47 protein-coding genes and 1 tRNA gene (1 of these 48 running past the window's edge) are annotated in these 57,671 nt (G+C 62.9%); 27 read left to right on the top strand and 21 right to left on the bottom strand.

From position 1 onward, the window contains the following. From NKJ64_RS27180 to NKJ64_RS27160, 5 genes are all read right to left on the bottom strand, one after another. A protein-coding gene (locus tag NKJ64_RS27180) for an aldo/keto reductase (protein WP_023740153.1) crosses the window boundary here: on the bottom strand, window positions 1–1,492 show its 5' portion. 542 nt of this gene lie to the left of the window's left edge; the window shows 1,492 of its 2,034 coding nt (coding positions 1–1,492); its start codon is at window positions 1,490–1,492; its stop codon lies off the left edge, out of view. Between the two features lie 27 nt (window positions 1,493–1,519). After that, window positions 1,520–2,599, bottom strand: a complete 1,080-nt coding sequence (locus tag NKJ64_RS27175; RefSeq protein ID WP_023726711.1) for an ABC transporter ATP-binding protein — start codon at window positions 2,597–2,599, stop codon at window positions 1,520–1,522. Between the two features lie 13 nt (window positions 2,600–2,612). Beyond that, entirely contained in the window at window positions 2,613–3,449 is an 837-nt protein-coding gene (locus NKJ64_RS27170) for a carbohydrate ABC transporter permease (RefSeq protein WP_023672164.1), read from the bottom strand. Window positions 3,450–3,462: 13 nt separating this feature from the next. After that, the gene (locus NKJ64_RS27165; RefSeq protein WP_023672163.1) at window positions 3,463–4,323 is read right to left on the bottom strand and encodes a carbohydrate ABC transporter permease; all 861 of its coding nucleotides are present in this window, start codon (window positions 4,321–4,323) and stop codon (window positions 3,463–3,465) included. A gap of 203 nt (window positions 4,324–4,526) precedes the next feature. Then, window positions 4,527–5,795: an ABC transporter substrate-binding protein gene (locus NKJ64_RS27160; protein WP_023685055.1), complete on the bottom strand. Its 1,269-nt coding sequence runs from the start codon at window positions 5,793–5,795 to the stop codon at window positions 4,527–4,529. Between the two features lie 106 nt (window positions 5,796–5,901). Here NKJ64_RS27160 and NKJ64_RS27155 point away from each other — a divergent pair, with 106 nt between their 5' ends. After that, window positions 5,902–6,771, top strand: a complete 870-nt coding sequence (locus NKJ64_RS27155; RefSeq protein WP_023831916.1) for a helix-turn-helix domain-containing protein — start codon at window positions 5,902–5,904, stop codon at window positions 6,769–6,771. 192 nt (window positions 6,772–6,963) lie between these two features. Here NKJ64_RS27155 and NKJ64_RS27150 read toward each other — a convergent pair whose 3' ends face one another. Next, window positions 6,964–8,352, bottom strand: a complete 1,389-nt coding sequence (locus NKJ64_RS27150) for a HAMP domain-containing sensor histidine kinase (protein ID WP_352463620.1) — start codon at window positions 8,350–8,352, stop codon at window positions 6,964–6,966. 56 nt (window positions 8,353–8,408) lie between these two features. Further along, complete coding sequence (locus NKJ64_RS27145) at window positions 8,409–9,080, bottom strand: winged helix-turn-helix domain-containing protein (protein ID WP_023827407.1); 672 nt, start codon at window positions 9,078–9,080, stop codon at window positions 8,409–8,411. 224 nt (window positions 9,081–9,304) lie between these two features. Between NKJ64_RS27145 and NKJ64_RS27140 the strand changes: the two genes are divergently transcribed. Then, complete coding sequence (locus NKJ64_RS27140; RefSeq protein WP_023752840.1) at window positions 9,305–10,306, top strand: LacI family DNA-binding transcriptional regulator; 1,002 nt, start codon at window positions 9,305–9,307, stop codon at window positions 10,304–10,306. Between the two features lie 6 nt (window positions 10,307–10,312). On the opposite strand, the gene ocd is transcribed toward NKJ64_RS27140, so the two are convergent. Both ocd and rocF read right to left on the bottom strand, forming a co-directional pair. Beyond that, on the bottom strand, window positions 10,313–11,374 hold the full coding sequence (gene ocd / locus NKJ64_RS27135; RefSeq protein ID WP_023827408.1) for an ornithine cyclodeaminase: 1,062 nt from the start codon (window positions 11,372–11,374) through the stop codon (window positions 10,313–10,315). After that, the gene (gene rocF / locus NKJ64_RS27130) at window positions 11,371–12,306 is read right to left on the bottom strand and encodes an arginase (RefSeq protein ID WP_352463619.1); all 936 of its coding nucleotides are present in this window, start codon (window positions 12,304–12,306) and stop codon (window positions 11,371–11,373) included. The genes ocd and rocF overlap by 4 nt, the downstream gene beginning before the upstream one ends. 146 nt (window positions 12,307–12,452) lie before the next feature. Here rocF and NKJ64_RS27125 point away from each other — a divergent pair, with 146 nt between their 5' ends. From NKJ64_RS27125 to NKJ64_RS27105, 5 genes are all read left to right on the top strand, one after another. Then, complete coding sequence (locus tag NKJ64_RS27125; RefSeq protein ID WP_023685065.1) at window positions 12,453–12,893, top strand: Lrp/AsnC family transcriptional regulator; 441 nt, start codon at window positions 12,453–12,455, stop codon at window positions 12,891–12,893. Between the two features lie 99 nt (window positions 12,894–12,992). After that, on the top strand, window positions 12,993–13,253 hold the full coding sequence (locus NKJ64_RS27120) for a hypothetical protein (protein ID WP_352463618.1): 261 nt from the start codon (window positions 12,993–12,995) through the stop codon (window positions 13,251–13,253). Between the two features lie 229 nt (window positions 13,254–13,482). Next, window positions 13,483–14,697: a glycosyltransferase family protein gene (locus tag NKJ64_RS27115; protein WP_023754931.1), complete on the top strand. Its 1,215-nt coding sequence runs from the start codon at window positions 13,483–13,485 to the stop codon at window positions 14,695–14,697. A 1-nt stretch (window position 14,698) separates the two neighbouring features. Further along, window positions 14,699–15,943 carry a glycosyltransferase gene (locus tag NKJ64_RS27110; protein ID WP_023730304.1) on the top strand — a complete coding sequence of 415 codons (1,245 nt, stop codon included), beginning with the start codon at window positions 14,699–14,701 and terminating at the stop codon, window positions 15,941–15,943. Beyond that, entirely contained in the window at window positions 15,940–17,088 is a 1,149-nt protein-coding gene (locus NKJ64_RS27105; RefSeq protein ID WP_023740144.1) for a glycosyltransferase family protein, read from the top strand. Before NKJ64_RS27110 ends, NKJ64_RS27105 begins: the two co-directional genes overlap by 4 nt. Here NKJ64_RS27105 and NKJ64_RS27100 read toward each other — a convergent pair. After that, window positions 17,066–17,737, bottom strand: a complete 672-nt coding sequence (locus NKJ64_RS27100; RefSeq protein WP_352463622.1) for a class I SAM-dependent methyltransferase — start codon at window positions 17,735–17,737, stop codon at window positions 17,066–17,068. The genes NKJ64_RS27105 and NKJ64_RS27100 overlap by 23 nt on opposite strands. Window positions 17,738–18,003: 266 nt before the next feature. Here NKJ64_RS27100 and NKJ64_RS27095 point away from each other — a divergent pair, with 266 nt between their 5' ends. The 3 genes from NKJ64_RS27095 to NKJ64_RS27085 all read left to right on the top strand — a co-directional run bounded on the left by NKJ64_RS27095 (window position 18,004) and on the right by NKJ64_RS27085 (window position 22,183). Then, window positions 18,004–20,718 (top strand): ABC transporter transmembrane domain-containing protein, encoded by a 2,715-nt coding sequence (locus tag NKJ64_RS27095; RefSeq protein ID WP_023672145.1) that lies wholly within the window; start codon window positions 18,004–18,006, stop codon window positions 20,716–20,718. A 34-nt stretch (window positions 20,719–20,752) separates the two neighbouring features. Continuing rightward, window positions 20,753–21,220 (top strand): cyclic nucleotide-binding domain-containing protein, encoded by a 468-nt coding sequence (locus tag NKJ64_RS27090; RefSeq protein ID WP_023672144.1) that lies wholly within the window; start codon window positions 20,753–20,755, stop codon window positions 21,218–21,220. 111 nt (window positions 21,221–21,331) lie between these two features. Further along, the gene (locus tag NKJ64_RS27085; RefSeq protein WP_352463617.1) at window positions 21,332–22,183 is read left to right on the top strand and encodes an MBL fold metallo-hydrolase; all 852 of its coding nucleotides are present in this window, start codon (window positions 21,332–21,334) and stop codon (window positions 22,181–22,183) included. Between the two features lies 1 nt (window position 22,184). On the opposite strand, the gene NKJ64_RS27080 is transcribed toward NKJ64_RS27085, so the two are convergent. Beyond that, the gene (locus NKJ64_RS27080; RefSeq protein ID WP_352463616.1) at window positions 22,185–22,943 is read right to left on the bottom strand and encodes a polysaccharide deacetylase family protein; all 759 of its coding nucleotides are present in this window, start codon (window positions 22,941–22,943) and stop codon (window positions 22,185–22,187) included. Next, a complete protein-coding gene (locus NKJ64_RS27075; RefSeq protein WP_352463615.1) occupies window positions 22,940–24,028 on the bottom strand; it encodes a glycosyltransferase family 4 protein in 1,089 nt (362 codons plus the stop codon). The genes NKJ64_RS27080 and NKJ64_RS27075 overlap by 4 nt, the downstream gene beginning before the upstream one ends. Window positions 24,029–24,102: 74 nt before the next feature. On the opposite strand from NKJ64_RS27075, the gene NKJ64_RS27070 reads away from it, so the two are divergent. The 7 genes from NKJ64_RS27070 (at window position 24,103) to NKJ64_RS27040 (ending at window position 33,673) form a co-directional block, all read left to right on the top strand. Further along, on the top strand, window positions 24,103–25,281 hold the full coding sequence (locus NKJ64_RS27070; protein WP_502902890.1) for a DUF3095 domain-containing protein: 1,179 nt from the start codon (window positions 24,103–24,105) through the stop codon (window positions 25,279–25,281). A gap of 303 nt (window positions 25,282–25,584) precedes the next feature. Then, window positions 25,585–26,925, top strand: a complete 1,341-nt coding sequence (locus NKJ64_RS27065; RefSeq protein ID WP_023672139.1) for an adenylate/guanylate cyclase domain-containing protein — start codon at window positions 25,585–25,587, stop codon at window positions 26,923–26,925. A 151-nt stretch (window positions 26,926–27,076) separates the two neighbouring features. Then, window positions 27,077–28,972, top strand: a complete 1,896-nt coding sequence (locus NKJ64_RS27060) for an ABC transporter ATP-binding protein (RefSeq protein WP_023672138.1) — start codon at window positions 27,077–27,079, stop codon at window positions 28,970–28,972. Continuing rightward, a complete protein-coding gene (locus NKJ64_RS27055; protein WP_352463614.1) occupies window positions 28,969–30,867 on the top strand; it encodes an ABC transporter substrate-binding protein in 1,899 nt (632 codons plus the stop codon). The genes NKJ64_RS27060 and NKJ64_RS27055 overlap by 4 nt, the downstream gene beginning before the upstream one ends. A gap of 2 nt (window positions 30,868–30,869) precedes the next feature. Next, a complete protein-coding gene (locus NKJ64_RS27050) occupies window positions 30,870–31,868 on the top strand; it encodes an ABC transporter permease (protein ID WP_023672136.1) in 999 nt (332 codons plus the stop codon). Beyond that, window positions 31,865–33,046 carry an ABC transporter permease gene (locus NKJ64_RS27045; protein WP_031196756.1) on the top strand — a complete coding sequence of 394 codons (1,182 nt, stop codon included), beginning with the start codon at window positions 31,865–31,867 and terminating at the stop codon, window positions 33,044–33,046. Before NKJ64_RS27050 ends, NKJ64_RS27045 begins: the two co-directional genes overlap by 4 nt. A gap of 147 nt (window positions 33,047–33,193) precedes the next feature. Then, window positions 33,194–33,673, top strand: a complete 480-nt coding sequence (locus NKJ64_RS27040; RefSeq protein WP_023754929.1) for a class I SAM-dependent methyltransferase — start codon at window positions 33,194–33,196, stop codon at window positions 33,671–33,673. Window positions 33,674–33,688: 15 nt separating this feature from the next. On the opposite strand, the gene NKJ64_RS27035 is transcribed toward NKJ64_RS27040, so the two are convergent. After that, window positions 33,689–35,104, bottom strand: coding sequence for an adenylate/guanylate cyclase domain-containing protein (locus NKJ64_RS27035; RefSeq protein ID WP_023685078.1), 1,416 nt, complete (start codon window positions 35,102–35,104; stop codon window positions 33,689–33,691). A 298-nt stretch (window positions 35,105–35,402) separates the two neighbouring features. On the opposite strand from NKJ64_RS27035, the gene NKJ64_RS27030 reads away from it, so the two are divergent. From NKJ64_RS27030 to NKJ64_RS27020, 3 genes are all read left to right on the top strand, one after another. Beyond that, a complete protein-coding gene (locus NKJ64_RS27030) occupies window positions 35,403–36,224 on the top strand; it encodes a hypothetical protein (RefSeq protein WP_023685079.1) in 822 nt (273 codons plus the stop codon). A gap of 137 nt (window positions 36,225–36,361) precedes the next feature. Next, a complete protein-coding gene (locus NKJ64_RS27025) occupies window positions 36,362–36,883 on the top strand; it encodes a GNAT family N-acetyltransferase (protein WP_023829864.1) in 522 nt (173 codons plus the stop codon). 29 nt (window positions 36,884–36,912) lie between these two features. Further along, window positions 36,913–38,256, top strand: coding sequence for a hypothetical protein (locus tag NKJ64_RS27020; RefSeq protein WP_023829863.1), 1,344 nt, complete (start codon window positions 36,913–36,915; stop codon window positions 38,254–38,256). Between the two features lie 20 nt (window positions 38,257–38,276). Here NKJ64_RS27020 and NKJ64_RS27015 read toward each other — a convergent pair whose 3' ends face one another. Continuing rightward, a complete protein-coding gene (locus tag NKJ64_RS27015; RefSeq protein ID WP_023829862.1) occupies window positions 38,277–40,037 on the bottom strand; it encodes an adenylate/guanylate cyclase domain-containing protein in 1,761 nt (586 codons plus the stop codon). A gap of 290 nt (window positions 40,038–40,327) precedes the next feature. Between NKJ64_RS27015 and NKJ64_RS27010 the strand changes: the two genes are divergently transcribed. Both NKJ64_RS27010 and NKJ64_RS27005 read left to right on the top strand, forming a co-directional pair. Continuing rightward, complete coding sequence (locus tag NKJ64_RS27010) at window positions 40,328–43,612, top strand: adenylate/guanylate cyclase domain-containing protein (protein ID WP_352463613.1); 3,285 nt, start codon at window positions 40,328–40,330, stop codon at window positions 43,610–43,612. 20 nt (window positions 43,613–43,632) lie between these two features. Continuing rightward, window positions 43,633–44,313 (top strand): redoxin domain-containing protein, encoded by a 681-nt coding sequence (locus NKJ64_RS27005; protein WP_023672127.1) that lies wholly within the window; start codon window positions 43,633–43,635, stop codon window positions 44,311–44,313. A 20-nt stretch (window positions 44,314–44,333) separates the two neighbouring features. On the opposite strand, the gene NKJ64_RS27000 is transcribed toward NKJ64_RS27005, so the two are convergent. Further along, window positions 44,334–46,556 (bottom strand): SAM-dependent methyltransferase, encoded by a 2,223-nt coding sequence (locus NKJ64_RS27000; RefSeq protein WP_352463612.1) that lies wholly within the window; start codon window positions 46,554–46,556, stop codon window positions 44,334–44,336. Window positions 46,557–46,685: 129 nt separating this feature from the next. Continuing rightward, window positions 46,686–46,760: transfer RNA gene (locus NKJ64_RS26995), tRNA-Gly, on the bottom strand. Window positions 46,761–46,976: 216 nt separating this feature from the next. On the opposite strand from NKJ64_RS26995, the gene NKJ64_RS26990 reads away from it, so the two are divergent. From NKJ64_RS26990 to NKJ64_RS26975, 4 genes are all read left to right on the top strand, one after another. Continuing rightward, window positions 46,977–47,474: a prolyl-tRNA synthetase associated domain-containing protein gene (locus NKJ64_RS26990; RefSeq protein WP_023672125.1), complete on the top strand. Its 498-nt coding sequence runs from the start codon at window positions 46,977–46,979 to the stop codon at window positions 47,472–47,474. Window positions 47,475–47,554: 80 nt separating this feature from the next. Next, complete coding sequence (gene trxA, locus NKJ64_RS26985) at window positions 47,555–48,562, top strand: thioredoxin (protein WP_023672124.1); 1,008 nt, start codon at window positions 47,555–47,557, stop codon at window positions 48,560–48,562. Between the two features lie 111 nt (window positions 48,563–48,673). Beyond that, window positions 48,674–49,345, top strand: a complete 672-nt coding sequence (locus NKJ64_RS26980; RefSeq protein WP_023672123.1) for an LON peptidase substrate-binding domain-containing protein — start codon at window positions 48,674–48,676, stop codon at window positions 49,343–49,345. Between the two features lie 30 nt (window positions 49,346–49,375). Then, a complete protein-coding gene (locus NKJ64_RS26975; protein WP_023672122.1) occupies window positions 49,376–49,618 on the top strand; it encodes a Trm112 family protein in 243 nt (80 codons plus the stop codon). Window positions 49,619–49,738: 120 nt separating this feature from the next. Here the strand turns inward: NKJ64_RS26975 and NKJ64_RS26970 are convergent, their stop codons facing one another. From NKJ64_RS26970 to NKJ64_RS26960, 3 genes are read right to left on the bottom strand one after another with little or no spacing between them, the layout of a single operon-like run. Beyond that, a complete protein-coding gene (locus NKJ64_RS26970) occupies window positions 49,739–53,011 on the bottom strand; it encodes an error-prone DNA polymerase (RefSeq protein ID WP_023672121.1) in 3,273 nt (1,090 codons plus the stop codon). Continuing rightward, window positions 53,008–54,486, bottom strand: a complete 1,479-nt coding sequence (locus tag NKJ64_RS26965) for a DUF6504 family protein (protein ID WP_023736736.1) — start codon at window positions 54,484–54,486, stop codon at window positions 53,008–53,010. The genes NKJ64_RS26970 and NKJ64_RS26965 overlap by 4 nt, the downstream gene beginning before the upstream one ends. Next, the gene (locus NKJ64_RS26960; RefSeq protein ID WP_023747409.1) at window positions 54,428–55,480 is read right to left on the bottom strand and encodes an ImuA family protein; all 1,053 of its coding nucleotides are present in this window, start codon (window positions 55,478–55,480) and stop codon (window positions 54,428–54,430) included. Before NKJ64_RS26960 ends, NKJ64_RS26965 begins: the two co-directional genes overlap by 59 nt. Before the next feature lie 229 nt (window positions 55,481–55,709). Here NKJ64_RS26960 and NKJ64_RS26955 point away from each other — a divergent pair, with 229 nt between their 5' ends. After that, window positions 55,710–56,132, top strand: a complete 423-nt coding sequence (locus NKJ64_RS26955) for a metallopeptidase family protein (protein ID WP_023818359.1) — start codon at window positions 55,710–55,712, stop codon at window positions 56,130–56,132. Between the two features lie 163 nt (window positions 56,133–56,295). Here the strand turns inward: NKJ64_RS26955 and NKJ64_RS26950 are convergent, their stop codons facing one another. Together NKJ64_RS26950 and NKJ64_RS26945 are read right to left on the bottom strand one after the other, a co-directional pair. Then, window positions 56,296–56,502: a DUF1737 domain-containing protein gene (locus NKJ64_RS26950; protein WP_023673921.1), complete on the bottom strand. Its 207-nt coding sequence runs from the start codon at window positions 56,500–56,502 to the stop codon at window positions 56,296–56,298. A 39-nt stretch (window positions 56,503–56,541) separates the two neighbouring features. After that, window positions 56,542–57,438, bottom strand: coding sequence for an HpcH/HpaI aldolase/citrate lyase family protein (locus NKJ64_RS26945; RefSeq protein WP_023829856.1), 897 nt, complete (start codon window positions 57,436–57,438; stop codon window positions 56,542–56,544). Window positions 57,439–57,671 lie beyond the last annotated feature (233 nt).

Below are 57,671 nucleotides of genomic sequence, written 5' to 3'. Positions count from 1 at the left end.
TGGCCTCGGCGTCCATGGCGTCAACGAACTCGCCGACCGGCACATCCGGGTTGTCGCGGTGCATGAAATAGAGGTCGACATGGTCGGTCTGCAGCCGGTCCAACGACTGGGCGAGCTGCTTGCCGATGACATCGGGATAGCAGAGCGGCGAGTGGGCGCCCTTGGCGATGATCACCGACTGCTCGCGCACGCCGCGATTCCTGAGCCACTGGCCAAGCAGCGTTTCGGTGTAGCCGCCGCCGTAGACGTAGCCGGTGTCGAACAGATTGCCGCCGGCCTCGAAGAAGGCGTCGAGCAGGATTGCGCCCGACGAGAAGGTGCGGAAATCCTCGAAGCCGAGCGCCACCACGGAGGCCGGCTTCGACAGGCCCGGAATCTTGCGCTTGCCGATGGCGGTGCCGCCGGTGCGCAGCGGCCGGCCCGAAAGGGTGTTGGTTCGCTTAGCCGGCTTTTCGATTTCATATTCGAGCCCTACGGCAGCGCGCCATTTGTCGAGCACACGCAGCGTGCCGAGACTGTCGGCCCAGCTCATGCCCGGCCAGGCGAACTCCTGTTTGCCGGCCAGGATCGCCTCGCCGGCGGCGTCGACCTCGAAGGAATAGAGATGGCGGGTTTCGTTGACGCTGATGGTCTCGCGCGTGTCGTCGGCGAGAATTACATCGATCCGGCCAGGGCCGCCATCGCGGTTGCCGCCGCCGGCGAACCAGAAATCCGGCACCTCGATGCGGCCCTTGGTGCCGAGGATGCGCAGGACATTGTCCTGTTTGAGCGAGATGCTGCAGGATACCTCGGCGACGATGCCACCGGGAAAATGCAGCAGCGCCGAGGCCCATTCGTCGACGCCGGACTTGCCGAGATGGGCGGTGCCGACAACCTTGTCCGGCTCGGCAAAGGGTTTTCCAGTCGCAGCCCCGGCAATCAGCCGCACCATCGAGACGGGATAGCCGCCAACATCGAGGATGCCGCCGCCGGCGAGATCGTTGGCGTAGAGCCGGTGCTCGGGCATGAAGCCCGGCATGGCGAAGCCGAAGCTCGACTTCATCAGCCTGACATCGCCGATGACGCCCGACTTGATGAGTTCCACCAGCTTCGCCGTCTGCGGGTGCAGCCGGTACATGAACGCTTCGCCGAGGAAGGTGCCGGCCTTGCGCGCAGCATGGATCATGGCGTCGGCCTCGAAGGCGGTCAGCGCCAGCGGCTTTTCGCACAGCACATGCTTGCCGGCTTCCGCCGCCTTGATTGCCCATTCGGCATGGCCGGGATGCGGGATGGCGATATAGACGGCATCGACCTCGGGGTCGGCGAGCAGCGCGTCGTAACCGTCGAGGATGCGGGCGCCGGGAAACGTCTCGGCCAAGCCTGCCTTGCCGGGATTGCGGGCGCCGAGCGCCACGATCGTGCCGGTGCGCGAGCCTGCCACGCCGCGGGCGAACGCTTTGGCGATGTCGCCGGGCCCAAGTATCCCCCAGCGGATGGGCGCGGTTGCAGTCATGATCATTCTCCTTGCATAGCTGGAAGGTCAGCGCAGCCGCTGGCCGTTTTCATCGAACAGATAGGATTTGCGGATGGACACGGTGATCTCCTGGGTGTCGGGGACCTTTGCCGCGTCGCGCTGGATCACCAGGTCTTCGCCATGGGCGGTCCTGGCATAGATGAAGCTGGTGCCGCCGAGATGCTCGACCACGTCGATGCCGACAGTGAGGTCGGCGTCGCCTTCGCCGCCATTGCCGAAATGTTCGGGCCGCACGCCGACAATGACCTTGGCTCCTGTTTGCGGCACGGCGCCGGTCAATGGTTGCATAATGCGGGTCTTTTCCTCGCCCACCAGCTCGACGGTGACGCTGCTCGTGTTGCGCCCGACGACGCGGCCCTTGATGAAATTCATCTTCGGCGAGCCGACAAAGCCGGCGACGAACTGGTTGTCGGGATTGTCGTAGAGATCGAGCGGCCGGCCGATCTGCTCGACATGGCCACCGCGCAGCACCACGATCCGGTCGGCCAGCGTCATCGCTTCGGTCTGGTCGTGGGTGACATAGATCATCGTCGTGCCGAGCTCCTTGTGCAGGCGCGAGATCTCGACCCGCATCTGGACGCGCAGCTCGGCGTCGAGATTGCTCAACGGCTCGTCGAACAGGAAGACTTGCGGTTCGCGCACGATGGCGCGGCCAATGGCAACGCGCTGGCGCTGGCCGCCGGACAATTGCCTGGGCCGCCGCGCCATCAACTCTGTGATGCGCAGGATTTCGGAGGCCCGCTTCACCCGCCGCTCGGTGTCCTCCTTGGGGTTGCCGGTCATCCTGAGGCCAAAGCTCAGGTTCTGCTCCACGCTCATGTGCGGGTAGAGCGCGTAGGACTGGAACACCATGGCGATGCCGCGCTCGGCCGGCTCGACATCGTTCATCACCTTGCCGCCAATGGCGATCTCGCCGCCGCTGATATCCTCCAGCCCGGCGATCATCCTGAGCAGCGTCGATTTTCCACAACCCGACGGGCCGACAAAGACGACGAACTCGCCATCGGCGATATCGATGTTGGCGCCATGGATGATCTCATAGACGCCGAAGCGTTTTACGACATTGGTGAGGGTGACTGCCGCCATATCGCTGTTGTCCCTACTTGACGGCACCGGCGGCGATGCCGGCGATGAAATGGCGCTGCAGCAGCACGAAGACGACCAGCATCGGTACGGTCAGCATGACGGCGCCGGCCATGATGCCGCCCCATGAGACCTTGGTCAGGCCGATCAGCGTGCCGAGCGCCACAGGGGCCGTCATCGCGCCGGGCTGGCTGTTGATCAAAAGCGGCCAGAGATAATTGTTCCACGAGGCGAGGAACAGGATGATGGCGAGCGCCGCCAGCATCGGCCGCGCCAGCGGCAAAGCGACGAACAGGAAGATACGCCATTCCTTGACGCCCTCGACACGTGCCGCGTCGAAAAGGTCGGCCGGCATCATCGAGAAAGCCTGGCGCATGAACAGCACGCCCAGCGAATTGAACAAGGGTGGCACGATCAGCGCAATCCAGGTGTTGGCGAGCTGGAAGTCGCGCGCCACCATGATGAATTGCGGGATCAGCACCACCGCATAGGGCAGCGTGATGGTGCCGAGGATGATCGCCACCACCGCGCCCTTGCCGAAGAACTGATAGCGGGCGAGCGCCCAGCCGGCCATCGAGGTCAGCAGCACCGAGAAGAAGGTGTAGGTCACCGCCACCGCCACCGAAATGCCGATAGCGCCGACGAAATTGGTGTCGCGCTGCAGGTTGTTGAAATTGTCGACGAAATTGCCGTGCGGCAGAAGCTCGATGCCGGGGCTGAAAATGCCGTTGTCGGGCATGGTCGAAAACACCACCATCATCCACAGCGGAAACAGCCAGATCACCGCCAGCGGTGTCAGGACCAGATGCAGCAGGACGCTGCGGCCGAGCCGGCGTTGCGACAGCGAACTCATTTCGGCTCCCCTCTCATTTCGGCTCTCGTGTCAGCCACAGCTGCACCAGCGTGATGGCGATTGCCAGCCCCGCCATGGTGTAGGCGACGGCCGAGGCGTAGCCGAAATTGAGCGAGCGAAAACCCTGGCGGTAGAGCAGCAGGCCAAGCGTCTCGGTGCCGCCGCCGGGGCCGCCGCGCTCCGTGATCAGGAACGGCTCGGTGAACAGCTGCATCGTGCCGATGATCGACAGCACGGCGCAAAACACGATGACCGGCTTGAGCAGCGGCAGCGTTATGTAGAAGAACTGCTTGAGCTTGCTGACGCGGTCGAGCGTCGCTGCTTCATAGACGTCCTCGGGGATCGACTGCAGGCCGGCGAGCAGGATGATGGCGTTGTAGCCGGCCCAGCGCCAGGTTACCGCGATCATGATCAGCGCCATGGCCGGTGTGACGTTGGAGAACCAGTCGATCTTGGCCAGGCCGACGCCGGCGAGGAGCTTGTTGATGATGCCGAAATCCAGGTTGAACATCAGCCGGAACACGGCGGAATAGGCGACCTCGCCGACCACCACCGGAGCGAAGAAGGCAAAGCGGTAGAGGCCACGTGCTTTCAGCAGCGGCGAGTTCAGCAGCACCGCCATGATGATCGCCAGCGAGATCATCACCGGCACCTGGATGACGAGGATGAGCAGCGTGTTCTTCAGCGCGTTGAAGAAAGCGGGGTCGCCGATCAGGCGGCCCCAGTTGAACGTCGGCGCAAAGCGCCAGGGCACCGTGCGCGTCGCCTGGAAGGAAATCATGAACGAGGAGATGATCGGCCACACCCAGAAGATGGCAAAGATCAGAAGGTAGGGCGTAAGGAAGCGATAGGCCGTGGCGTTCTGGTAGCGCATGGTTTCCTCCTCCTTCCTCTTTCCCGGTTGATATCCGGCGTGTTGTTAGCCGGCGGACGCCGCCGGCAATTGGCGAACTGTTGGGCGAGAGCGTCCCTTTCCCCGCCACTATACGGGGAGAGGATGCCGGCAGGCAGGTGAGGGGCAGCGCCAACAGTCCGGCAAATTGCCCTATATCTGGCCCGCCAGCATCACCGCCTTGGTCACTTGATCGGCAGTCCCGTCGCCGAAGCGATCTGGCTGGCGGCGTCGTCGAGGGCGGCCTTGGCATCGGGATAGCCGCCGCCGAGATATTTGGTCTGCACGGCGCGCATGATGATTTCGGCGTCGCTCTGGAACGGCGTGCCGCGGCTCGGCACCACCTTGGGCAGCGTGGCGAGAATGTCCTTCCACACTGCCTGGCCGCCCCAATAGGGCAGGCCCTGCGAGACGTAGGGGTCGTCGAGGGCCGAGATCAGTGACGGCACCAGGCCGAAATCCCTGAGCATGGTGATCTGGCCTTCATTGGTCTCGAGCGTGTATTTCAGATAGGCGTAGGCGGCCTCCTTGTTCTTCGAGGCTGAGGTGATGGCGAGCGACGAGCCTCCGAGATTGGCGGCGCGCGGGCCGTCGGCGGTCAGGCTCGGCATCAGATAGACACCCCATTTGCCGTTTTCGCCGGCGGATTCGGTGCGGATGGTGCCCTCATACCAGCCGCCATAGACCTGGGTGGCGACGGTGCCGGCGGTGTTGTTGGTGATCTTGGTGCCCCAGTCGGCCGACGAGATGATGCCGGCGTCCTTCATGTCCTTGATCTTGGCCAGCGTGTCGACGCATTTCGGCTGGTTGACGGTGATCGACTGCCCATCGGCGGCGAAATAGCCGCAGCCCTGTTCGTTGGAAATCATGCGGAAAAATTCGGTGTCGCCGTTGAAATCGGCATTGGTCATGGTGACGCCGGGATTGGCGGCCTGGACCTTCTTGCCGGCGGCGATGAAATCGTCCCAGGTCTTGATCGAGGCCGGATCGACGCCGGCCTTCTCGTAGAAGTCGCGGCGGTAGAAGGCGGCTACCGGGCCGGAATCCCACGGCATGGCATAGGCCTTGTCGCCGACCTCCAGTTCGGTGCGCTTGAAGTCCGGGAATTTCTTCTGGTCGTCGGCGGTGTAGCCCAGCGTGTGCAAATCGACGAAGCAATCGGGGAACTGGCTCCAGTAATTCTCGGCCTCGCCGTTTTCGATCGAGACGATATCGGGCAGGCCGACGCCGCCGGCCGCGCAGCCGGCGATCGACTTGTCATAGGTCGGCTGGTTGCCGAGATCCTGAACGGTGACCTTGACGTCGGGATGCTGCTTGTTGAAGCCGGCCACCGTCGCCTTCAGCGACGAAGCGGCGATATTCCAGCTCCAGATCGTGATTTCGCCGGACTGCGCCAAAGCCGGGGTTGAGCCCAGGCCAAGCGCCAGCGCGGCACAGATCAGTGTCGTGCGCATTGAAATCCTCCCATTTCATTTGCTCTCTCTTCGCGAGCATGGCTAGACTAGGCGGCGCGGAAGGCTTGTCCCTGACAACGGGAATAAAAGATGGGCGGAAAGTAAGATGCCGGAACGGCCGTTTTACCAGCCTGGCGCCAGCAGCGTCGAAGGCCTGCCGATGGCTTTGCAGATGTTTCACAACCATCCGCTGGTGATGCTGAAGCCGCATTGGCATGCCCAGGTCGAGGTCAATTTCATCGTCCGCGGCAGCGTGCATTACCGCATGAACGAGCACGAGATCGCGCTCACGGCGGGCGACATGTGCCTGTTCTGGGGCGGGCTGCCGCACCAGATGGACGATCTCTCCGACGACGCCATCTATGCCGGCGCGCATCTGCCGCTGGTGCATTTCTTCCGCCTGCATCTGCCGACGGATGTCCGCCACAGGCTGATGACCGGCGCCACGCTGGTGACATCGGCGACCGACCAGGCCGACCATCACAATTTCGAGCGCTGGAACCGCTATTTCCGCTCGGGCGATGCGGCGATAACCGAGCACGCCGTGAACGAGCTGCTGCTGCGGTTGGAGCGGGTGCGCTTCGAGCCCTACCGGCTGGTGCCGGAAACCGCCATCGGCCAGGAACCCGGCGGCCCGTTCGACCAGCAATCGCTGCGCAATGTCGGTCGCATGTGCGACTTCATCGCCGAGAATTTCCTCTACGACATAGACTGCGTCGACATCGCGGCGGCGGCCGACATCCATCCCAAATACGCCATGAGCATTTTCAAGAAATCGACCGGCATGACGCTCAACGAATATATGAATCTGCTGCGGCTGAGCTACGCGCAGGCGCTGCTGATGCATGAAGACGCCAATGTGCTGCGCGTCGCCATGGATTCAGGCTTCGGCTCGCTCAGCGCCTTCAACAAATCCTTCCGCAAGCTGGCAGGGATGTCGCCCTCGGATTTTCGCCGGGGTGCGGTGGGCCGATAGGTTCAACGGTCATCTTGATCAACCCGCAGCCGTTCCGGGTGGAAACATGTGCAAGGCTAATCGCGACCGCCTTTGTCGGATGCGATCATCAACTTGGAGAAAGTTGTCAGCGACTTGGCGTTTCATGAGCGCCTTCCCCCACTCCGTCGCTGCTTCGCTCGACGGAGTGGGGTCGACCTGGCTCTGGCGTTGTCATTTCAAGCCGGGACCGGTGCCCTCCGCCCGAGGAAACCCGACAATTGCCGCCAGCCCAGGCCGGCGATCCTCCAGCGCAATCGTTGCACCATGCAGGTCGGCGATGGCCCGCACAAGGCTGAGGCCCAGGCCGCTGCCGGGCGTGGTGCGGCTGGAGTCCAGCCGGTAGAGCCGCTGGAACACTTTTTCGCGCTCCTGCGCCGGGATGCCGGGGCCATTGTCGGCGACCTCAGCCAGAATGCGGTCGCCTTGCCGCCGCACCGATAGAAGGATTGCCGTGCCATCGGGGCAATGCCGCAGCGCGTTCTCAACCAGATTGGCAAACAATTGCGTCAGCAGGTCGCGGTCGCCGTGGACCAGGCATGGGGTGCCGTGGACGATCGTGGCCGACAGCGACTTGCCGTCATCCTCGGCGACACCGGCGTAGATTTCGGCAATGGCATCGATGACGCCGGTGAGGTCGAGATCGACAAAGCGCGCCTTGCGGGCGCCGGCCTCGATCTGGGCAATACGCAACAGCGCATCGAAAGTATCGTTGATCTGCAGGCTTTCCCCACGTGCCTCCGCCAGCTCATCGGCAACGGCCTCACCCCGCGCGGTCCTGTCGGCCGCAGCTTCCAAAATCATCTGCAGCCGGTTGAGCGGCGTCTTCAGATCATGCGCGATGTCGGCGCTGACCTGGCGCATGCCGTCCACCAGCGCCGCCAGCCGCTCCAGCGCGGCGTTGACCTGGCGCGAGACGCCGTCAATGTCGTCGCCATTGCCGAGCAGTAGAATGCGGGCGTCGAGCCGGCCGTTGGAGACATCGTCCATGGTGGTGGCAATGCCGTCGAGGCGACGCTGCACACGCGACGCCAGCAAGGCGCCGCCAGCCACCGCCAGCCCTGAAATGATCAGGGTGGCCCAGCCGAAGTTCATCAAAACGATGCGTTCCAGCTCCTCGGTTTCGGAAAGCGAAAAGGCAATTGTCAGGCTGTTGGGCCCGACCGAACCGGTCCAGGCGCGGTACATAGTGTCCGGCGCAACGCCTGGCAGGGAAGCGGCAAAATCGGAAAAGCCATCCGGAAGGTCGGCGGCGGTGAAATTCCCGGCCAGATGATTGCCGGCGGGATCGGTGAGCGAGAACAGCTGTTCCTTGCTCGGGCTGAGCGCGGCGTGGCTGTCGACTGCCGAAACCAGATCCTCCCGGTCGTTTCCGGCATAGGTCACCGCCACGACCGAATAGGTCTCCTTGACCGACTGGTCGAGCTGCTCGGCAAGATCCGCGCTCATCAGCTGGTAGACGATGGCGCCTGACAGGATGAAGGCGAGCACGAACAGCAAGGCCAAGGTCAGGGCCAGCCGAAACGGCGTGCTGCGCAGCAGGCGAGAGCCTGTCTCAGTCATAGTGCGTTTCAGTCATTGCAAGCTTCAGTCATGGCAAGTTTCTGTCATGCCGCGCCTCAGTCGTGAACACTGTAGCCAGTGTTGCGCACGGTGTGGATCAACGCGGTTTCGAACGGCCTGTCGATCTTGGCGCGCAGCCGGCTGATATGGGTTTCGACGACGCTGGTCTTGGGGTCGAAGTGAAAATCCCAGACCCGTTCCAGAAGCATGGTGCGGGTGATGACGCGGCCCTCGCCGCGCATCAGCACTTCGAGCAGGCTGAATTCGCGCGGCTGCAGGTCGATCGCCTGGCCCTGCCTGGTGACGCGGCGCTGGATCAGGTCCATTTCGAGGTCGGCGATGCGCAGCGTCGTCTTCAGCTCCTGCACCGCAGGGCGACGGCCGAGCGCGTTGATGCGGGCGAGCAGTTCGGAAAAGGCGAATGGCTTGACGAGATAGTCGTCGCCGCCGGCCTCGAGCCCTTCAACCCTGTCGTCGACGCCGCCGACCGAGGTCAGAAAGATCGCCGGCGTACGCACGCCCGCTGCCCGCACCGCCTTGATCATCGACAGGCCGTCGAGGCCGGGCAGCATGCGGTCGACGACGATCACGTCATAGGCGTCGCGTGTCGCGGCAAACAGCGCGTCGCGGCCATCGCGCCTGAGGTCGCAGATATGGCCTGCCTCGCCAAGGCCCTTGACGACATAGTCGGCGGTGCGTGGGTCGTCCTCGACAAGGAGAAGTCGCATCGTTGTTCCGATCGTTGGCGATTGAGCAGTTCCCGGCTCTCGAACCTTATCCGGTTGCGACAACAGGTCGACCACCAAGCACCCAGCCTTGCGGCTTTTTCTTGGCGGCAGATCGCTCCGCTCAGCAGGTTGCTCAAAGGGACATTGACACTCGAAAGCTGCGCTCTAGCGTGCGACACATCCGGTTACGCAATCATTAGGCTAATCGAGTCAGGGGACAAGAAATGACGACGATTGCCGATGTCGCGCGCCATGCCGGAGTGTCGGTCGCAACCGTCTCGCATGTGATGAACCGCACGCGCCATGTCGAGCCTGAGACGGCCGAGCGCGTGCATTCGGCCATCGCCGCCTTGCGCTACAGCCCGAACACGCTGGCGCGCAGCCTGAGGCGCGGCGAGACCAAGACCATCGGCCTGCTGCTGCCGGACAATTCCAACCCGTTCTTCGCCGGCGTGGCGCGCCAGATCGAGGATGCCGGCTTCCTTGCCGGCTATACGGTGATCCTGTGCAACTCCGACGGCAGCGCCGAGAAGGAGGAGCGCTACCTACAGGTGCTGATGGCCAAGCAGATCGACGGGCTGATCTTTGCCGGCTCGTCCGATCATGCGCGGGTGTTCTCCAGCCTTCTGCCCGGCGTCCCGGCGGTGCTGATCGACCGCGAGATCCATTCGGTCAATGTCGATTCCGTGCTGGTCGATCACGATCATGGCGGCTATCTCGCCGGCCGCTATCTGGCCGGGCTCGGCCACGAGAAGATCGGCGTCATCGGCGGCCCGCGCGATTCCAGCTCCAGCCCCGCCCGCCTGCGCGGCTTCGCCAGGGCGCTGCAGGAAGCCGGCCTCGACCTGCCGCCGGCCTCGGTGGTGGATTCCGACTACCACTTCGCCGGCGGCCGCATGGCGATGGAGCGGCTGATGGCGCAGGCGCCGGGGATCACGGCGCTGTTTGCCTGTAACGATCTGATGGCCATGGGCGCGCTGACAGTGCTGCGCGGGCGCGGATTGCGGGTCCCCGGCGACATGTCGATGATCGGCTTCGACGACATACCCTATGCCGTCACCACCTGGCCGCCACTGACGACGATCGCACAGCCGGTCGAGAAGATCGGCACGCGGGCGGTCAGCCTGCTGCTCGAGCGGGTTGCCGAGCCGGCGGCGCATTCGCGCCGCGAAGTGCTCACCCCGGTGCTCGTCGAACGGGAGAGCTGCGCGCCGTTGCGCGGCTGAAGCCCCTCAGGCGGCTGCCGGCTGCAGCGCTGCCCTGAGCAGCATGCCGAAGAGGTCGCGCGGCTCGTCGGGATCGGCGAGCAGGTCGAGCTCCTCGTAGAGGCCGGTGGCCTGAAGCTGGTCTCTGATATAGCGCAGTGCGGAAAAATCCTCGGTGGCGAAGCCGACGGAATCGAACAAGGTGATCTGTTCCGCCGTCTTGCGGCCTTCCGCCTTGTCGGTCATCACCTGCCACAACTCGGTCACCGGATGGTCGGCGTGGAGCTGCTGGATTTCGCCCTCGATGCGCGTCTGCGGCGAGAACTCGACGAAGATGTCGGAGCGCAAAAGGATGTCGCGGTGCAGTTCCGTCTTGCCGGGGCAGTCGCCGCCGACCGCGTTGATGTGCACGCCGGAACCGACCATGTTGTCGGTCAGAATGGTGGCGGACAGCTTGTCGGCGGTCACCGTGGTGATGATGTCGACGCCTTCCACAGCATCCTGGCCGGTGGCGCAGATGGTGATGTCAAAGCCTTTGCCGGCGAGGTTGCGGGCGCATTTTTCCGAAGCCGAGCGGTCGATGTCGTAGAGCCGCAGCCGGTCGATGCCGAGCAGCGCTTTGAAGGCGACAGCCTGGAATTCGGACTGGGCGCCATTGCCGATGATGGCCATCGAGCGCGCGCCTTTCGGCGCCAGATATTTGGCCGCGACAGCGGAGGTCGCCGCGGTGCGCAGCGCCGTCAGGATCGTCATTTCGGTGAGCAGCATCGGATAGCCGGAGCCGACATCGGCGAGCACGCCGAAGGCGGTGACGGTCTGGCGCCCCTCGCGCATGTTCTTGGGATGGCCGTTGACATATTTGAAGCCGTATAGCCGGCCGTCGCTGGTCGGCATCAGTTCGATGACGCCGTCATGGCTGTGCGAGGCGATGCGCGGCGTCTTGTCGAACAGCTCCCAGCGGCGAAAATCCTCCTCGATATAGGCGGCGAGTTCGGTGAGGAACCGCTCGACGCCGATGGTCAGCACCAGCTTCATCATGCGGTCGACGCTGACGAAGGGGACGATGGCAAGGCGGGAAGGCTGGGTCATGCAATGCTTCCGGAATGGCTGCGGGTCGGGCGGTCCATGATGCGCCGGCCCATCAGGCTGGCGGCGAGGTCGACAATCAGCGTGGCGGTGCGGCCGCGCTCGTCGAGGAACGGGTTGAGCTCGACCAGATCAAGGCTGGAGACCAGGCCGCTGTCGGACAGCATCTCCATCACCAGATGCGCCTCGCGGAAGGTGGCGCCGCCGGGCACGGTGGTGCCGACGGCCGGCGCGATGGAGGGGTCGAGGAAGTCGACGTCGAGGCTGACATGCAGCAGGCCGTTTGCCTTTTCGACCATGGCCAGGAAGGCGCGCAGCAAAGGTGCGACGCCGTGCTCGTCAATGGTGCGCATGTCGTGCACGGTCACGCCCGCTTCGCTCAGCGCCCGGCGCTCCGCCGGATCGACGCTGCGCAGGCCCATGACGCAGATGTGGGCAGGATCGACGGCGACAGGCAGGTCGGGGAAATAACCATTGAAGCCCGGCCGGCCGCTGGCATAGGCGAGCGGCACGCCGTGCAGATTGCCGCTGACGGTGGTATCGAGCGTGTGGAAATCCGGATGCGCGTCGAGCCACAGCACGAAGAGCGGCCGGCCGCGTTCGGCGGCGCGGCGGGCAATGCCCGACACCGTGCCGGCCGATATCGCGTGATCGCCGCCAAGGAAGATCGGCATGGCGTTCCGCGAAGCCGCATATGCGGTCTCGGCTATCGCCGCGGTCCAGGCGGAAATCTCCGGTAGGGCCTTCAGCGCGAGATTGCCATGGACGATTGCGCGCACGGCGGCCGGTTGCACCGCGCCCCAGTCCTCAACCTCGTGGCCAAGTTCCGACAGCACCGAGACAAGCCCGGCCGTGCGCAGCGCGCTTGGCCCCATCTCGCATCCCATCCTGCCGGCGCCGACCTGCACCGGCGCGCCAACGATCCTGCAGCGCATGGTTCTTGTTGTCCTTGTAAATTGATTGGGCGGTTGATGCGTGGAATGAACCATCCCGGCCCGGCAGTATGAACAGGCGAAATTGGCATTTCGAGAAGAATGATTTATCAACCCGATAAGTCAGTTTGGTCAAAGTGGATAGAATCATGGACTTGCTCGACGAAAGGCTGGTCACGCTGCTCAGGCATGATGCCCGGCGCAGCATCTCCGATCTCGCGGTCGATCTCGGGGTGTCGCGCGCCACGGTCAGGGCGCGCATGGAGCGGCTGGAAAAAACGGGCGAGATCATCGGTTACACCGTGGTGCTGCGCGCCGACGCGGTCGACCAGCGGATACGCGGCGTGATGATGATCGAGATCGAGGGCCATGCCGCCGACCGCGTGGTCCGGGCGCTCGGCGGCCTCGCCGAGGTTTCGACCATTCACACCACCAATGGCCGCTGGGACCTGGTGGTCGAACTCGGAACGGCGTCGCTCACCGATTTCGACGCGGTGCTTAGGCGGATACGGCTCATCCCGGGGATAACCGGCAGCGAGACAAGTCTGCTGCTGGCAACGCCGAGGACGACAAGGGCAAGGTTGGCGTAGCCGTCCTTCCGGCCGGCGTGTTCACGCAAAGCTTTGGGCGGAACTGGCGAATGGGTCGCCTGGCTGACGAATCTCATTGGGGCCGCAGCTATCCTCCACATGACGGACGAAGCCGGCATGACGCCAGATTGCACCAGCTTCAACGGTGCAAGGACCGGACGCTTGCCACAGGCCAAGGCTGATGGCAGGATAAAAGGCCGCAACGTGCGGCCTCTGGCGGCCGTTGTGTTTCGATGGATTATGAAGCATTTTCCCAAGGTGCGGGTTCTCCTCACAATGTGCGGCAGCCTCGTTTCGCCTTGGTCGCCCTTGATTTTTCGCAATGTGCGCTTTGCCTGCCTCAGGCCGCAGGGCATTTAATTCCACGGGGTCAAGCCTCATGACAGAGATTTGTGCTCGGGCCGTCTATCGTCGGCGAAGACAAGGCATGGCGCCACAATCAGCGCCCCTGGCATTCGTGACCTGGTGAAGAATGCCGTTGCGTACCTCTCGCCCCCATGTTTCAAAACAGGTCGATAGACCCGTGAGAATGGTTTCGAAGCCTGCGGGGTTGCCCACGGTCCGGCGAGAATTCTAAAAGACGTTCACAATGACACAGCACGCAAAAGACGCACGAATTCTCATGTACAGCCACGACACGTTCGGGCTCGGCCATCTGCAGCGCTGCCGAACGATCGCGCATTCGCTGGTCGGGGATTTCCGCGGACTTCAGGTGCTAATCATTTCGGGCGCCACCATCGCCGGCGCCTTCGACTACCGCGCCCGCGTCGACTTCGTGAAGATCCCCAGCGTCATCAAGCTGCGAAACGGCGAATACACCTCGCTGGAAAAGGACATCGATCTGCACGAGACGCTAAGGATGCGGCAGTCGATTATCCGCCACACGGCCGAGAGCTTCCGGCCGGATATCTTCATCGTCGACAAGGAACCGCTGGGGCTGCGCGGAGAGATCGAGGATACGCTGTCCTACCTCAAGACGCGGGGCACCACGCTCGTGCTTGGCCTGCGCGAGGTGATGGACGCGCCGCATTTGCTCGAAGCGGAGTGGGCACGCAGGGATGTGATGCGCAAGATCGGCCTGTTCTACGACAAGGTCTGGGTCTATGGCCCGCCGGATTTCTACGATCCGCTGACCGGCCTGGAGGTGCCGCCGGCGGTCAGGGCAAAGATGAAGTTCGTCGGTTTCCTGCAACGGAGCCTGCAGCAGAACCAGTTGCCCGGCCACCGGCCCGAGGGCGACTATATCCTGGTTACCACCGGTGGCGGCGGTGACGGCGCCGACCTGATCCACAACGTCATCGAGGCCTATCAGCAGGATCCGCTATTGCAGCACCGGGCGCTGATCGTCCTTGGGCCCTACATGCCGGCGCGCAAGCGCAACAAGCTGGTCAGGAAAGGGGCCAAGATCCCCTACGTCAAGATCATCGAATTCGACAACCGCATGGAAGAGCTGATTGCCGGCGCCAAGGCGGTGGTGGCGATGGGCGGCTACAACACCTATTGCGAGATACTGTCTTTCGACAAGCCGGCGCTGATCGTGCCGCGCGTCACGCCGCGCGAGGAACAGCTGATCCGGGCACGGCGCGCAGCCGAACTCGGCCTCATCGAGATGCTTTTGCCTGAGGAAGCCGAGGATGCCCAGCGGTTTGCCGATGCGCTGCAGGTTTTGCCGGGCCGGCCCCGCCCATCGCAGAGCAATGCGCATCTGACGCTGGAAGGGCTGCCTCATATTTCCGAAATCGTCGCGGAACTGCTCGACCGGCGGGCCGGCCATCACCTTTCGGTCATTGAAGGCATGAACTGAGTTGCAACACCGCAAGATCGTCGTGGTTCTGAAGGGCTACCCGCGGCTGTCGGAAACCTTCATCGCGCAGGAGCTGCTCGGTCTGGAGCGTGCGGGGTTCGACCTGATACTTTTCGCGCTCAGGCGGCCGACCGACGCAAAACGTCATCCCGTGCATGACGAGATCAAGGCCCCCGTCCATTATCTGCCGGAATATCTGCACAGAGAGCCGCTGCGCGTGGTTCGATCGCTGTTTGCCTGTCTGCCGCGGCCTGGCTTCTGGCGCGCGCTCAAATCGCTCGCTGCCGATATCCGCCGCGACTTTACGCGCAATCGCGCGCGCCGCTTCGGGCAAGCGCTGGTGCTGGCGGCCGAATGGCCGCAAGATGCCGGATGGCTGCATGCCCATTTCGCGCACACGCCGGCATCGGTGACGCGCTATGCCAGCCAGCTTCGTGGCTTGCCCTGGAGCTGCTCAGCCCATGCCAAGGACATCTGGACGTCGGCGGACTGGGATCTGGCCGGCAAGCTTTCCTCGGCGCGCTGGACGGTCACGTGCACGAAAACCGGCTTCGACCATCTGAAAAAACTCGCCAACGGCAGTTCGTCCGTGCATCTGAGCTATCATGGGCTCGACCTTGACCGCTTCGGCAGTTTCGGCGAGGCGCGAAAACAGCGTGACGGCTCGGCGCCGGCCGAACCGGTCATGATCTTGAGTGTCGGACGCGCCGTTGAAAAGAAAGGCTATGATACGTTGCTGGAGGCTCTTGCCCTCTTGCCTGGCGATCTGGCGTGGTGTTTCGAGCATATCGGTGGCGGCGAGGAACTGAAACGGCTGAAGGCGCTGGCGCAAAGGCTCGGACTGGAGGGGCGCGTCTCCTGGAAAGGCGCGCTGGCGCAGGAGGAGGTGCTTGAGCACTACCGCAGCGCCGACATCTTCGCTTTGGCCTGCAGGATCACCGCGGACGGCGACCGGGACGGCCTGCCGAATGTTCTGGTGGAGGCGGCCAGCCAGCGGCTTGCCTGCGTGTCGACCGATATTTCCGGCGTGCCGGAGCTTTTATCGTCGGATGAAACCGGGCTGCTGATTCCCTCGGAAAACCCGACTGCCCTGGCACAGGCGCTGGAGCGCCTGATCCGCGATCCCGTCCTGCGCGCCCGCCTCGGCGACGCCGCGGAGCGGCGCGTGCGAAGCAATTTCGACCATGTGGCAGGCATTGGACAGCTCAAGGAACTGTTCGAGCGGGAGTGGCGGGTCGCCGAATGAAGCGGCTGCGCGCTTTCTTCTATGTTCAGCACCTGCTCGGCATCGGCCATCTCGCGCGCGCCAGCCGCATTGCGGCGGCTCTGGTCGATGACGGGTTCGACGTCACCGTCGTGACCGGCGGAGCGCCGATCGCGGGATTTCCGGGATCGGGTGTAAAATCCGTGACCCTGCCGCCTGTCACCTCCGGTGACGAAGGGTTTTCCGGACTTGTCGACCTGCAGGGCAAAGCCATCGACGATGATTTCAAGACGCGGCGCTCAGAGATGCTGCTGCAGGCTTTCCGGAATTACAGGCCCGACATCGTCATTATCGAGGCGTTTCCCTTTGGACGCCGGCAGATGCGTTTCGAACTCTTGCCACTGATCGAGGCCATCGAAGCGACATCGCCCAGACCGCTGCTGGCGGCGTCCGTCCGCGACATCCTTCAGGAGCGCGTGAAGCCGAGCCGAAACGAAGAAACGGTCGATCTCGTCAACAGGCATTTCGATCTTGTCATGGTCCATGGCGATCCGGCTTTCGCAACCATCGACAAGACATTTCCGCTGGCTGGGGCGATCAGGGCCGAGGTCGCCTACACCGGGCTCGTTGCCGCGCCGCCGGCGCAAGCGGCCTCAGAGCGCTTCGACGTTCTGGTGTCGGTTGGCGGCGGGGCGGCCGGAAAGAGCCTTGTCAGATCCACCGTCGCGGCGGCGCGAAATGCCGATAACGCCTGGACATGGTGTTTGATCACCGGCCCAAACCTGCCGAAGGACGAGTTTGACGCGATTTCACGCGATGCCTCCCCACGCCTGTCCATCTTCCGGTTCCGCGAGGATTTCGCCAGCCTGCTGACCGGCGCCCGCCTGTCGGTCTCGCAGGCGGGTTACAACACGGTCTGCGATGTCATGCGCGCGGGGTGTCGCTCGCTGCTCGTTCCATTTGCAGCCGGCGGGGAAACCGAGCAGACGCGTCGCGCTCTGATGCTCGAAGAGCTCGGTCTTGCAACGGTGCTGACGGAACAGGACCTGACGCCTGAAGGTCTGGCGCATGCGATCGAGCAGGCGCTTGCCGGACCGCCGCCAGCCGCGCATCGTCTCGATCTGGAAGGGGCGCGGCGCTCGGCGCAAATCCTGTGCGAGCGCTTCAAACAGCTCCGATCAGCATGAAGCGTGTATAATTTTTTGTCGGCAATTCGCCGGAGAACCTGATCTGCCGCAGCGCCGCCATGGCTTCGAAGGCTGCAAGTGACGCCACGCAGTTGATGTGCGTCGGCTCGCTGAAATAATCGTTCGACTGCAGCAGCACGTTCGTACCCCGCGGAAGCAGGGCAAGCCAGGCGCTGAGGTCGGCTATGTGTTCGCAGCTCGTATTGACCACCAAGTCGGGCCCGCCGGCGGCATAGTCGAGTGCGTACATATCTGCCGTCAGCGCTTGAAACCGGTCGCCGGCTTGCCGGTTGAGTGTCCGGGCGACCGCGCCGACTTCGGGATCAATGTCGATGCTGTCGATCGCCGCGATGTCGAAGCGGGCGTCGTTGAAAAGCATCGCCGGCAATACGCCGTACCATCCACCCAGAACCCATATGCGCTCGAACCGACCGCCGCAGCTTTCGAAAAGCCTGTCGAGCGCCCACATCTTGCAGGCGACCTGCTTGTGGTTGAAGGCGTTCGCGATATTGGCCTGCGGATGCTTGGCGATGACGCGCGCCAGCCCGGCCACGAGAGGGTGGTCGACATAGGCGGCAATTCCCCGCGTGAGGTCCAGGGCTTGCTCATGCCCATCCATGCCGGCATTGCGTGGTTGCGTGACATCCATCATATTCGTCTTCTATGTTGGGATTTCGGGCGACACAACGCAATCTTGCCTCATGCAAGGCTGTTCGACTTGCGGACGCGATTGTGCCGCAAGCCGTTTCGCCATTGCCCGGAGGAGGCCGATTGCATTTGTCCGGACCATCGGCATCCATCCGCCTGGCGCGCAGCTGCCGCTTCGAGATCGTCGTTGGCGGCGAAGACATGGCCGATACACCATTCGCCAGCAGGTGCCTTTACATTCTGCATCCTTCAAACTGACAATCGCATATGGAAACCAGCCTAGCCCGCTATATCTGGACGCACACCAGGAAGCAGCAGCTCTGGATATTGATGATCGTCGTGCTTTCGATGGTCCCGTATTTCATGTCGTTCGACCTGCCGAAGCTGATCGTCAACGGCCCGATCCAAGGCAAGGGGTTCGAGCAACCGGGCGCGACCCTGCCATTCATGCGGTTGCACTATAACCTGCCGTTCATCGGCGAGGTCCAGTTCTTCTCCGGTTTTCAACTGGACCGCACGTCGACCCTGCTTGCGCTCAGCCTTGTGTTCCTCTTGCTGGTCGTCATCAACGGCTTGTTCAAGCTCTACATCAACACTTACAAGGGCCGGCTCGGCGAACGCATGCTGCGGCGTATTCGTTTCGACCTGGTCGATCGTGTGCTGCGGTTTCCGCCGGTTTACTTCAAGCGGGTGAAATCCGCCGAAGTGGCGACCATGGTGAAGGACGAGGTGGAGCCGCTGGGCGGCTTCATCGGCGATGCCTTCCTGCAGCCGGTGCTGCTCGGCGGCCAGGCGCTGACGGCCATGCTGTTCATCATGGTCCAGAACGTCTGGCTCGGAATGATAGCGGTCGTGATCGTGGCGATCCAGATCGTGCTTATCCCGCGAATGCGGCGGCGGCTGCTCGTGCTGGGGCGCCAGCGGCAGTTGACGGCGCGCGCGCTGTCGGGCCGGGTTGGCGAAATCGTCGACGGCATCGGCGCGGTTCACGTCCACGATACGTCGAATTACGAGCGCGCCGACATAGCAGCCCGGCTCGGGCTCATCTTCAAAATCCGCTTCGATCTTTACCAATGGAAATTCATGGTAAAGTTCCTCAACAATTTTCTCGCGCAGCTCACGCCCTTTCTGTTCTACATGATCGGTGGCTATCTGGTCATCCAGGGGCGGCTGGATGTCGGCCAGCTCGTGGCCGTGATTGGCGCCTACAAGGACTTGCCCGGACCGATGAAGGAACTGATCGACTGGGATCAGGACCGGCAGGATGTCCAGGTCAAATATCAGCAGGTCGTCGAACAGTTCACCGTCGAGAATATCATCGCGCCGGAAATCGGAGCACTGACGATCGACGATCCCGATCCGATGACCAAGCCGCTGTCGGCGATCAGCCTGTCGATAGCCGACGATGGCGGCGCAATGCTCCTCAATCGCATCTCGCTCGAGGTCAAGCCGGGTGAGACGGTGGCGCTGGTCAGCACCGCAACAGGGGGAGCGGAGGCGCTTGCGGAAGCCTTTGCGCGGCTGACCTGGCCGGATAGTGGAAGGATCGTTTCGGGCTCCGATGACTTGCTCGATCTCCCCGAAGCCGTGACCGGCCGGCGCATGTCCTACGCTTCGTCGGATGTTTTCCTGTTCCAGGCAAGCCTGCGCGACAATTTGCTCTACGGGTTGAAGCATGCGCCGCTGACATCGGTGACATATGACGGCGCCGCGGCGGACCAGCACCGTTGGAATATCGACGAGGCGCGCCGGTCGGGCAATCCGGATCTCGATATCCGCAGCGACTGGATCAACTATGCCTCTGCCGGCGCCACCGGCCCGCACGACCTCTTTGAAGCCGTGCGCCGGGTGCTCGACGCGGTTCTTCTGTCGCGCGACATTCTGGATCTTGGCTTGCGCTCTTCGGCCGACCTCAAGCGCCACACGAAGCTTGCCGGGCGGATCGTCGAATTGCGTGCGGCGCTGCGAACCCGGTTGGAGGAAGAAGGCCTGAGCGCGCTGGTGGTTCCTTTTGAACCGGGCGCCTACAACAAGGAAGCGACGATCGGCCAGAACCTGCTCTTCGGCGCCGCGGCCGGCCCCGAACTGGCTCACAAGGCACTGGCGTCCAATCCCTATTTTGCTTCCGTCCTGAAGCAAGCCGGCCTCGACCGCACGCTCTACGAAATGGGCATGGAGATCGCCGAACAGGCGATCGAGCTGTTTGCCGACCTGCCGCCCGAACACCAGTTCTTCCAGCAGCTCGCCTTTATGAGCGCCGAGGAGATACCCGCCTACGAAACCTTGCTGCAACGGCTCAAGAATCGCCCCTACGATGCGGTTTCGGAGAACGACCGCGCCATGATGGTCACCTTAAGCTTTGCCTATATCGAGCCCCGGCATCGCTTCGGCCTGTTGACCGACGAGCTGATGAGCAAGATCATCGCTGCACGCAACCAGTTCTATGAAAACCTGCCGGCCGAGCTGGAGAAAGCTGTCGAACGGTTTGATCCTGCCAAATACATCGCCGCGGCCACCGTCATGGACAACGTCCTGTTCGGGCGTGTCGGCAACAACCATCCCGACGCGCCGGACCGTATTCGCTCCATCGTCTATGATATTCTTGACGAACTGGGACTTTATGCCGAGCTTCTGGATGTCGGCCTGGACTTCAACGTCGGCGCCGCCGGCAGGCGGCTGACCGGCGGACAGCGACAGAAGCTCGATGTTGCCCGCGCCTTGCTCAAGCGTCCCGATTTCCTCATTCTCAATCGGCCGCTGTCGGCGCTCGACCAGCGCGTGCAGGACAAAGTGTTGCGGAATGTGCTCGACGAAGCCAGACGCGACGGCCATTCGCCGGCAATTGTGTGGGTGGTGACGAATCCGGCAATGGCGGCGATGTTCGATCGGGTTGTGGTCTTTGACTCAGGCCAATTGGTGGAAGACGGAACACACGAGACACTCTTGGCGGGAAACGGTATCTTCAAGGAACTTGTGTCATAGTCTGGCAAACGCGAATTCAGGAAGGTTTGCGACAATGCTGCTCAAGGATGAAGTTGGAATGCTGCAACGCGTTCCCTTGTTCTCTGGCATCGAGCCGACAAAGCTCAAGCTGCTCGCGTTCACGTCCGATCGCGTGAACTACAGTGCCGGCCAGATTCTTTTCCGGCAGGGCGACGAGGCAGACGCCGCCTATGTCATCCTTTCGGGCAGCGCGGATATTCTGGTCGATTCCGACAATGGGCCGATCAAAGTTGCTGAATTGCTGCCAAATTCGATCGTTGGCGAGATTGCCATATTGTGCAACAGCTCCCGTACTGCCACCGTCAAAGCGGCAAGTGAGCTGGAGGCCTTGAGAATCCGCAAGGACCATTTCCTGAGGCTTATGAAGGAGTTTCCCGAAATGACCATCGAGATATTGCGGGTTCTTGCCGATAGGCTAAGCAGTACGACCGCGGACCTGATCGACGCACGAACGGCCGAGAGCGATTCACAGTTGCACTGAAGCGGCGAGCCGCTCTGTTTCTTTGTTTTGATGCAGTTTCCGGAACCGTGTCACACCTTTCCTGGAACGACTCTGGCAGCAGTTGGTTGGCTACGATGGGCGAAAGGGTGCATGGACGACGATTTCTTCCTTGTCAGGTTTTGGGGCGTGCGCGGCAGCATTGCGGTGTCGGGGCCAGAATTTGCTCGCTATGGCGGCAACACGATCTGCATCGAGATGCAATGCGGCAAGCATACGCTTCTGTTCGACGCGGGCTCCGGCCTGCGGCCTGCCGGCAGGACGCTTCGAGCGTCGGGCGTCACCGATTTCGACCTGTTTTTTACCCATTGCCATTACGATCACATCATCGGGCTGCCGGCTTTCAAGCCTATTTATGAACGAGGCATCAAAGTTACGCTTTGGTCCGGGCATCTCGCTGGACGCATGACGACGCGGCAGATGGTCGATGAATTCATTCGGCCGCCATGGTTTCCGGTGACACTCGGTGTCTGCAAGGCGAGCCTCGACTGCCGCGATTTCGCATCCGGAGACCTGCTTCGGCCACGCGAAGGAGTTGTTGTACGAACCGGTAGTCTTACCCATCCGGGCGGCTGCATCGGCTACCGGGTCGAATGGGGGGGCCGCGTCGTGGCGGTCATCACAGACACCGAGCACGAGCCGGGCAAACTCGACCAGGCGGTGCTCGGCCTGATCAGAGATGCCGACCTCGTCATTTACGACTGCACCTACACCGAGGAGGAAATGGAGCGCTACCGCGGCAACGGGCACTCGACATGGCAACAGGGCGTCAAGCTCTGCGAGGCGGCCGGCGCGCGCGGGCTTGCGCTGTTTCACCACGATCCGGCACGCACCGACGATGAGCTGGACGAGATGGAGAAACTGGCCAAGGACAGGTTTGCCGGCGCTTTTGCGGCGCGGGATGGCCAGACGCTCACATTTCCAGTCTTGCACAAAAAGCGCTGAGCTATTTTCCGGCGCTGCGTTCTGTCAGTGTGCTGATCGGAAGCCATGCGCAGGCTTCGGTCCGCGCGGTGATCGTGAACAGCCGTTCGAGGAAAAGCCATGCCGATTCATCATGGACGAGATGGTGGGTGAGCAGGCCGACCGGTTCGCCGCCGTCGAATGCACGCTGCAATTGCGCGACGATGGCCTGAACCAACAGACCATGATCGCGGCAGCCGCGCGTGCCATGCCAATCCATGATGTCGACATTGCTGTTGATGACCGCCAAGGAAGCCGGCCTTGGCGGCCCGAACACCGACAATGCCGCAAATCCTATCGATCCGAGGTCGGGTACCAGGCCGGCGTCGATCCGGTTCCAGGGCGGCACCAGCATCGGAACCGCACGTGCGCCGTGCAGGCCGGTTACACGCGACAGCCCGCCGGCTAGCTCATCCAGCACCACCTCGCGTGGCCGATGCGCGCCGAGCTCCTGCTTTTTTTGACCCTCGGGCGCATGATTTCGGTGCGCCCAGCCATGAATGGCGACCGTGGCATGCGGCGCGGCGTCAAGCCGGACGACAAGCGTCCCGTCGGTCTGGGCCGGAATGACGGCCAGAGTGACCGGAACCGCGAAGTCACCGGTGAGGTCGAGCAACCGATCGAGCGCCGGCGTCGGATCCACGGCGTCGTCGTCGCGCAGCCAGAACTCTGCCTTGCGGCCCCACCGTTGCCGATGCGCCAGCTCGTCCACCAGAGGCTGCCAAATCGGGTCGGACGTCATGACAACGGGATCATCTTGAGAAGTTCCGCCAGACGGGCCTTTGCAGCACCGAGAGAGCGTTCTTCGAGAACGAAACGTCTGGCCTCTGCAGCCATGATGGTTCTTTCATCATTATTGGCCAGAAGCCTTGCAATTGCGGAAGCGAACGCCGCCACATCGCCTGGCGGGGTGAGAAGCCCAGTCTGGCCATGCCGCACAACCTCCGGCACGCCGGCAACGTCCTGAGCCACCACCGGAAGGCCGGCGGCCTGTGCTTCAAGATAGGCAATGCCATAGGCCTCGCCGTAACCCGGCCAGACGTAGATTCCCCCGCTATAGAGGACATCCGGCACGGCGACCGGCTCAATCGCGCCAAGCCATTCGATACGGTCGGCGGGCAAGCCGGCGAATTGCGCCTTTACCTCGTCACGGGCAGGTCCGTCCCCGACGACCGACAGCGTCCAGGGGAGGTGGCCGATCAACCCGAGCGCCTGCGCCAGCATGCGATAGCTCAAGACCTTGTCGCCCGGGCGCATCATGGCGACGGTAACGAGGCGCGTTGGATAATCCAGTACCGGCATTTCGTGGAATGCCGATGTGTCGATGAAGGGTGAAAGCATACCGAGAGCGGCGTGGGGAACAGCATCCGCCAGCCCCTGGCGATCCCTTTGCGTGAAGCAGATGTTCAGCGCCGCCTGTTCGATGGCTCGCGCCACCAATGCTTGGCTATCGGCCCACGAACCGGCGTTGCGCCGTTCGGAATAGGAGGCTTCGGCCGTCACATAGGGGACGGCAAAGGCCAACGCCAGCTCGGGCCCGATCAGGTCGGGCGCCTTGTAGTAGGGATGATAGGAGAACCAGAGATCGGGCTTGCCGTCACGGTCCCAAAGCCTTGTCAGTCGCGCGGCTTCGTCCCGGGCCTCGATCATGAGCGCATCGAAACTTTTCGGTTCCGGCTGGCGTAGATAGAAGCGCAACTCCGATGCCAGTTCGACGCTATGCCCGCCATGCTGCAGCGCCCGGACCAGCATCCGTGCCATCTGGCGGTCGCCGGAGACAACGGGATGATTGGGCGACTTCAGCGGGGCGTAGAAGGCAATTCGCATCGCGCGATCCTATCATCGCAAAGCCTGCCCAAGTCAATTTCGAGGCGTGATCGACTTCACCTTCAAGCGCTGGAATGTGCTATCTGATGCTTATGGAAACAGCTGTCGCGTCCGACCCGTTCGTCGCTTCTTTGCCGGTCTTCGCAAAGTTCGAAAGCGTTGCCGATATCGACAACTATCGGCCTCTCCCCGATGGCTGGGCGCTGGCCACCGCCGACATCGTCGGCTCGACCAAGGCGATCGAGGCCGGGCGCTACAAAACCGTCAATATGGCCGGCGCCAGCGTCATTTCGGCGCTTCTCAACGCGCTGGGCCGGCAAGATCTTCCCTTCGTCTTCGGCGGCGACGGCGCGCTCGTGGCGTTTCCCGGCTCGGCGCTGGAGATCGCCCGTATCGCGCTGGCTTCTGTCCAGAGATGGGTGGCGGACGAACTGGACCTGACCTTGCGTGCCGCAATCGTGCCGATAAAGGACATAAGAGCGCAAGGCCTCGACGTTCGCGTGGCGAGGTTCCAGGCCTCCGAAGCAGCCTTCTATGCCATGTTCGCCGGCGGCGGCGGCAGTTGGGCGGAAGCCGAAATGAAAGCCGGGCGCTACCGCGTCGACCCCGCCCCGGCCGGCGCGCGGCCGGATCTGACGGGCCTCTCCTGCCGCTGGAACCCGATCGAAGCCCGGCATGGCGAAATTGTCTCGATCATAGCCGTGCCGGGGGCATCGCGCGACTTGCGTGGTTTCCAGTTTCTGGCTTCCGACATCATCACCCTTGCCGGCAGGCAGGAGCGCGATGGCCACCCGGTGCCGGTGGACGGTCCGGCCTATAGTCTCTTGCCCGCCGGTCTCGATGTCGAGGCACGGGCCACGGCGCCGCCGGGGCGGCGGTGGCTGGCCAAGCTGTGGGTGATCTTCCTGATGACGCTTACGGCCGTCACCGACAAATTGGGCTGGACGATCGGCGGTTTCGATCCGAAGGTCTACAAGCGCGAGGTGGCCAGCAATTCGGATTTCCGCAAGTTCGACGACGGCTTGAAGATGACCATCGACGTCGACGCGGATGTGTTGCAGCGGATCGAGAACCGGCTGAAACAAGCGGAAGAGGCCGGCATCTGCAACTATGGCCTGCACCGCCAGAAGTCGGCCTTGATGACATGCCTCGTCATCTCGCCGCTGCAGCGCGATCATGTTCACTTCATCGATGGCGCCGCCGGCGGCTATGCAATGGCTGCCGCAAGCCTGAAGGCGAAGGCGCCGGTCTGATGACGGCTTGGGGAATCGATTTTCCGCAATGCGCCGCGGCCATGGTTCTTGGGACCCGGCGAGCCCAACGGTGCCTGAGCCGACCAATTATTTGCGCGATGTCAGGATCGGGATTGCACTTCGCCGGCAGCCTCGCCACATAGTGTTGCAGGTGATTTGTGCGGTCGACGTCTGCTTGCTTCCTGCAAGGACAGTCATTCGGGATATTCTTCGCCGGCTTCTGCCCCCGAAGCCGGCTTCATTGACTTCGAGAATTTTGCGGATCAAAGGAGATGGCTCGTCTTCGACGGGTTTCGAGATAGCATGAGCACAGCGCAAGCAGAAATTTCCAACATTCTCATGGATAAGGTTGCCGATTGGCTGACCCAATCGGCGCTGGCGGGCGACGACCTGGAAACATTGGTCAAGGGTTTTTGTGAACGGCTGGCTGCTGCCGGCCTGCCGCTGAAGCGGGTGCATTTGAGCTTTTCGATGCTGCATCCGCTTTATGACGCGCTCGGTTTCACCTGGATTCGCGGCCAAGGCCTGGAAGTGGAAGGCTTCCGGAGTGAGAACGGCGTCCATTCCGACAGATTCCTGACCAGCCCATACTACCATCTGCTCAGCAACAAGCTCGACCATCTGCGGCGCCGGCTCGACCCGTCGGTGCGGTCGGAGTTTCCTGTTTTCGATGAGCTCAGGCTTATGGGCGTCACCGATTACATGGCTTTCGTCCATCCCTTCAACGGCGATACAAGTCAGGGCATGTTGGGGTCCTGGTCCACCGACAGTGCTTCAGGCTTCAGCGACAGCATGATTTCGGCGCTGCTGCGGATCCAGAACCATCTCGCCATAGCAAGCAAGATGGCGGTGCTCACCAAGCTCGCCGACAACATGATGACCACGTATCTCGGCGGTGACGCCGGCAGGCGCGTGCTGGACGGCCAGATCAAGCGCGGCGAGGGCGACACAATCCGGGCCGCGCTGGTGATGGGCGATATGCGCGGGTCGACAAGGCTCGCCGAAACCTCCGGCCGCGAAGTCTATATCGATACGCTGAACCAGTTTTTCGATGCCATCGCAGCACCTTTCAATCGCAAAGGCGGGCAGATCATGAGTTTCCTGGGGGATGGATTCATTGCCGTCTACCCCTGCGAAAGGCACCGGGCGCAGTCAGAGATCGCCTGCCAGGCTGCTCTTGCGGCTGCGCACAAGGCCAGCATGCGCATGATGGAGCTCAATCTGCGCAGAAAAGAGCAAGGACTGGGCGACATAAAATTTGGTATCGGCCTGCATGTCGGCAATGTGATGTTCGGCAATGTCGGGCTTACCGACCGACTCACATTCTCCGTCTTCGGCTCGGCTGTAAACGAGGTCCAGCGTCTCCAGACCCTGACCAAGAAATATCCGCACAGCGTTCTCGCCAGCAAGGACTTCGCCGGCTATTGCGGGGCCAACAGCTGGCTGACGCTCGGCGAGGAGGAACTGGCGGGCAGCAAGCAGAAGCTGACGGTGCTTTCACCCGATCTGTCGGGTGCTCTCGCACTCGATGAAGACGCTGCGCTGCAGCCGTTTCACGATCGGATATCGGACGCCGAGCAGGTCATGCTGCTTCATCGCGATGCCGCGCGGCTGTCGGCGGGCGACCGGAGGAAGCTCCAGTAGTCACCACCATCCGATCTGGACGCCCTGGTATGCTGTCCGGCCGCCGGTCGCCGGGGAATTCGTTTCGAATCCAAGTTGCTCTGCGCTGACAATGCGCTAGTCTTGCTTTTTGGGGCCGGTCGGGAGGCGCCAGATTGGGGCTGGTGTGGGAATGGATGCAGGCGTTGATCTGCTGCGGATCGAGGATGTTGGCATCTCTTTTGCCATTGTCGGGGGACCGTTGCATGCCGTCAGGCGGGCAAATCTTCGCGTCCTGCCCGGCAAGGTCACCGCACTTGTCGGTGAGTCCGGTTCCGGAAAATCGGTTCTCAGCCAGGCCGTGATGGGCATCTTGCCGAACACGGCCCATGTTCGCGGCCGTATCCTGTTTTCCGATCCCAAAAAGCCCGGCACGACGCAGGATATCCTGCAGATGCCGCGAGACGGACCCGAAATCCGGGCGTTGAGAGGCAGCCGCATCGGCAAGATCTTTCAGGAGCCGATGACATCGCTGTCGCCGCTGCACACGATCGGCAACCAGGTCAGCGAATCCCTGCAGATTCATACGCACATGGATAGGACGGAGCGCAAGGCACGGACCGAGGAAATGCTCGGCCTCGTCGGGTTTCCCAATCCCAAGCGCGCCTACGACATGTATCCATTTGAACTTTCGGGAGGATTGCGGCAACGCGCTATGATCGCCATGGCGCTTATCTGCCGGCCCGCTCTGTTGATCGCCGATGAGCCGACGACGGCGTTGGACGTCACCATCCAGGCGCAAATCCTGCAATTGCTTCGTGGGCTCCAGACCAAGCTCAACATGGCAATGCTGCTGATCACGCACGACCTCGGCGTGGTCGCCAATGTCGCCGACGAGGTGGTCGTCATGTACCATGGCGAGATCATGGAAGCAGGCCCTGTGGAGGCAATATTCCGCCGGCCAGGCCACCCTTACCTGAAGGGCCTCATGGCAGCCGTTCCGCATTTCGACCTGAAGCCTGGCGAAAGACTGAAGGCGCTCCGCGAGGTGCCGGTGAATGTCGGGACCCTGCTGGGCAAGCAGACGGCGCCGGAAGCGAAGGGGCCGGACGACATTCTGCTGTCGGTCAGGGATCTGAAAAAGGTCTACACCATCCGCAACTCCGGATGGTTCAGCGGGAGCCATCAGACCTCTGTTCGCGCCGTGGACGGCGTCAGCTTCGACATCAGGCGAGGTGAGTGCCTGGGCCTGGTTGGCGAAAGCGGTTGCGGCAAAACCACCGTCAGCAAGATCCTGATGCGGGCCGTCACCCCTACCGGCGGCTCCGTGATCTTCAACGGCCGCGACGGACCGATCGACGTCCTGGAAGCCGAGGGAGACGCCCTGCGCTTGCTGCGGGCGAAACTCCAGATGGTTTTCCAGGATCCGGTCTCGTCGCTTTCGCCTCGCATGACCGTGGAAAACATCTTGAGCGAGCCACTGGAAATCCATCAACGTGGCAATGCCGCGTCCCGGCTAGCCACAGTCAAGAGCCTGATGCAGGCAATCGGGCTCGATCCGCGCTTCATCCAGCGTTATCCCCACAGCTTCTCCGGCGGGCAGCGTCAGCGTATCGGCATTGCGCGCGCCTTGGCGCTGGGGCCTGAACTGCTGATCTGCGACGAGCCGGTTTCGGCGCTCGATGTCTCCGTGCAGGCGCAGATCCTGAACCTTCTGAAGGACCTGCAGAAGGAACTGGGCCTGACCTACCTGTTCATATCCCACAATCTGGCGGTGGTGGACTACATGGCGGACCGCATCGCGGTGATGTGCGGCGGGCGTATCGTCGAGCTTGCACCGCGCGAAATTCTGCTCAGGAAACCGATCCACCCCTACACGCGCTCGCTGCTCGCCGCAGTCCCTTTCCCCGATCTCGACCGGCCCATGGATTTCAAGACGCTGAAGCTCGGCGGCGCTTCCGACACCAGCGCATGGGGCCCGCAATTCCGCGACGAGGGCGAAGAGGATATGCTGTCGCCGCTCGATCTCGGCGGCGGCCATCTCGTGCTGGCCCGACGTTCGGCCGATGTCAGCGAGTTACGCCATTGATCAGCCGCCGCACTGTCCTTGGTCTCATGGCTTCGGCATTTCTGCCGGGCACGGCGCGCGCCGGCGATCTGGAGCCGGATTTTCTTCAGCCGCAGCTGAAAGCCAGGGCTCTGCCGCCACTCGCGGAGCGCCTGCCCAAAAGCCCGCGCGCGTTGAACCTCGCCGCGATGGGCCGGCAGCCCGGCCAGTATGGCGGCACGCTGCGTACGATCATCGGCAGCCAGAAAGATATCCGGATGATGACGATCTACGGGTATTCCCGGCTGGTCGGCTATGACGAAAAGCTTAACTTTCAGGCCGACATTCTCGAAAGTTTCGACGTAAAGGATGATCGCGTCTTCACGTTCAAGATTCGTGAAGGCCATAAATGGTCAGACGGCAGCCTGCTGACGCCGGAGGATTTTCGTTATTGCTGGGAAGATGTGTGGCTGAACGATGAGCTTTCGCAAGGCGGGCTCGCCCCTGCCCTGCTGGCGGACGGCAAGCCGCCACGTTTCGAGATCGTCGATCCGTTGACGGTGCGCTACAGTTGGGATGCGCCCAATCCCGACTTCCTGCCCAAGCTTGCCGCTGCTTCGCCGACACCGCTTGTTTTGCCGGCCGCCTATCTCAAGCAGTTCCACAAGAAATATCAGGATCCATTCCGGCTCGCCGGCCTGATGAAGGAGAACCGGACCGCAAAATGGACGCTGCTGCACATCCGCATGTCGCGGCAGTATCGCCCGGAGAACCCGGATCTGCCGACACTCGACCCCTGGCAGAACCGGACCAAGCCGCCGGCCGAGCAGTTCATCTTCGAGCGCAACCCGTTCTTTCATCGAACAGACGAGAACGGCCGGCAACTGCCCTATGTCGACCGGATCATCATGAATGTCAGCTCGTCGGCGATCATCTCCGCCAAGACCGGTGCGGGCGAGAGCGACCTGCAATGCATGGGAATCGACTTCAGCGATTACTCCTTCCTGAAGGACGCGGAGAAGCGCTACCCGGTGAAGATGCATCTGTGGAAACGCACACAGGGTTCGCGGCTGGCGCTCATGCCAAATCTGAATTGTGCCGACCCGGTGTGGCGCGGCCTTTTGCGTGACGTGCGCGTGCGACGCGCCCTTTCGCTCGCTGTCGACCGTCGCGAGATCAACATGGCCGTCTTCTACGGATTGGCGCAGGAAAGCGCCGACACGGTCTTGCCGGAGAGCCCGCTCTACCGGCCGGAATTCGCGAAAGCCTGGATCGCCCACGATCCCGACCAGGCCAATGCGCTGCTTGACGAGGTCGGGCTTCAGGCCCGTGACGATGACGGCCTGCGGCTACTTCCCGATGGACGCCCGGCGCAGATCATCGTGGAAACAGCCGGCGAAAGCACGCTGGAAACCGATGCGCTCGAACTCATCACCGATCACTGGCGCGAGATCGGCATCGCTTTGTTCATCCGGACTTCGCAGCGCGACATCTTCCGCAGCCGCGCGCTTGGCGGCCAGATCCTGATGTCGATGTCGTCGGGCATCGACAATGGCGTGCCGACCGCCGACATGAATCCATACCAGCTGGCCCCCACCATCGACGACCAGCTGCAATGGCCGCTCTGGGGCGCTTACTATCTGTCGCATGGCAAGATGGGTGAGGCGCCCGATGTTCCTGAAGTGGTCGAGTTGATGGCTTTGCTCAAGCGCTGGAACGGGTCGACCGAATCCAGCGAGCGCGCCGAAATCTGGAATTCGATGCTGTCGATCTACACCGATCAGGTGTTCTCTATCGGTACGGTGAACGAAACACTTCAGCCGATTCTGGTATCCTCGCGGCTGCGCAACCTGCCTGACAAAGCACTCTACGGCTACGACCCGACCTCCTATTTCGGTGTCTACATGCCGGACACATTCTGGCTTGGAGGCTCCTGAGCGTGCTTCGATATCTTGTCTGGCGCATCGCCGTGATGGTTCCAACGCTGCTGGTCATATCGGCGCTGGTGTTCACCATCATCGAACTTCCGCCGGGGGACTATTTCGACAGCTATGTCGCTGAGCTTCGCGCCCAGGGCGAAGCGGTGGATTCCGACCGCATCCAGATGATGCGCAAGGAATATGGTTTCGACCAGCCGCCGGTCATTCGCTACTTCTACTGGGTGGGCGGGATGCTGCACGGCGATTTCGGCTATTCCTTCGAATATGAGCTGCCGGTTCGCGACGTCGTCGGCGACCGAATGTGGCTGACCGTGCTGGTTTCCTTCGTCACGATCATCTTCACCTGGCTCATCGCCTTTCCAATCGGCATGTACTCCGCCACGCATCAATACAGCTGGGGCGACTACGGCCTGACTTTCTTCGGCCTTCTCGGCCTTGCCATTCCGAATTTCATGCTGGCGTTGATCCTGATGTATTTCGCCAACATCTGGTTTGGCACCTCCATCGGCCATCTCATGGACCAGCAATATCTCGGCGAGCCGATGAGCTGGGCCAAGGCGAAGTCGATCCTCGCCCATCTCTGGATCCCGGTCCTGATCATCGGCACCGGCGGCACGGCGAGCATGATCCGGCGGCTGCGCGCCAATCTGCTCGATGAGCTGCACAAGCAATATGTCGTGACCGCGCGCGCCAAGGGCCTGCATCCGTTCAAGGCGCTGGTCAAATATCCGCTGCGCATGGCGCTCAATTTCTTCATTTCCGACATCGGCTCGATCCTGCCTGCCATCATTTCCGGCGCCGAAATCACGGCTATCGTTCTGTCATTGGAAACGACCGGGCCGATGCTGATCAAGGCGCTGCAAAGCCAGGATATGTATCTGGCTGGGTCATTCCTGATGTTCCTCGCCTTCCTTACGGTCATCGGCGTGCTGATTTCCGACCTGGCGCTGGCGCTGCTTGATCCACGAATTCGTTTGCAGGGTGGCAGCACCAAATGAAGCAGGACTCGCCGCTGCCCGCTCCGGGTGCTCCACTGCAACACTACATTTCCGGCGCGCCCTTCGACCTGCAGTCGGTCGAGGCGATGACGCCGGAGCAATCGAAGGTCTTTCAGGCATCGCAGTTGCGGCTGATGTGGTGGAAATTCCGCAAACACCGGCTTGCGCTTATATCCGGCATATTTCTGGCAGTGCTGTATTCCGGGATACTTATCTGCGAGTTCCTGGCGCCCTACAATCTGCACTCGCGCAACATGGACTACATCTATGCGCCGCCGCAGCACGTGCATCTGTTCCACAATGGCGAGTTCGTCGGGCCGTTCGTCTATGGCCGCCAGATGACGCTGGATATGGACACGCTCAAGCGGAACTACATCGAGAAGCACGACGATGTTCAGCGGCTCCGTTTCTTCTGCAAGGGCGACACTTATCGGTTCTGGGGCCTGATCGAAGGTGACAGGCATTTTGTCTGTCCTGCCGAAAACGGGCAGCTGTTTCTGGCCGGCACCGACAGGCTGGGGCGCGACGTGCTCTCGCGCATGATCTATGGCGCACGCATTTCACTGACTATCGGCCTCGTCGGCATCAGTTTCAGCTTCCTGCTCGGCATCGTCATCGGCGGACTGGCCGGCTATCACGGCGGTATCTTCGACTTGATCGTCCAACGGATAATCGAAGTCCTGCAATCGATTCCCAGCATTCCGCTATGGCTGGCCCTGGCGGCGATCATGCCGATAACGTGGAGTCCGATCCTGATCTATTTCGGCATCACCGTCATCCTCGGGCTGCTCGACTGGACCGGACTGGCGCGAGCCGTGCGTTCAAAGCTTCTGGCCTTGCGCGAGGAGGATTACGTTCTGGCCGCGCAGTTGATGGGCGCGGGGAGCAGCCGCATCATCAGGCGGCATCTCATTCCCGGCTTCATGTCGCATCTGATCGCGACGGCGACGCTCTCCATCCCTGGCATGATCCTGGGCGAAACGGCGCTGAGCTTCCTCGGGCTCGGCTTGAGGGCGCCGATAACCAGCTGGGGCATCCTGCTCACCGAGGCGCGCAGCGTCAGCGTGATCGCGTTCTATCCATGGCTGCTTTTGCCGATGCTCCCCGTCATCCTCGTCATCATGGCGTTCAACTTCCTCGGCGACGGTTTGCGGGACGCCGCAGACCCCTACAAGTGATATCGCTGTTCCACCGCGCGGCCTGCCGAACACTCCACCCGGTATGACGCTTGTCGGCGGCCGGTTGCGTTATTGCAGCGTTCGTCGTTCGCCTCTATATGCGGCAAGCCTCGAGCGGGGTTGCTGGTTCAGGACATACAATCGCATATGAGTCGCCTCGACAGTTTCATCCGCAGGATGACCGCACAGCGCGACATTCTCGATCTTGTCTGCGCTGAGGTGGCGAAGATAGAAGGGCCAGTGGTGGAGCTCGGCCTCGGCAATGGCCGGACATTCCACCATCTGCGCGAGCGCCTGCCCGGACGCCGAATCGTGGCGTTCGACCGGGTGCTCGCCGCACACGCCAGCTCGATTCCCGACGCTGAAAATCTCGTGCTGGGCGAAATTCGCCAGACGGCGGAGAGGTTCATCGGCATCGACGCCGCCCTTGTTCATGCCGACATCGGCACCGGCTACGAAGATCGCGATGCCGTGACCGCTACCTGGCTTCCCGATCTGATTGCGCGCCTGCTTCGCGTCGGCGGCATTGCGGTCAGCGGCACGCCGCTGGATCACCCTCTTCTGCAACAGCTCCCGCCGCCGCCGCCGGTATCAGCCGATCGTTATTTCATCTGCAGGCGCGTGTAAGGGGCGGAGAAACCCTCAGGGGATCGTGTACACCGCAATCTCCCGCTCGATGCCGCGCAGCGATACCTCGTGCGGCACGGGCGTCAGCGCGTTCCTGTGCAACAGATCGGCGGTGAGATTGTCGTCGACCACCGCACGCGTGGCGAAGATCGCCTGTGCGTTGGCGAGGTTCTGGACCCGCGAAGCAATGTTGACCGTCTGGCCGAAATAATCCTGCCGCTCGTTCATGGACACGGCTATGCAGGGGCCGGCGTGAACACCGATCTTGAGCAGAAGGTCCTCGCGCCCGCTTTTGTCATTTAGGGCCCGCATGGCGTCGCGCATCCGCAGCGCCGCGGCAATCGCACGGTCAGGCGTCGCGAAGGTCGCCATCACCGCATCGCCGATCGTCTTCACAACCGCGCCTGCCTCCGCCGCGACGATCTCGTGCAGAACCTGGAAATGCTCGCGCACGAGATCGAAGGCTGAAAGATCGCCCACCCGCTCGTAAAGCTCGGTCGATCCGCGCAGATCGGTGAACAGGAAGGTCAGGCTGGTGATCTTCAGGCGCTGGTTGATGTCGAGCGTATCCGTGCGATAGAGATCCCGGAACGTCTGGTTGGTGAGCAGGCGCTTGGCGGTCACGAAAGGCCGGCGCTTGCCCAGGAAATCATGCAATACCGGGCAGGCGATGAAGACCGTCGGCAGCACGCGCGTGTCGGTCCTGTTTTCCAGCGAAATGCGCAATGGGCCGGGTTGCATCTCCAGCGTCTGGCTCTGGACATGGTCGCGGTCGAAGGCCAGAGAGAGGTTTCGCCGCTCTTTTGCCGGTTCGCCCTTCGCGTCGATGAACTGGGCCGAATGCGTGACCGGCTCGAACACGATGATGAATTGGGGCGGAAGCTGGATGTGCAGAACCGCCTTTTCACCGGGCGCAAGCTCGATATCTTCCAGCGAGAACGCTTCCATCTTTTCCGCCAGATCCTCGTCCGGCAGATCGGCCCCGGACGCCCAGTAGATCTGGCGGTAATATTCCACCAACGGCAGTTCGTGTGGATTGTGGGCGGCAATCCTGCGCACGCGGGGACTGACGGTGAATGTCACCTCGACCATCTCGTCGAGGGTCGGCGAATAGCCCTGGGAGCACAGCGCGCAGGTGTATTCGTCCTTCTGCATGGTTTTCAGCGTGGCGTTGGTGTCGAGCACGCCGCCACAGCCGGGGCACAGAACATTCCAGGAAATGTCGAAGATGCCCACCCGCGCCGCATGGAGAAAGGCGCTTATGGTGCGTTCCTCGTCGAGGCCATGCTTGCTGGCGAAGGCGAGCGCATTGATGCGGCAAAGTTCGCGGTCCTTGCCCTCGGCGATGGTTTGCCGGATTGCGTCGATTGCCTGCGGATCGACATCGGTCGATTGCCGCAGAAGCGAGAACAGATCCTGAGCTTCGGTCATCGTGCAGGCTCCGGAAATTGCGCCGCTAGAGCATGATGCCGAAAAGTGTGAAGCGGTTTTCGGACGACATCATGCTCTTCCTGATTCAGAGGCGGATTCAGATTTCAGGTCGGACAGACCTGAAATCATCCGGCTCTAGGCGTGTTGGCCGGACCGATCTTCGACCCGAACGCTCCATCATACTGCTAAACGGACCGGACGGCCATTCGAATGGACAAGCCTGGTGACAGGTCAATTTCCATTTGTTGAATTCCAAACTATGATAGCCCATGGGGCATTCATCTCTGGGGTTTTCTCCATGCCGACACGCGACAACCCGCCATTTCCGGCGGCCCTGCGCCTTTTCTCGGCGGGGGTCATCATCGTCCTGATCGTCGGGGCCGGCCTGTTTTTCGCGCCTGCGCTGGTCAAGCCGCGCTGGCCCTGGGCCGTCACGCCGTTCAATGCCCGCTTCCTCGGCGGCTTCTACACCGCCGAAATGGCAGTGATGGCGGCGCTGCTGGTCTGGAATCGCTGGTCGCCCGGCAGGCTCGTGCTGGTCATGGCCTTCATCTTCACCGTCATCGTGTCGGCGGCTTCGTTCATCAATCTCGGTTATTTCAACTTCGAGCGCAAAGCCCCCTGGCTCTGGTTTCTGGTCTATCTTGCGTCAGCCGCGGTATCCGGGCTGTTCCTGTGGCGGGCAAGGGCCCGCCCTTCTGCAAAAGGCGTGATCTTGAACCCCGCATGGCGCGCCTACCTACCGGTGGAAATGACGATCCTCGGGGCCTACGGCGTCGGCCTGTTGCTGTTTCCCCTGACATTCGGTGGTTTCTGGCCATGGCCGATCGATGCCTTCCACGCCCAGGTCTACAGCGCCATCTTCCTCGCCGGCGCCGGCGGCACCTATCTCGTCTGGAGAAGTGCACCGCGTGAGGAATTGCTGGTGCTCGGCCTGGCGCAGTTTCTGGTTGGCCTGCTTGCTGTTCTTGGCCTCTTCATTACCGACGCTGCCGTGCACCGGATCGACTGGACGGCGGCCGGGACATTGTGCTGGCTCGCCCTTTTCGGCTGGATCGGCATCAGCGGTATCCTCAAACTCTGCGCCGCCCCCCGGCATTTTGCCGCGCAATCGGCATAGGTCGCAGAGACGGCTGGATTTTCAGGTGACGTCCGGTGCATCGTGCCGGGCATATTGCCTCTGTCGCTTTGTTCTGACGCAATTCCGGACGGAAAACCGCTCACACTTTTCCTGAAATTGCGTTAGGCGGGAAAGCCATGACCAGCACGACCTCCTTATCCGAGAAAATCCAGCCGCAGCTCCGGGCCGTCCGGCCAAGCGATGCCGAGGCGCTGTGCGCTATCTTCAATATGCCGGGGTTCCGCTGGGGCACGCTCAGGATGCCGTTCGAGATGGTGGAGCAGGTGGAGCGGCGCATCGCCAAGTCCGGCCCGGAAACCACCTGGATCGTTGTGGAGCTGGACGGCAAGGTTGTCGGCCATGGCAGCCTGGTCGCGCAGGGTTCGCCGCGCCGCTCGCATATAGGCGAGATCAATATCGGCCTTGACGATGGCTTTGTCGGCAGAGGCATCGGCTCTGCCATCCTTGGCGCGCTGCTTGACGTGGCCGACAACTGGCGCGCCCTGAAGCGGGTCGAGTTGACTGTCTATGCCGACAACGAACCGGCCATCCGTCTCTACACAAGCCACGGCTTCGAGGTCGAGGGACGGCATGTGAAGGCCGGTTTTACCGACGGGCAGTACCACGACCTCCTGAGCATGGCCCGGCTGCGGTTCTGATGACCGCCGTCCCTGCCCCTGCGCCTCCGGTGGACATTTTGGCTGTGCTGTCGCTGCTCTGCCCGGAGGTCGTGCGTGACATCGAGCAGAACTGGAATGCGCCGGTTTCCGATTATGCCCGCCATCTGTGGCGGCCGGTGGCAAGGCCTGGATCGGCCCCGTCGATCGCTGCCCGCTCGATCCTGCGCGACGTCCTGCAGCAGCGCCTCGGTGCGATCATGCAGCCCGAAGCGATCGACAAGGCCCTCGACGAATTCGACCACAGACCGGTTATCCAGTCCGGCCTGCACTGCCTGCTTCTGATGGATCGCATCACCTTCGATGCCCTGCTGCTTGCCTGGCTCGGCGCGGTCGAAAACGGGCTGTCGGCTTTTTTCGGCTTCATGGGAACGACGATGACCATGGAGACAACCGGCCGGGAGGGGCCGGGATGGCTCGATGTCGGCGACGACAAGGTCAATTTGTTTGGCATGGGGCGCCACAAACTGTGCCGCAAAAGCGCCTGCGCGGCCGGTCCCGTTACCCTCAACGGGCGCGCGCTCGAAACGGTGGGCAATGAGACGGATGCCAGAAGCTGGCTGGGCACGCTGCTTGCCAGCCAGGGCAAGGTATTTGCAACAGCCGCCGATGCGCTGACAGAACTCAACGAGGATCTGGTCGCCGATTGGGATCGTTCCGGCATGGCCCGGCCGGTTTTCGTCGATGATAGGCTGGCCGCGACTGTCGTGGCGCGGCATCTGGAAGATGAAGGCAGTCTTCTTTCCAGGCTGCTCCTCAAGCCCCCAAGGCGCCGGCGTCTCGACCATGCCTTGCAAGAAGCCGCATCGGGCCCATTTGGCAGGTTCCTGCCCAATGCCACGGCCTATTTCTGGGGCATCCGCGAGCAGCGCGTGCGCAAGCTCGTCCTCGAGAACGGGCGGCTGATCGAGCCTGACAGGCCGCATGGTCTTTCCATCCTGTTCGAGCGGCCGCATCTCCAGCAGGCACTGCTCGACGGCATGCTTTTGCCGGACTTGTTCCTGATGTTCCTCGCCCTTGCCATATTGCCGCGCGTGCGGGTTGTGGGCGGCCTGAGACAGATTGGCTATGTCGCGCTTTTCCACTCGATCCTGCTGGCTGCGCTTGATGAAAACGCGCCAGAAGAGCGCGATCTGGCCGCCGAGCTGCAGGTTCGGGAAAATGCCTGGGGCATGCGGGTCATCGATGAAAAGATCTCGGTCCGCGAGCAGCTTGCCAGCCTGCCGGAAGGAGCGCTCTTCCCGGACCTGCTGCGGCAATACCGGTTGCGGACATTTGCCGAGACGACCGATGACCTGAAACCGGTCCGCGAAAACGCCCGATGGCGCAAGATCGGCCGGGCCTCAGGCCTCTGACCCGGCCGGGCTTTAGCCCGTCATTGCACCACACCGGCCTTGCGGAGCCCCTCTACCATCAGTTCGAAATCGGCAGGGTTCTTGTAAGGCAAGACCTTGCGACGGTGTTCCAGCGAATAGGCGGGATTGACGCGAAGCAGGTCCTGCCATGCCGTATGGGCCTCCTCCAGACGGCCCAGATGGCCGTAGGTGGCGGCCAGAAGCGCGCGCGAGAGGTCGGTGACAGCGTTGCGAGCCAGCCGTTGCAGCAAGAGGTCGACCGCCTCTTCGTACCTTCCCAGTTGAAACGATGCCAAAGCCTGGAAGTGCAGAAGCACATCCGGGAAGTATGGATTCAAGGTCTTTCCCCGGGCGAAACTCTCTAGCGCCTCCGCGGGTCTACCCGAATAATACAGCGCCTCGCCGCGGGCGACGTGCGCTTCGGCGAAGTTCGGATTGAGGGCTATCGCGCGCTCGACCTCGCCGATGGCCTCATCGTGCCGTCGTGTGTAAAGCTTGGCCGATGCCAGCGCCCAGTGCGCCCAGGGATCGCTGTCATCCAGCGTTACCGCTCGCGTTGCTGCCTCTTCCGCTTGCGCCATCGAGTCCGACGCACCCCACCTGTTGAGGTAGTCGAGCCCGTACGTGAGGGCTAGGAAAGCGTGGGCAGAGGCAAATTTCGGGTCCAGTTCGATGGCCCGCTGCAAGAGCTCGCGGGCCGCGACGTTCGTGTCCTTCGTCAGCCGGTGCCACAGCTCTCGGCCCCGCAGGAAACAGTCATACGCCTCCGGGTTGCGCTGGTGTTCGGGCGCCAGCCGCAGACGGTCATCCTCGGTCAGATTGAGCGCCAGCGCACCGACGATGTGCTGCGTCACGTCATCCTGCACGGCGAATATGTCGGTCAGATCGCGATCGAACCGCTCCGCCCAAAGATGGCCGCCTGAAATTGCATCGATGAGCTGCGCGGTGATGCGTACCTTGTTCCCCGACTTGCGTACGCTGCCTTCAAGGACATAGCGCACGCCGAGCTTCTTGCCGACATCCTGCACATGGACGTTCTGGCCCTTGAAGATGAACGACGAATTGCGAGCGATGACGAAGAGCTGTGACAGTTTGGACAGCGCCGTGATGATGTCTTCGGAGATGCCGTCGGCGAAGTAGTCCTGTTCGGCATCACCGCTCATATTGGCGAACGGCAGCACGGCGATCGACAGTTTCGGCGGCGCTGCCGCAGCCGGAGGGCTCGTCGGGGTTTGCGAGGTCACGACCTTGGCCCCGGCGCCGACCTGCAGCGAATACACCCGGATCGGCTCGGCGATGTTCTTGAGCTGTGTGCTGCCGAGATCGCTGACCGAGAGGTCAAGCCTGGCCTTGACCTGGCGATAGGCATCCTCGGACAGGCAGATGGCGCCGGGCGCCGCAACGCCCTCCAGACGCGAGGCGATGTTGACGCCGTCACCCATCAGGTCGCCATCGCTCTCTTCGACCACGTCGCCCAGATGGATGCCGATCCTGAACTCGATGCGGCGCTCCTGCGGTACGCCGGCATTGCGCTCAACCATACCGTTTTGAATCTCAACGGCGCAGCGCACGGCATCCACCACACTGCGAAACTCAACCAGCGCCCCATCTCCGGTACGCTTGATAACCCGCCCGTGGTGCACTGCAATGATCGGATCGATCAGGTCGCTGCGCAGTGCCCGCAACCTCGCCAAGGTACGATCTTCGTCCGCGCTCGCGAGCCGGCTGTATCCGACCACATCTGCAGCCAGGATTGCGGCCAGCTTACGGTTCTCGCTCATGGGTCGCCTCCTCATCTCCATCATAGCAGGAAGACGGCGGGACGAGGGAATTTTCGCAAATCACGGCCACGCAGCCGCCCGTATCGGCAGTGCTCCACCGCCGAACCCAGACCGATGCCCATTTGCGCTGCCGCTTGCCGGTTGACGACTATCGGTTCATCCTTGTGAATACCCCGGCCGTGACGAGCGTGGCGAGATCACGCGTCATGGCCCAAGGTCAAAGAGATAGAGCATGATGTCGTCCGAAAACCGCTTCACACTCTTCGGCATCATGCTCTGGTGAGGTGTCCATGAACTGCTCGGGCTGCGGTTTCGAGATCGAGGGCGGTTACGCCTTCTGTCCGAAGTGTGGCCGCCGCCAGCCCGTGCCATGCGCCAGTTGCGGCTACGCCTGCGCACCTGATTTCGAGTTCTGTCCTAAATGTGGGGCAAGCGTCGGTGCGTCCGCAAAAGCTGCCGAACGGCCTGCTCCGACACCAAGCCGCACCATTGCGCAGCCCTCTCGAGCTCCATCGCCGAACATCGAAAGCGAAGAGGGGCCGCATTCCGTCTCCGACGCCGATCGACGAACGGTAACGGTGCTGTTCGCCGATCTCTGCGGCTTCACGACACTCAGCGAGCAGCTCGACCCCGAGGTCATGCAGGCGCTGCAGAACGAACTGTTCAAGGAATTGACGGCGGCCGTGCAAGGCTTTGGTGGTTTCGTCGACAAATTCATCGGCGACGCTCTGCTCGCCTTGTTCGGTGCGCCGGTCGCGCATGAGGACGATCCGGAACGTGCGCTTCGAGCCGCTCTCGACATGATCGCCCGGACGGCGCGGCTCGGTGAAAGCACCCGCCACTCCGGCTCGCCGCTGCTGCTCCACATAGGCATAAACACGGGTCCGGTCGTTACTGGCGGATTGGGCATCGGCACCGCCAAATCCTATTCGGTGACCGGCGACACGGTGAATACGGCGCAACGCCTGCAATCGCTGGCTGCACCGGGTGAGGTGCTGGTGGGCGAACTCACGCACAGGCTGACCCGGCATGCCTTCTCGTACGAGTCGCTGGGCGATGTCGTCTTTCGCGGCAAGGCTGGCAGTGTGCTCGTCCACCGACTGGATGCACCGCTTGCGGCGCCGCGTGCAGCGCGCGGGCTCGAGGCGCTCGGCCTCAGTGCGCCCATAATAGGTCGTGATGCGGAGCTCAACAGAATGCTGGCGAGCCTTGACTTGGCGTGCGGCGGCTCGGCCCAGCTTGTCCGCCTCGTCGGCGAAGCCGGTATCGGGAAGTCGCGGTTGGTGAAGGAGTTCGTCGCCCGCGTCGGCGACGAGGATCGTTTTCGCAACGTCGCCGTGCGGCAGGCCACGTGCTCACCGCTGGGTGAACAATCATTTGGCGCCCTGGGTGCAGTGGTGCGCAGCGCTGCCGGGATGATGCAAAACGACAATGGGGACGAAATGCGGGGCAAGCTCGCAGCCTTGCTTGCCGATCTCGGCCTGCAGGGCGAGGAGGCGAAGCGGCTGATGCCTTTGCTCTACCATGTGCTTGGCCTCGGCGACCCCGATGCCACCTTGCAGCATGTCGAGCCCGAGCAGCTGCGGCGGCAAATTCTCTACGCGGTCCGCACAATCATGGAACGGCGGCTTGCGTTGTCGCCGCTGTTGATTGTCGTCGAAGACCTGCACTGGGCCGACTCCGTCTCGCTCGAGGCACTGCGTTTCGTGATGGACAGACTGGAACGCACGCGGCTGATGTTGCTGGTCACGCATCGTCCGGCGTCGGACAACGACCAACTCGACTCAAGTCGGGTCAGCCACACAGCGCTCAGGCTTTCGCCGCTCGACAGCGATGACGGACGCCGCCTGGTGGCGGCGCTTTTCGGCGAGAGCTGGGTAAACGCCGCAGGAGGGCTTCTCGACCAGATCCTCGAGCGCGCGGGCGGCAACCCGCTTTTCTTGGAGGAGATCGTTCGCGGCCTTATCGATCGCGGTGTATTGGTGCGCGAGGGCCAGCAATGGCGGACCGTGGCAGGCGAAGTCGCAACCGGCATCCCCGCCACGATCCAGGCAATGTTGCTTGCTCGCGTCGACCGGCTGCCGCAAGAGGTGCGCCGGTTGGCCCAGGAAGCCGCGGTAATCGGCCCGCGCTTCGATGCCACGCTTCTGAAAGCCGTGGCAGCCGACCCCGGCCGACTGGAAGCGGGCTGCGAACTGCTTTGCGATGCGGAAATCATCGAGGAAGTTGCCGGATCAGGCTCGGTCTCGTCGCAAAGCTACCGCTTTACGCAAACATTGTTGCAGGACGTGATCTACCAGAATCTGCTCCTGCAACGCCGGACCGACATCCACCGCCGGGTAGGTGCCGCCCTGGAGCAACTGTGCGGCGACAAGCCGGAACGGTTCGAGGATCTGGCCGTGCTCGGTCATCATTTCGCTCAGAGCGCCGAGCGGGAGAGGGGCGCGCATTACCTGCAGGCGGCGGGAGATCGCGCTGGCATGATATACGCCAATGACGACGCCCTTCGTTTCTACGAGCGAGCACTGACTGCGTTGGGCGCGATCGGGCAAACACCGCTCAAACTGGCAATTGCAGAGCGCATTGCGGATTTGAGCGGCCCGGCAGGCCGCCGCGAGATTGCACACCGCCACTACGAGGCGGTGCTGCAGGCCTATCGCGAGTCAGCCGATCGTGTCGCGGCGGCGCGCGTTTTGCGCAAGATCGGTCGGCTGTTTTGGGACGTGGGCAAGCGGGACGACGCGGAATCGCGCTACGCTGAAGCGGCAGCGCTCCTCGATGGAGCGGATGCCCCGATCGAGCAGGCGCATCTCTGGCAAGAACGTGGCCGACAGGCGTTCCGCAGCGGAGATCACACTCTCGCGGCAAAATGGGCAGACGCGGCGCTGGATTGCGTACGCTCTCTGACAACGGAACATGTCTCCGATGATGCCACCCTCGTGACCGCCGAGGCACTTAATACCAAGGCTGTTGCGCTGGCTCGCCTTGGGCGAAACCATGAAGCCGTGCGTGAGGTTGAGCGCAGCATTGAATTGGCCGAAGCCGCCGGTCTGCTGGGCGCGGCCTGCCGCGGCTACACCAATCTCGGGGTGCTCTACACGACCATCGATCCGGCGAAGGCGATGGAGGTCTGTCGGCGCGGTCTTGAAGTGGCGCGCCGTATTGGCGATTTGGGTTTCCAGGCGCGCCTCCTCGCCAATCTGGCGGTAGCTTGTTGTACTTTCACGGATCGCTGTCCAACGGAGGGCGTGCCTGCTGCCGAGAAGGCCATCGAGATTGACCGGGCGCTCGACCAGCGCGAGCACCTGCCAGTGCCGTTGATCGTGCTTGGGCAGATCCACCAGTGCAACGGCCATCCGGAACTGGCGATCGGCTTGTTCCACGAAGCACTGGAGGTAGCCCGCGAAACGGGCGAGCCCCAACTGCTGTTTCCGTGCTATGATGGACTCGCAACGCTTAATCTCGACCTCGACAATCTGGCCGAGGCCGAACGCTACTTTTCCCTGGCGCAGGGTATATGCGCCCAGCACGGGCTCGACCCGGAAGCGCTTGTGGTGCTGCCTTTTCTCGACTAGCCGGGATAAGGGGGTTGGACATGTCCGCGCCTAGTGGATTGATACCGCTTCAACCGGGCGACCGGGCGCCGAACCTGATACTCGACGCCATTACCCAGGAAGGCAAGATTGCGCTTGACGACTTTCGCGGGCAAAAACCGGTGCTGGTCGGCCTGTTTCGAGGTCTGCATTGTGCGTTTTGCCGGCGCCACATCGCCGCTCAGGCGCGTCTCGATCCGGAGCTGCGCGAAAAGGGCGTGGAGAGCCTGACGGTGGTCAACACGCCGATCGAACGGGCGCGGCTCTATTTCCGCTACCATCCAATGCCGAACCTGCTTGCGGCGTCGGACCCGGAACGCGCTTCACATCGTGCTTTTGGACTGCCCAATCTCGAATTCACCGAGAACGAGACGAACTGGCCGTACAAGGTCGCGATGGCAGCGGCACAGGACATGCGGGTCGACATACCTGGCGAATTGCCCGGTCCCATGGATCCGATGACAGCCGCCGCAATCCTCGACAAGAAGGACCACTACGAACTGACCGAAGCCGACGAGCAGATGATGGCCACGGGACACGGACAACTGGTTGGTCAGTTCCTGCTGGACCGGCAGGGGATCGTCCGCTGGAGCTTCACGGAGGTCCCGGAGGGTGGGCGATACATGTTTGGCGCCCCAAACCCGAAGGAGCTGATGTCAGCCGTGTCGCAAGTCGCCCAATAATGAACTGACAAGTTCACCGTTTATCCGAGCACGGCCTCGACAGTGGCGACAAAGTCATCGAGCGAGCGGTCGCCGCGAATCTCGATGCGCGGAAGGTCGATGAGATCGCTATCGAGGTCCGCCGGCCCGTGCCTGCGGCCGAAGCCTACTCGATAGCCGCACTCCCTGGCCAGCCGGCCAAGCCGTCGGTCGGTGACGGAGAAGGGTGCCGCGAACGCCGTGGTTGGACGGCCGGTCCAGCGTTCGATGAACAGACGAGAGCGCAGGAGCTCAGCGGCCAGGTCAGCGCTCGACAGACCATCGATGGCGCGATGCGTCGCCATGTGGCTGCCGAAGAAGGCGCCTTCGGCAGCGAGGCGTCGCACCGTCCCGGCGCCCATAAGCGGCGTCGGCGGACCGATGTCGGTGTCCCACTTTGCACTTTCGCCCACCAGGTCCGTCACCAGGAACACTTCCGCGGTCAGGTCGTTGGCGCGCAAGATCGGCCAGGCATGGTCGGCGAAGTTCTGGAAGCCGTCATCGAAGGTGATGAGCACCGGGCGGCCGACGAAAGGCTGACGGTTGGTGATGAACTGCTCCAACTGCTCGGAGCCAATGGCGTGAAAGCCATTGGCGCGCAGCCATGCCATCTGGCTGGCGAATGCGGCGGGCGTGAGCCGAAAGCGAGCGAGCGCGGCCGGACCTTCATCGGCAACGCCGTGATACATGAGGACAGGGATATGCCGGCGCTGCTCGTTACGTGCGACGTCGCGGCGCAAGGCTCGCGCCCCACCCCAGACGATATTTCGCGCGACGCCGATTTCGATTGGCGCGCGGATCGGCACATGATCGATCACCGGGTCCGTCGCCACATCGCCCGGCGACAGGCGGCGGAAGCGGTCTATGCGGTAGAGCTCGGTCTGGATCGATTGCTCGAAGACGAGGCCTTCGGTCGCCGCCAGCGTCTCGGAGATCGCCTGGGCACCGAATGTGTTCCAGTCGAAGCCCGTCTTTTCGACATTGTCACGCAACACGAATGCGTGTGCGCTGATGAAGCTGCCGCCAGGCGCCAACGCCTCGGCGAATTTCCTGGCGATGCGCCGTAGCTCGGCGAGGTCATCCAAGTAGTAGAGCACTTCCGAACAGACGATCAGATCCATCTCACCCGGCAGCGTGTCGGCAGCGAAATCGAGTACGCCGAACTCGACATTCGGCTGATCGTTGCATCGGGCGCGGGCTCGCTCGACGGCTATGGCGGAAATGTCGGTTGCGGCCAGATGGCTCACACGCGGAGCCAGCTGCCGCGTGAAGTGGCCCTCCGCGCAGGCCAGTTCAAGCGCCCGCCCGATGGGACCGGGAGGCAGGATTTCGAGCTGGCGCTCGTATTTCTCCTGCTCATAGGACGAACCGTAGTTCCACGGATCCTCGGTCGCGAAATAGCTGTTCCAGAACGCCGTGCGATCCTTGTCGTGCTTGTCCGCGACCCGTGCGCGGCGCGGCGCAACAGGCTCTGACGGTTCAGCGCTCGACCGAACCAGGTCATGCGCCTGTGCGGCCAATTGCGCGAGTTTGCCGAAGTGGCTGTCCTGATCGGGCTCGCTTCCCGCCATGGCAAACGATGCCTCGGCTGCAGGCGTGTTTGACGTGGTCGCGCCGGCGCCCTTTTGCGGTGCAGGCGATCCTCCCGCAAGCCGCTCAGCAGGCACTACATCCAGGATCAATTCAATCCAATGATCGCTTGTCACCGTCCCGAGTGCACCGAACTGCACTACAGCCTCGATCCGGCCATCCAGCATCAGATGGGCATAGATCTGATCGATGCCTTCCGGCAGTTCGGTCGCGGTCGGATTGCGAGCGTCGACGCGAATTCCGAGCGTTCGCGCCAGCCTGCGCGGCGTGGCAAGATCGTCGGGTTCGAGAAGCATTTGCTCAAGCTGGTACTGGACGCGGCGAGCCGCTGCGCAATTGTCCCAGATCTTGCCGAGTTCGATGATCAACGCGGTGGTTGCGCTGCCGAACGTCGCCCATCCGGCAGCCAATTGCGCCGGCACCGACAGGCTTCCTGCCATGAGGCCATCGAAGATTACCTTGGCAATCTCATGCGCCCACTTGCGTCCCGCCGGCAGTGCGCGCAGGGGCTGCGGGTCGATCAAGCGCGAGCCTGAGCCGCATTCGGACGCGGCGTTCCGCAACGCCAGCCAAGCAAGCGCTTCGGATGCGGTGCCGCCTTTCGCCGAAATTGAACCCGAGGGATTGTGCGCCACGCCGTCTTACCTGCGCCTGGTTCTGAGGGAGAACAAGTGTCCCGCAACGCGCTTACATCGCCGGTCTGGAAAAAGCAAAAGGCGCCCCGAAAGGCGCCTCTTCATCGCTTGATTCCCCCTGAAGGAAATTGGAGCGGGTGAAGCGATTCGAACGCTCGACCCCAACCTTGGCAAGGTTGTGCTCTACCCCTGAGCTACACCCGCTCACACGGCCCTTTGGCCGCAAGCCGGGCCTATATGGCTGAAGAGCGCGGCGATTGCAACAGGGAAATGACGGGCTTTTTGGTCGCGCCAAATCGCTTGGCGGAACCTTGTCGGCCACGCGGGTGGTTCATCGACTTCCCGCATGACGGTCTTGTCTCGGCGGCATCATTGGCCGTAAACGGCTTTGCCGCGCGCCGATACAGGGGAAGACCACCAATGCCGAAGACCGAAGCCGAGCTTTTCGCCTTTCTTGCCGATCTCGGCATATCAGTGTCGACCGTGCGCCATCCGCCGCTCTATACGGTGGCCGATTCGCAGTCGCTGCGCGGCGAGATACCGGGCGGGCACACGAAAAATCTGTTTCTCAAGGACAAGAAGGACAATTTCTTCCTGGTCAGCGTCGGCGAGGAGGCGGTCGTCGACCTGAAGCAGATCCACACGATGATCGGCGCCGCCGGCCGGGTGTCGTTCGGCAAGCCGGAGATGCTGATGGAGCTGCTCGGTGTCATTCCGGGCGCGGTCACCGTGTTCGGGCTGATCAACGACACCGAAAGACGGGTCAAAGTGGTGCTCGACCAGGATTTGATAGCACATGCGACAGTCAACGCGCATCCGCTGACCAATGAGGCGACGACGTCGATCGCGTCCGCCGACCTCATCAGATTCGTCGAGGCAACCGGACATGATGCTGCTATCTTGAAAGTCTCGGCTTGATCGCCACATGGATGGCGAAAACTGACCTCTAGTTAAGGACGTCGCGCTGCTCCGCTGGGCGCGATCGGAAGGGCGACGACATGAGCGACAACAACAATCCGTTTGGCGGCCAATTCGGCGGCAATTCTGGCCAGTACACCACGTCCGTGCAATATGGCGGCGCCGAGCCGGCCAAGTCGGCACTTGGCCCGACACCCGGCGCAGCACCTGCCGCTGGCGAGCTGATCAAGGACACCACGACCGCCACTTTCGCCGCCGACGTCATCCAGGAATCGCGCAAACAGCCGGTACTGGTCGATTTCTGGGCGCCGTGGTGCGGGCCCTGCAAGCAGCTCACGCCGCTTCTGGAAAAGGCGGTCAAGGCCGCCGGCGGCAAGGTCAAGCTGGTCAAAATGAACATTGACGATCATCCCTCGATCGCCGGCCAGCTCGGCATCCAATCGATCCCGGCGGTCATCGCCTTCAAGGACGGCCAGCCTGTCGACGGCTTCATGGGCGCCATCCCCGAGAGCCAGATCGCCGAGTTCATCACCAAGGTCGGCGGCAAGGGCAATGGTGCGCCGCCGGTGGCCGAAGCACTGGCCGCGGCGGCGGAAGCGCATGCGGCGGGCGATGCGCAGACCGCAGCCGACATTTACGACGCCATCCTGGCGCAAGCGCCGGAGACGATCGAGGCGATTGCCGGGCTGGGCGAGCTTCTGTTCGAGGCCGGCGACAGCGACGGCGCCGAGGCGCTGCTGGCAACGGCGCCGGAGGCCAAGAAAAATGCGCCGGCACTTGCCGCGCTGCGTGCCAAGATGACGCTGGCTGCGGAAGCGGCAGCACTTGGCAATCCAGCTGAATTCGAGCAGCGACTGGCCGCCAATCCCGGCGACCACCAGGCGCGTTTCGACCTCGCCATGATCCAGAACGCCAAGGGCGAGCGCCATGCGGCGGCCGACAATCTTCTGGCGATTATAAAAGCCGACCGGACGTGGAACGAGGACGGCGCCAGGGCGCAGCTGCTGAAACTGTTCGAGGCCTGGGGCATGACCGACGAGGCGACGCTGGCGGCACGGCGCAAATTGTCGTCGCTGCTGTTTTCCTGAGCCGTTTGCCGGCCAAATTGCCGGGGCGTGGCTGTCGGGCCTTGCGGTCGGCGGCCGCCGCGCCAGATTAGGCCGATAACATCGCGCCCGAAGCGGGTCGGAGGAGTGAAGGTGCAGGTCGGAAACGCATTTTACCGGGTCGGCAAGGATCTGCCGGCAACCATTCCGGTGTTTCCGCTTGCCGGCGCGCTGCTGCTGCCGGGCGGGCGCATGCCGCTCAACATCTTCGAGCCGCGCTACCTGCAGATGGTGGATGAGGCGATCGCCGGCGCGCGGCTGATCGGCATCGTCCAGCCCAGCCTCAATGGCGCGTTGCGCGCCGACGGGGAGCCGGAACTGTGCAATGTCGGCTGCGCCGGGCGCATCATCTCGATGGCCGAGAGCGGCGACGGCCGCTATCTGGTTTCGCTGCAGGGCGTCTGCCGTTTCCGCATCACCAGCGAATTGCCGGTGAAGACGCCTTTCCGGAAATGCAAGCTGGCGCCGTTCCTCACCGATCTTGCCGAAGACCAGGCGGCAAGCGAGGTCGACCGGCCGGCGCTGTTGAAAGCGTTTCGCGCTTATCTGCAGGCCAACGATCTCGAAGCCGATTGGGAAAGCGTCAGCCGCGCCGAGAACACCATGCTGGTCAATGCGCTGTCGATGATGGCGCCCTACGGACCGGCCGAGAAACAGGCGCTGCTGGAGGCGCCCGACCTGAAAGCCCGCGCGGAGACGCTGATCGCGATCACCGAAATGGCGCTGGCGCGCGAGAATGAGGACTTTGGCTCCAGCCTGCAATAAGGGCTGAGCCGATGGCTGAAGGGGGATCCAATGGCTGCGGATGGGCGTGACGGCAAGTCGGTCAATGTCGATCCAAAATTGCTGGAGCTGCTGGCCTGCCCGCTGACCAAGGGGCCGCTGGCCTGGGACCCGGTGCGCGGCGAGTTGATCTCGCGGCTTGCCAAGCTCGCTTATCCCGTGCGCGACGGCATCCCGATCATGCTGCCCTCGGAGGCGCGGACTATTTCGGCGGAAGACGTGCTGTCGCCGCCGCGATTGGGTGGGCCGGGCTGAAGGGCCAGGGGTGGTTCAAACGGACCTCAGCCTAAGAAGCCATTCTGTTGGCGATCCTTCGCGCCCCCCTCTGCCCTTGCCGGCATTAATGTCATGGGCTCCCGACCGCCCTGCACTTGCCTACTGAAAATTCCGCCCCTTGGGCATGACCCTTTCAGCTTTGTCCGAGAGGGTGGCAATGTCGGGCCGGGCAGCCGGCGTCATCTCTTCCAGCAGCACCGTCAGCCACGGCGTCAAATCCTCGATCTTCTCGGCGACGATGTGGATGACGTCGGATTCCGACTGCAGCTTGCCGGTGACCTTGACGAAGCGCGCGCCCATGACGATGGGCCGGAAACGGGTAAAGGTCCGCTCCCAGAAAATGACGTTGGCGACGGCCTTGTCGTCTTCCAGCGTCAGGAAGATCGCATTGCCCTTGCCGGGCCGCTGCCGCACCAGCACCAGGCCGGCGACCGAGACCCGCCTGCCGTCGCGCACCGAGCCGAGATTGGCATTGGGAATGACGCCGGCGCGGTCGAGCCGCTCGCGCAGGAAGGCGACCGGATGCGCCTTCAGCGACAGGCCGAGCGCGCGGTAGTCGTGGATGACGTGCTCGCCGAGCGGCATTGTCGGCAGTTTTGTCTCGGGCTCGAGTTCGCGCAGCCGGATCGCCGGCTGGTCGAACAGCGGCAGCCGTTCGGCGGCGCTCTTGCCATCCAGCGCGCGCACCGCCCACAAGGCTTCACGACGGTCGAGGCCGAGCGAGCGGAAGGCGTCAGCCTGCGCCAGTCTTTCGATTTCGCCGACATCGAGGCCCGAGCGCAGCCACACATCCCTGACGCTTGTATAGCCGGCGCCGCGCCGCGCGGTGAAAGCTTCCATACGCTTCTCGGCCAAGCCCTTGATCTGACGGAAGCCAAGCCGGACGGCGTACCGGGTCTTGATGACACCGCGCATTTCGGCATGGCGCCCCAGGATGCGGCCCGGATCGAATTGGGCTTTCTCCAGGGTGCAGTCCCAGTCGGAAAAATTGACGTCGACGTCGCGGATATCGACGCCATGGTCGCGCGCGTCGCGCACCAGCTGGGCCGGCTGGTAAAACCCCATCGGCTGCGAATTCAGGATCGCGGCGCAGAACACGTCGGGATAAAAGGTCTTGAACCAGCAGGAGGCATAGACGAGCAAAGCGAAGGAGGCGGCGTGGCTTTCGGGAAAGCCGTATTCGCCGAAGCCTTCGATCTGCTTGAAGCAGCGCTCGGCGAAGTCTTTGGTGTATCCCTTGCCGACCATGCCGTCGATCATGCGCTGGCGGTAATTGCCGATGGTGCCGGTGCGCTTGAAGGTGGCCATGGCGCGGCGTAGTTCGTCGGCTTCGCCGGGTTTGAAACCACCGGCGACGATTGCAATATTCATCGCCTGTTCCTGAAACAGCGGCACGCCGAGTGTCTTCTTGAGAATAGCCTCCAGCTCTGGCTTTTGATATTCAGCCGCTTCCTTGCCCTGCCGACGGCGCAGATAGGGGTGCACCATGTCGCCCTGGATCGGGCCGGGCCGCACGATCGCCACCTCGATGACCAGGTCGTAGAATTCGCGCGGGCGTAGACGCGGCAGCATCGACATCTGCGCGCGCGATTCGATCTGGAAGACGCCGAGCGTGTCGGCGCGGCAGATCATGTCGTACACGTCGTTCTCTTCCGGCGGCAGGGTGGCCAGCACATAGGGTCGGCCGTAATCATCCCGGGCCTTCGGATAATGGTCGGTGAGCAAGGTGAAGGCGCGCTTCAGGCAGGTCAGCATGCCAAGCGCCAGAATATCCACCTTCAGGATCTTCACCGCGTCGAGATCGTCCTTATCCCACTCGACCATCTTGCGCGCCTCCATCGCCGTCTTGACGATGGGGACGATCTCGTCGAGCCGGTCGCGGGTAATGACGAAGCCGCCGACATGCTGCGACAGATGCCGGGGAAAGCCCATGATCTCGTTGGCGTGGGCGATCACGTGACGGGTCGAGGTCTCGTTGCGGTCGAGGCCGCCGGCATGCGCCTCCTTCTCGCCGAGCTCCGAGGTCGACCAGCCCCAGATCGAACTGGAGAGCGCAATGCGGACATCGTCCGATAGGCCCATGGCCTTGGCCACCTCGCGCAGCGCCGAGCGGCCGCGATAGCTGATGACGGCGGCAGCCAGCGCGGTGCGCTTGGCGCTGTATTTGGAGTAGATGTACTGGATCACCTCCTCACGCCGCTCATGCTCGAAATCGACGTCGATGTCGGGCGGCTCGTTGCGCTCCTCGGAAATGAAGCGCTCGAACAACGTGTCGATGCGCTCGGGGCCGACCTCGGTGATGCCGATGCAGTAGCAGACGATCGAGTTGGCGGCCGAGCCTCTGCCCTGGCACAGAATGCCCTCATTGCGGGCGAACTGGACGATGTCGTAAACGGTCAGGAAATAGCGCGCATAATTCAGACGCTCGATCAGAGCGAGCTCCTCACTGATGCGCTGCAAGACGGAAGCGGGGACGCCCGCCGGATAGCGCGTGGCGGCCCCCTCCCTGGCCAGACGCTCTAGCTCGGCCTGCGGCCCAAGCCCTGATTGCGTCGGCTCGTCGGGATAATTGTACTGGAGGTCGCTGAGCGAGAAGGTCAGTTCGCCGGCAAAGCGCAGCGTCTCGGCCAGCGCCGGTGGATGGCGGCGGAAGAGACGGGCCATTTCCAGCGGCGGCTTCAGATGGCGCTCGGCGTTGGCCGTCAGCTCCAGCCCGACCTCGGCGACCGGCAAATTGAGGCGGATGGCGGTGAGCACATCTTGCAGCGAGCGGCGCTCGGCGCTGTGATAAAGCACGTCGTTGGTCGCCATCAGCGGCACGCCGGCGATGTCCGCCATGCCCGCCGCCTGCTCGATGCGGAAACGGTCATTGCCGCGATAATCCGGCGCCATGCCTAGCCGCAAATTAGCGCCGAAACGGTCTTTCAGTTGACGGACCAATGCCAGGGGATCGTCGGCATTCGCCGAGAGATCCGGCAGCACCGCCAGCGACAGCAGGTCGCCCCATTCGAGCAGGTCGCTGCGCTGGAGAAGGGTCGCGCCCTTCTCGTTTTCATCGCGCAAATTGGCTTGCGTCAGCATGCGGCAGAGATGGCCCCAGCCCTTGCGGTTCTGCGGATAGGCGAGAATGTCCGGCGTGCCGTCGCCGAACACCAGGCGGCAACCGGGGTGATAGGCGAGCTTCTCGACCTTGGCCTGCTGCCAGGCGCGCACGACGCCGGCCACCGTGTTGCGGTCTGCCAGTCCGATCGAGGAAAAGCCGAGGAATTTGGCCGCCACCACCAGCTCCTCCGGCTTGGAGGCGCCGCGCAGGAAGGAGAAGTTCGACTGGATGCCGAATTCCGCATAGGGGATGACGGTCAGCGCGTTCATGCGAAGACCCCATGCATGAACCAGCGCGGCGGCACCTGCGGGTTGCCATAGAGGCCTTGCCGGTAGAGCCAGTAGCGGCGGCCGTCGGCATCCTCGATCCGGAAATAGTCACGCGTCGATGTGAGCGGATCGCTTGACGTTTCACGCCACCATTCCGGCGCGATGCGTTCCGGCCCCTCGGCGCGCGCGACCCGGTAGAGCGCGCGGCGCCAGCGGAAATTCATCGGCGGACCCTCAGGCATTTCGGTGGCCGGCACCTCGATCGGCTCGGGCGAACGGAACAGCCGGATCGGCCGTTCCGGCGGGAAGATGGTTGCGCGCGGCGCGTCTTTCGAGCCCGGCTTCCTGAGCGGTGTTTTGCGTTGTGGCGCTTCCGAGAACGGGATGGTGGCGATGGCGCGCTCCGGCAGATGGCTCTCGAGGGCGACCGGTTTCAGCACCGCACTGTCGCCGAGCCTGGCGCGGATGCGGTCGGCAAAGAGTGCCATGTCGGCGCCGTCATCCTCGGTCTCGCCGGTCAAATCGGCCTGCTGCATGTCGAAGCCGGCGGCCGCCAGCACCGAAAGCCGCACCAGGTCGAAGCCGTAGCCGGCATCGATGTCCTGTTCGAGCGCGGCCAGCCGCTCATGGAACAGGCGCTGGATAAGCTTGGGTTCGCGCAACGGTCGCGAGGTACCGACAGCGATGCGGCTGACGGCGCCGTCGACGCGAAACAAAAGCAGCGCCAGCATCCTTGCGCCCTCGCCGCGGCGTTCGAGATCGGCCTTCAGCGTCACCGCCAGCAAGAGCACCAGCCGTTCGATCTCGGCGGTCAGCACGACCGGCTCGGCCAGGTGGCGTTCGACCGAAAGCGGGGCCACGGGCAGGCGCGGCGATACCGCCTCGTCGAGACGGCCGAGCGCCTGGTCGAGCCGCAACAGCAAGGTCGCGCCGAAGCGACGGGCGAGCGGCGCGCGCGGCGCTGCCATGATCGCGCCGGCGGTCCGCAGGCCGACGCTTTCCAAGCTGGCGCGGATATCGGCTTCGATGCGCAGTGCCGCCAGCGGCAAGGGGGCGAGCAGCGCTTCCTCCTCGCCGGAGACAACGATGCGGTTGCCGCAGAAGCGCGCCGCCGCCCAGGCTGCACCCGGCGTCGCGGCCAACCCGGCGCGGACATCGAAACCCTGCTGGAAAAACCGCGCAAGGATGTCGTCCAGCATGGCGCGCTCGCCGCCGAACAGATGCGTGCAGCCGGTGACGTCGAGATAAAGGCCATCAGTACCGTCGAGCGCCACCAGCGGCGTATAGCGATCGCACCAGTCGGCGAGGCCTTCGAGCAGCCGGCGATCGGCGTCCGGATCGGCCTCGACGATGTCGATCGAGGGATGCATGGCGCGCGCATCGGCAATGCCCATGCCAGGCTTCAGATGCAGCGCCTCAGCCCGCTCGTCGAGGGCCGATATGCGCTGGGCGTTGCGGTCGCGATGGCTGATCACGAGCGGTGGGTGAGATGGCGGCAGATGATCCGAAGGCCGGGAACGCCACGACCGTCCCAGGCGCTGGCGCAGGATCCGTTCTGCCGCCAGATGCGGGAACCACAGCGACAGAATTCTCTGCCCGTTTTTCGCGGGGCTTTCTTTCTTCGAATGCGTGTTCATCGGGATTCCACTCCAGTGTGAATTGTCCAGGCAGAGCGGTGCGGCTCTTGCCGATGCTGACGGTGAAGGCAGGCCGGCCGATCGAGCCGGCGAGCGACCCGGCGATCGTCCGGCGGCTCGCCGCTGGTGCAGCCGACACGATGAGGCGCACCGGGGCGGCGGTCGGCTCGGCTTCGCCGGCCTGGCGCAGCAGGAACACCGGCCGGCCGGCGTTTTGGGCGCGCGCGTGCAGCCGGCGCGTCGCGGTGAGGTCGAGCCGCTGCGGGCTGCCACGGATTTCGAGGATGATTGCGGCGAGCGCCGTCATCTTCGCGGCCTCCTCGGCTACCCACAGCGCATCGGTGAGTTTCGGCGCCTCGGAAAACAGCAATTGCTCCGGTGCGATACCGAAAATGCCCTGCAATCCCCTGGCATAGGGAAAGCCGGCCTCGCGAAAAATCTCCGATGTGCCGATCCACAGCACGGGCAAGGGCTGGCCCTTGAGGATCAGGCTGACAAGCGACAGCACAAAGCCGGCGACGGCCCCGGCATTGCGGGTCTCAAGGCCATGGATTTCGCTCAAGGCGGCTTTCGGAAGGCCGCCGCTGAGGGCCGCATCGAGGCGCTCGACGCCGGTGGCCAGGAAAGCATCCGGCGAAGCCACGGCAAGCCCGCGCCGGATGATGGTGACATCGGCATCGGGTTCAGGCGCGGCGTCGAGACCGCCGCCAGGACCCGCGCGCAGCCCCTCGCCAGCCGGCGCGGCCAGGCGCTCGGGCAGCGTTCCCTCGATCTTCGCGATCTGGCGGCGCAGGGCAAAAACAGTCTCCCGCGCCACGGCTGATGTCGCCATGACGGTCAATTTCTCTCACAACTGTTCCTGTTATGTTCCTATAGATTCCAGAGGGTGCCGGAAGAGTCAAGCGGAGTCAGAAGGAATTTATTCCTTGATCAAAGGTGACGAGGCCAACCTTGGACTTTGGTCGCAGCCATTCGGCGCAAAGAAACAGTCATCGGCCAGGTACCCGGTCCATTTGCCGAGTCCGGAGGGAAAGCCTATATGCCGGATCAAAGGACAAAGCATGGCCCGCATCTACAAGACCCGCACCTGGCACGATGAACTCTCGCCTTCGATCGAGGAGATCGAGTTTCTGGCGCTGGAGGCGTACGCACATCTGCCCGACGATTTTCGCAAGCTGACCGGCGAGATCGTCATCATGATCGCCGAATTCCCGACCGACGAGATCATGGACGATCTGTCGCTGGAGACACCGTTTGATCTGCTTGGCCTGTTCGAGGGCCGCGGCATCGCCGAGCGCTGGAACCCGCAGACCGGCGAAGGCCCGAACCGCATCACCCTCTACCGCCGCGCCATCCTCGACTACTGGGCCGAGAACGAAGAGACGCTGGGCGACATCGTCACCCACGTGCTGATCCACGAGATCGGCCACCATTTCGGCCTGTCGGATGATGATATGGAGAAAATCGAAGAGGCGGCGGAGTGAGGCTGCGCCGATATTCAGGTGAAGCCGGCCTGCGAACGGCAGCTTCCTGCGCTTCCGGTGCTCGCGTACTTTAAGTACGCTCCGCTCCGGTTCTCGGAAACCACTGTTCTCGGCTCGGCCTGACCTGAATCTCGACACAGCCTGCGTCCGTGCCTGGCAAAGCCTACCAGTCGCTCAGCTTGGTATCCGGCCCGTATTCCTGGCCGTCGATATCCTTCACCACCGCCTGGCCGCAGCGCATCGATTTGGTCTTCTTGTCGTAGGCGTAGGTCGGTGAGCCGTACAGGTGCCAGCCCTTGTTCAGCGCCGCGGTGACCTTGTGGCAGAAGGTTGAATCGTCGGGGGCGGACAAAAAGCGGTAAAGTCTCATGGGTCAGATCCTGTCGTGAGTTCGTCTTTTCGGGGCGGATCATGCGCCGATGGCGGCGGCCTTCGCCAGCAATTTCTCGGCCTGCGCCAGATGCAGCCGCTCGACCATCCTGCCGTTCAGAGCAATCACGCCCTTGCCGGCATTTTCCGGCAAGGCGAAGGCATCCTTCACCGCGCGCGCCTCGGCGAGAGCTTCGGGCGCGGGCGCAAAGGCGCGGTTGGCGGTTTCGATCTGGGCGGGGTGGATCAGCGTCTTGCCATCGAACCCCATGGCAGCGGCTTCCGTGCATTCGCGCGCAAACGCGTCGAGGTCGCGAAAATCGTTGGAGACGCCGTCGAGCATGTCGATGCCGCCGGCCCGCGCCGCCAGCACCATCTGCATCAGCCAAGGCACGAGGTAGCGCCGATCAGGCGTCGCCAGAATGCCGGTTTCCTTGACCAGATCGTTCGTTCCGGCAACGAAACAAGCTAGGCGCGAGGCCGGGTCGCGGCCGAGTTCGGCAATGGCGCCGATATTGAGCATGGCCTTGGGCGTCTCGATCATCGCCCAGAGCTTGACGCTGTCGGGGGCAAAATTATCGTCGAGCACGTCGCCGACTTCGAGGATATCGCGCGGCGTGGCGACCTTGGACAACAGGATGCCGTCGGGCTCGAATTTCGCCGCGGCGAGCAGGTCATCGTTGCCCCATTCGCTGGACAGCGCGTTGACGCGCACGATCATTTCGCAGCGGCGCCCATGCTGATTGGCAACTGGTCGGCTGGCGAAAATGCCGGCCAATTTGTCCCGCGCGGCGATCTTGTCTGAGGGCGCGACGGCGTCTTCGAGGTCGATGATCACGGCATCGCAGGCCAGCGTCGCGATCTTGGCCAGCGCCTTGTCATTGGAGGCGGGGACGTAAAGCACCGAGCGGCGCGGGCGGTAAGGTTCGCTTGTCATGGCCGATCTATGCCGCGTGGGGGCGGGGGAGGCAAGCGTCCGACCGGTACCTGATGACGAGCCAACTGCGAAAGCTTGCGCTGCCCCGCCCGTCCCGCAGCAGTTGCGGAAGGGGGGCCTTTCCTCTCCCCCGTCGATCGGGGGAGAGGTCGTTAGCGCAACACCAGCGCATTGGGGTGGGACGCGTGGCGTATGGGTTATAATTAAAAATACCACCCCCCCCGACCCACGCG

The organism is Mesorhizobium sp. M0062 (assembly GCF_040323125.1).
In the GTDB taxonomy this organism is placed as follows: Bacteria; Pseudomonadota; Alphaproteobacteria; order Rhizobiales; family Rhizobiaceae; genus Mesorhizobium.
This window is presented reverse-complemented; position numbering and strand designations above follow the sequence as displayed.

What these genes read in the sequence shown, in the direction of transcription:
- NKJ64_RS27175 (WP_023726711.1), bottom strand. Translation starts at nt 2,599, where the DNA reads ATGGCGGCAGTCACCCTCACCAATGTCGTAAAACGCTTCGGCGTCTAT.
- NKJ64_RS27170 (WP_023672164.1), bottom strand. Translation starts at nt 3,449, where the DNA reads ATGAGTTCGCTGTCGCAACGCCGGCTCGGCCGCAGCGTCCTGCTGCAT.
- NKJ64_RS27165 (WP_023672163.1), bottom strand. Translation starts at nt 4,323, where the DNA reads ATGCGCTACCAGAACGCCACGGCCTATCGCTTCCTTACGCCCTACCTT.
- NKJ64_RS27160 (WP_023685055.1), bottom strand. Translation starts at nt 5,795, where the DNA reads ATGCGCACGACACTGATCTGTGCCGCGCTGGCGCTTGGCCTGGGCTCA.
- NKJ64_RS27155 (WP_023831916.1), top strand. Translation starts at nt 5,902, where the DNA reads ATGCCGGAACGGCCGTTTTACCAGCCTGGCGCCAGCAGCGTCGAAGGC.
- NKJ64_RS27150 (WP_352463620.1), bottom strand. Translation starts at nt 8,352, where the DNA reads ATGACTGAGACAGGCTCTCGCCTGCTGCGCAGCACGCCGTTTCGGCTG.
- NKJ64_RS27145 (WP_023827407.1), bottom strand. Translation starts at nt 9,080, where the DNA reads ATGCGACTTCTCCTTGTCGAGGACGACCCACGCACCGCCGACTATGTC.
- NKJ64_RS27140 (WP_023752840.1), top strand. Translation starts at nt 9,305, where the DNA reads ATGACGACGATTGCCGATGTCGCGCGCCATGCCGGAGTGTCGGTCGCA.
- ocd (WP_023827408.1), bottom strand. Translation starts at nt 11,374, where the DNA reads ATGACCCAGCCTTCCCGCCTTGCCATCGTCCCCTTCGTCAGCGTCGAC.
- rocF (WP_352463619.1), bottom strand. Translation starts at nt 12,306, where the DNA reads ATGCGCTGCAGGATCGTTGGCGCGCCGGTGCAGGTCGGCGCCGGCAGG.
- NKJ64_RS27125 (WP_023685065.1), top strand. Translation starts at nt 12,453, where the DNA reads ATGGACTTGCTCGACGAAAGGCTGGTCACGCTGCTCAGGCATGATGCC.
- NKJ64_RS27120 (WP_352463618.1), top strand. Translation starts at nt 12,993, where the DNA reads ATGACGGACGAAGCCGGCATGACGCCAGATTGCACCAGCTTCAACGGT.
- NKJ64_RS27115 (WP_023754931.1), top strand. Translation starts at nt 13,483, where the DNA reads ATGACACAGCACGCAAAAGACGCACGAATTCTCATGTACAGCCACGAC.
- NKJ64_RS27105 (WP_023740144.1), top strand. Translation starts at nt 15,940, where the DNA reads ATGAAGCGGCTGCGCGCTTTCTTCTATGTTCAGCACCTGCTCGGCATC.
- NKJ64_RS27100 (WP_352463622.1), bottom strand. Translation starts at nt 17,737, where the DNA reads ATGGATGTCACGCAACCACGCAATGCCGGCATGGATGGGCATGAGCAA.
- NKJ64_RS27095 (WP_023672145.1), top strand. Translation starts at nt 18,004, where the DNA reads ATGGAAACCAGCCTAGCCCGCTATATCTGGACGCACACCAGGAAGCAG.
- NKJ64_RS27090 (WP_023672144.1), top strand. Translation starts at nt 20,753, where the DNA reads ATGCTGCTCAAGGATGAAGTTGGAATGCTGCAACGCGTTCCCTTGTTC.
- NKJ64_RS27085 (WP_352463617.1), top strand. Translation starts at nt 21,332, where the DNA reads ATGGACGACGATTTCTTCCTTGTCAGGTTTTGGGGCGTGCGCGGCAGC.
- NKJ64_RS27080 (WP_352463616.1), bottom strand. Translation starts at nt 22,943, where the DNA reads ATGACGTCCGACCCGATTTGGCAGCCTCTGGTGGACGAGCTGGCGCAT.
- NKJ64_RS27075 (WP_352463615.1), bottom strand. Translation starts at nt 24,028, where the DNA reads ATGCGAATTGCCTTCTACGCCCCGCTGAAGTCGCCCAATCATCCCGTT.
- NKJ64_RS27070 (WP_502902890.1), top strand. Translation starts at nt 24,103, where the DNA reads ATGTGCTATCTGATGCTTATGGAAACAGCTGTCGCGTCCGACCCGTTC.
- NKJ64_RS27065 (WP_023672139.1), top strand. Translation starts at nt 25,585, where the DNA reads ATGAGCACAGCGCAAGCAGAAATTTCCAACATTCTCATGGATAAGGTT.
- NKJ64_RS27060 (WP_023672138.1), top strand. Translation starts at nt 27,077, where the DNA reads ATGGATGCAGGCGTTGATCTGCTGCGGATCGAGGATGTTGGCATCTCT.
- NKJ64_RS27045 (WP_031196756.1), top strand. Translation starts at nt 31,865, where the DNA reads ATGAAGCAGGACTCGCCGCTGCCCGCTCCGGGTGCTCCACTGCAACAC.
- NKJ64_RS27040 (WP_023754929.1), top strand. Translation starts at nt 33,194, where the DNA reads ATGAGTCGCCTCGACAGTTTCATCCGCAGGATGACCGCACAGCGCGAC.
- NKJ64_RS27035 (WP_023685078.1), bottom strand. Translation starts at nt 35,104, where the DNA reads ATGACCGAAGCTCAGGATCTGTTCTCGCTTCTGCGGCAATCGACCGAT.
- NKJ64_RS27030 (WP_023685079.1), top strand. Translation starts at nt 35,403, where the DNA reads ATGCCGACACGCGACAACCCGCCATTTCCGGCGGCCCTGCGCCTTTTC.
- NKJ64_RS27025 (WP_023829864.1), top strand. Translation starts at nt 36,362, where the DNA reads ATGACCAGCACGACCTCCTTATCCGAGAAAATCCAGCCGCAGCTCCGG.
- NKJ64_RS27015 (WP_023829862.1), bottom strand. Translation starts at nt 40,037, where the DNA reads ATGAGCGAGAACCGTAAGCTGGCCGCAATCCTGGCTGCAGATGTGGTC.
- NKJ64_RS27010 (WP_352463613.1), top strand. Translation starts at nt 40,328, where the DNA reads ATGAACTGCTCGGGCTGCGGTTTCGAGATCGAGGGCGGTTACGCCTTC.
- NKJ64_RS27005 (WP_023672127.1), top strand. Translation starts at nt 43,633, where the DNA reads ATGTCCGCGCCTAGTGGATTGATACCGCTTCAACCGGGCGACCGGGCG.
- NKJ64_RS26990 (WP_023672125.1), top strand. Translation starts at nt 46,977, where the DNA reads ATGCCGAAGACCGAAGCCGAGCTTTTCGCCTTTCTTGCCGATCTCGGC.
- trxA (WP_023672124.1), top strand. Translation starts at nt 47,555, where the DNA reads ATGAGCGACAACAACAATCCGTTTGGCGGCCAATTCGGCGGCAATTCT.
- NKJ64_RS26975 (WP_023672122.1), top strand. Translation starts at nt 49,376, where the DNA reads ATGGCTGCGGATGGGCGTGACGGCAAGTCGGTCAATGTCGATCCAAAA.
- NKJ64_RS26970 (WP_023672121.1), bottom strand. Translation starts at nt 53,011, where the DNA reads ATGAACGCGCTGACCGTCATCCCCTATGCGGAATTCGGCATCCAGTCG.
- NKJ64_RS26960 (WP_023747409.1), bottom strand. Translation starts at nt 55,480, where the DNA reads ATGGCGACATCAGCCGTGGCGCGGGAGACTGTTTTTGCCCTGCGCCGC.
- NKJ64_RS26955 (WP_023818359.1), top strand. Translation starts at nt 55,710, where the DNA reads ATGGCCCGCATCTACAAGACCCGCACCTGGCACGATGAACTCTCGCCT.
- NKJ64_RS26950 (WP_023673921.1), bottom strand. Translation starts at nt 56,502, where the DNA reads ATGAGACTTTACCGCTTTTTGTCCGCCCCCGACGATTCAACCTTCTGC.
- NKJ64_RS26945 (WP_023829856.1), bottom strand. Translation starts at nt 57,438, where the DNA reads ATGACAAGCGAACCTTACCGCCCGCGCCGCTCGGTGCTTTACGTCCCC.